At 66.6% G+C, this 57,671-nt stretch carries 45 protein-coding genes and 1 pseudogene (2 of these 46 cut by a window edge); 22 read left to right on the top strand and 24 right to left on the bottom strand.

The window, feature by feature from the left end:
- The 3 genes in view from xylA to LMF57_RS10125 are tightly spaced (at most 47 nt apart) and all read left to right on the top strand, a layout consistent with a single transcriptional unit that may run on beyond the window.
- A protein-coding gene (gene xylA / locus LMF57_RS10135; RefSeq protein ID WP_208082856.1) for a xylose isomerase crosses the window boundary here: on the top strand, positions 1-770 show its 3' portion. It extends 565 nt beyond the left edge of the window; the window shows 770 of its 1,335 coding nt (coding positions 566-1,335); the start codon falls outside the window, past its left edge; it ends in the stop codon at positions 768-770.
- Between the two features lie 47 nt (positions 771-817).
- A complete protein-coding gene (locus LMF57_RS10130; protein ID WP_208082855.1) occupies positions 818-2,227 on the top strand; it encodes a sugar porter family MFS transporter in 1,410 nt (469 codons plus the stop codon).
- Positions 2,224-4,788, top strand: coding sequence for an exo 1,3/1,4-beta-D-glucan glucohydrolase (locus LMF57_RS10125; protein ID WP_229291338.1), 2,565 nt, complete (start codon positions 2,224-2,226; stop codon positions 4,786-4,788). Before LMF57_RS10130 ends, LMF57_RS10125 begins: the two co-directional genes overlap by 4 nt.
- Before the next feature lie 20 nt (positions 4,789-4,808).
- On the opposite strand, the gene LMF57_RS10120 is transcribed toward LMF57_RS10125, so the two are convergent.
- On the bottom strand, positions 4,809-5,867 hold the full coding sequence (locus LMF57_RS10120; protein WP_229291337.1) for a LacI family DNA-binding transcriptional regulator: 1,059 nt from the start codon (positions 5,865-5,867) through the stop codon (positions 4,809-4,811).
- Positions 5,868-5,978: 111 nt separating this feature from the next.
- Between LMF57_RS10120 and LMF57_RS10115 the strand changes: the two genes are divergently transcribed.
- The 7 genes and pseudogenes from LMF57_RS10115 to LMF57_RS10085 all read left to right on the top strand — a co-directional run bounded on the left by LMF57_RS10115 (position 5,979) and on the right by LMF57_RS10085 (position 17,767).
- The gene (locus LMF57_RS10115; protein WP_229291336.1) at positions 5,979-8,093 is read left to right on the top strand and encodes an alpha-glucuronidase family glycosyl hydrolase; all 2,115 of its coding nucleotides are present in this window, start codon (positions 5,979-5,981) and stop codon (positions 8,091-8,093) included.
- A complete protein-coding gene (locus tag LMF57_RS10110; protein ID WP_229291335.1) occupies positions 8,090-10,072 on the top strand; it encodes a sialate O-acetylesterase in 1,983 nt (660 codons plus the stop codon). Before LMF57_RS10115 ends, LMF57_RS10110 begins: the two co-directional genes overlap by 4 nt.
- Positions 10,072-11,763, top strand: coding sequence for a glycoside hydrolase family 43 protein (locus LMF57_RS10105; RefSeq protein ID WP_229291334.1), 1,692 nt, complete (start codon positions 10,072-10,074; stop codon positions 11,761-11,763). The genes LMF57_RS10110 and LMF57_RS10105 overlap by 1 nt, the downstream gene beginning before the upstream one ends.
- Complete coding sequence (locus LMF57_RS10100; RefSeq protein WP_345778098.1) at positions 11,763-14,432, top strand: glycoside hydrolase family 3 C-terminal domain-containing protein; 2,670 nt, start codon at positions 11,763-11,765, stop codon at positions 14,430-14,432. The genes LMF57_RS10105 and LMF57_RS10100 overlap by 1 nt, the downstream gene beginning before the upstream one ends.
- Before the next feature lie 10 nt (positions 14,433-14,442).
- Positions 14,443-15,915, top strand: a pseudogene (locus tag LMF57_RS10095) (MFS transporter); the annotation flags it as partial.
- Positions 15,889-16,905, top strand: coding sequence for a glycoside hydrolase family 43 protein (locus tag LMF57_RS10090; RefSeq protein ID WP_324255967.1), 1,017 nt, complete (start codon positions 15,889-15,891; stop codon positions 16,903-16,905). The pseudogene LMF57_RS10095 and the gene LMF57_RS10090, both read left to right, overlap by 27 nt.
- A complete protein-coding gene (locus LMF57_RS10085) occupies positions 16,895-17,767 on the top strand; it encodes an aldose epimerase (RefSeq protein WP_229291332.1) in 873 nt (290 codons plus the stop codon). The genes LMF57_RS10090 and LMF57_RS10085 overlap by 11 nt, the downstream gene beginning before the upstream one ends.
- A 322-nt stretch (positions 17,768-18,089) precedes the next feature.
- Here LMF57_RS10085 and LMF57_RS10080 read toward each other — a convergent pair whose 3' ends face one another.
- Complete coding sequence (locus tag LMF57_RS10080; protein WP_117311905.1) at positions 18,090-18,272, bottom strand: hypothetical protein; 183 nt, start codon at positions 18,270-18,272, stop codon at positions 18,090-18,092.
- 249 nt (positions 18,273-18,521) lie between these two features.
- On the opposite strand from LMF57_RS10080, the gene LMF57_RS10075 reads away from it, so the two are divergent.
- A complete protein-coding gene (locus LMF57_RS10075) occupies positions 18,522-19,574 on the top strand; it encodes a sensor domain-containing diguanylate cyclase (RefSeq protein ID WP_229291331.1) in 1,053 nt (350 codons plus the stop codon).
- A gap of 77 nt (positions 19,575-19,651) precedes the next feature.
- On the opposite strand, the gene LMF57_RS10070 is transcribed toward LMF57_RS10075, so the two are convergent.
- Complete coding sequence (locus LMF57_RS10070; protein ID WP_033831088.1) at positions 19,652-20,554, bottom strand: LysR family transcriptional regulator; 903 nt, start codon at positions 20,552-20,554, stop codon at positions 19,652-19,654.
- A gap of 109 nt (positions 20,555-20,663) precedes the next feature.
- Here LMF57_RS10070 and LMF57_RS10065 point away from each other — a divergent pair, with 109 nt between their 5' ends.
- The 5 genes from LMF57_RS10065 to LMF57_RS10045 all read left to right on the top strand — a co-directional run bounded on the left by LMF57_RS10065 (position 20,664) and on the right by LMF57_RS10045 (position 26,100).
- Complete coding sequence (locus LMF57_RS10065; RefSeq protein ID WP_229291330.1) at positions 20,664-21,785, top strand: 4-oxalomesaconate tautomerase; 1,122 nt, start codon at positions 20,664-20,666, stop codon at positions 21,783-21,785.
- 75 nt (positions 21,786-21,860) lie between these two features.
- Complete coding sequence (locus tag LMF57_RS10060) at positions 21,861-22,922, top strand: ABC transporter substrate-binding protein (RefSeq protein WP_032974882.1); 1,062 nt, start codon at positions 21,861-21,863, stop codon at positions 22,920-22,922.
- Positions 22,923-22,936: 14 nt separating this feature from the next.
- A complete protein-coding gene (locus tag LMF57_RS10055; RefSeq protein ID WP_032974770.1) occupies positions 22,937-23,770 on the top strand; it encodes an ABC transporter ATP-binding protein in 834 nt (277 codons plus the stop codon).
- Positions 23,754-24,530, top strand: coding sequence for an ABC transporter permease (locus tag LMF57_RS10050; protein WP_032974771.1), 777 nt, complete (start codon positions 23,754-23,756; stop codon positions 24,528-24,530). Before LMF57_RS10055 ends, LMF57_RS10050 begins: the two co-directional genes overlap by 17 nt.
- A gap of 136 nt (positions 24,531-24,666) precedes the next feature.
- Positions 24,667-26,100, top strand: coding sequence for a porin (locus LMF57_RS10045; protein WP_229291329.1), 1,434 nt, complete (start codon positions 24,667-24,669; stop codon positions 26,098-26,100).
- A 23-nt stretch (positions 26,101-26,123) separates the two neighbouring features.
- Here LMF57_RS10045 and LMF57_RS10040 read toward each other — a convergent pair whose 3' ends face one another.
- Positions 26,124-27,371, bottom strand: coding sequence for an arsenic transporter (locus tag LMF57_RS10040; RefSeq protein ID WP_229291328.1), 1,248 nt, complete (start codon positions 27,369-27,371; stop codon positions 26,124-26,126).
- Positions 27,372-27,836: 465 nt separating this feature from the next.
- Between LMF57_RS10040 and LMF57_RS10035 the strand changes: the two genes are divergently transcribed.
- Both LMF57_RS10035 and LMF57_RS10030 read left to right on the top strand, forming a co-directional pair.
- Entirely contained in the window at positions 27,837-28,361 is a 525-nt protein-coding gene (locus LMF57_RS10035; RefSeq protein ID WP_229291327.1) for a DUF6622 family protein, read from the top strand.
- Between the two features lie 130 nt (positions 28,362-28,491).
- Positions 28,492-31,143, top strand: coding sequence for an excinuclease ABC subunit UvrA (locus LMF57_RS10030; RefSeq protein WP_229291326.1), 2,652 nt, complete (start codon positions 28,492-28,494; stop codon positions 31,141-31,143).
- A 27-nt stretch (positions 31,144-31,170) separates the two neighbouring features.
- On the opposite strand, the gene LMF57_RS10025 is transcribed toward LMF57_RS10030, so the two are convergent.
- The 3 genes from LMF57_RS10025 to LMF57_RS10015 form a co-directional block, all read right to left on the bottom strand.
- Positions 31,171-31,647: a hypothetical protein gene (locus LMF57_RS10025; protein WP_229291325.1), complete on the bottom strand. Its 477-nt coding sequence runs from the start codon at positions 31,645-31,647 to the stop codon at positions 31,171-31,173.
- Between the two features lie 24 nt (positions 31,648-31,671).
- A complete protein-coding gene (locus LMF57_RS10020; RefSeq protein ID WP_229291324.1) occupies positions 31,672-32,028 on the bottom strand; it encodes a hypothetical protein in 357 nt (118 codons plus the stop codon).
- A gap of 1,775 nt (positions 32,029-33,803) precedes the next feature.
- Positions 33,804-34,487 carry a hypothetical protein gene (locus LMF57_RS10015; RefSeq protein ID WP_229291323.1) on the bottom strand — a complete coding sequence of 228 codons (684 nt, stop codon included), beginning with the start codon at positions 34,485-34,487 and terminating at the stop codon, positions 33,804-33,806.
- A 41-nt stretch (positions 34,488-34,528) separates the two neighbouring features.
- Here LMF57_RS10015 and LMF57_RS10010 point away from each other — a divergent pair, with 41 nt between their 5' ends.
- The gene (locus LMF57_RS10010; RefSeq protein ID WP_229291322.1) at positions 34,529-34,837 is read left to right on the top strand and encodes a hypothetical protein; all 309 of its coding nucleotides are present in this window, start codon (positions 34,529-34,531) and stop codon (positions 34,835-34,837) included.
- A gap of 47 nt (positions 34,838-34,884) precedes the next feature.
- Here the strand turns inward: LMF57_RS10010 and LMF57_RS10005 are convergent, their stop codons facing one another.
- A complete protein-coding gene (locus LMF57_RS10005) occupies positions 34,885-35,067 on the bottom strand; it encodes a DUF3653 domain-containing protein (protein WP_229291321.1) in 183 nt (60 codons plus the stop codon).
- 650 nt (positions 35,068-35,717) lie between these two features.
- On the opposite strand from LMF57_RS10005, the gene LMF57_RS10000 reads away from it, so the two are divergent.
- Both LMF57_RS10000 and LMF57_RS09995 read left to right on the top strand, forming a co-directional pair.
- Positions 35,718-36,344 (top strand): response regulator transcription factor, encoded by a 627-nt coding sequence (locus LMF57_RS10000; RefSeq protein WP_117310393.1) that lies wholly within the window; start codon positions 35,718-35,720, stop codon positions 36,342-36,344.
- Positions 36,345-36,487: 143 nt separating this feature from the next.
- Positions 36,488-38,668, top strand: a complete 2,181-nt coding sequence (locus tag LMF57_RS09995) for an ATP-binding protein (RefSeq protein WP_324255964.1) — start codon at positions 36,488-36,490, stop codon at positions 38,666-38,668.
- Between the two features lies 1 nt (position 38,669).
- Here LMF57_RS09995 and LMF57_RS09990 read toward each other — a convergent pair whose 3' ends face one another.
- From LMF57_RS09990 to LMF57_RS09940, 11 genes are all read right to left on the bottom strand, one after another.
- The gene (locus tag LMF57_RS09990; protein WP_208081764.1) at positions 38,670-39,425 is read right to left on the bottom strand and encodes a SapC family protein; all 756 of its coding nucleotides are present in this window, start codon (positions 39,423-39,425) and stop codon (positions 38,670-38,672) included.
- 111 nt (positions 39,426-39,536) lie between these two features.
- Entirely contained in the window at positions 39,537-39,809 is a 273-nt protein-coding gene (locus tag LMF57_RS09985; RefSeq protein ID WP_025877210.1) for a hypothetical protein, read from the bottom strand.
- Between the two features lie 195 nt (positions 39,810-40,004).
- Entirely contained in the window at positions 40,005-42,047 is a 2,043-nt protein-coding gene (fusA, locus tag LMF57_RS09980; RefSeq protein ID WP_229291318.1) for an elongation factor G, read from the bottom strand.
- Positions 42,048-42,449: 402 nt separating this feature from the next.
- Complete coding sequence (locus LMF57_RS09975; RefSeq protein WP_229291317.1) at positions 42,450-43,199, bottom strand: hypothetical protein; 750 nt, start codon at positions 43,197-43,199, stop codon at positions 42,450-42,452.
- Between the two features lie 74 nt (positions 43,200-43,273).
- The gene (locus tag LMF57_RS09970) at positions 43,274-43,777 is read right to left on the bottom strand and encodes a TonB family protein (RefSeq protein ID WP_229291316.1); all 504 of its coding nucleotides are present in this window, start codon (positions 43,775-43,777) and stop codon (positions 43,274-43,276) included.
- Between the two features lie 117 nt (positions 43,778-43,894).
- Positions 43,895-44,326 carry a hypothetical protein gene (locus tag LMF57_RS09965; protein ID WP_229291315.1) on the bottom strand — a complete coding sequence of 144 codons (432 nt, stop codon included), beginning with the start codon at positions 44,324-44,326 and terminating at the stop codon, positions 43,895-43,897.
- Between the two features lie 210 nt (positions 44,327-44,536).
- Positions 44,537-45,298 carry a heme ABC transporter ATP-binding protein gene (locus LMF57_RS09960; protein WP_229291314.1) on the bottom strand — a complete coding sequence of 254 codons (762 nt, stop codon included), beginning with the start codon at positions 45,296-45,298 and terminating at the stop codon, positions 44,537-44,539.
- The gene (locus LMF57_RS09955) at positions 45,295-46,338 is read right to left on the bottom strand and encodes an iron ABC transporter permease (RefSeq protein ID WP_025877218.1); all 1,044 of its coding nucleotides are present in this window, start codon (positions 46,336-46,338) and stop codon (positions 45,295-45,297) included. The genes LMF57_RS09960 and LMF57_RS09955 overlap by 4 nt, the downstream gene beginning before the upstream one ends.
- On the bottom strand, positions 46,335-47,381 hold the full coding sequence (locus tag LMF57_RS09950; RefSeq protein WP_229291313.1) for an ABC transporter substrate-binding protein: 1,047 nt from the start codon (positions 47,379-47,381) through the stop codon (positions 46,335-46,337). The genes LMF57_RS09955 and LMF57_RS09950 overlap by 4 nt, the downstream gene beginning before the upstream one ends.
- A 50-nt stretch (positions 47,382-47,431) precedes the next feature.
- Positions 47,432-48,811 carry an ATP-binding protein gene (locus LMF57_RS09945; protein WP_229291312.1) on the bottom strand — a complete coding sequence of 460 codons (1,380 nt, stop codon included), beginning with the start codon at positions 48,809-48,811 and terminating at the stop codon, positions 47,432-47,434.
- 121 nt (positions 48,812-48,932) lie between these two features.
- Positions 48,933-49,961: an alpha/beta hydrolase-fold protein gene (locus tag LMF57_RS09940; RefSeq protein ID WP_229291311.1), complete on the bottom strand. Its 1,029-nt coding sequence runs from the start codon at positions 49,959-49,961 to the stop codon at positions 48,933-48,935.
- Positions 49,962-50,231: 270 nt separating this feature from the next.
- Between LMF57_RS09940 and LMF57_RS09935 the strand changes: the two genes are divergently transcribed.
- A complete protein-coding gene (locus LMF57_RS09935; protein WP_229291310.1) occupies positions 50,232-50,606 on the top strand; it encodes a hypothetical protein in 375 nt (124 codons plus the stop codon).
- A gap of 85 nt (positions 50,607-50,691) precedes the next feature.
- Here the strand turns inward: LMF57_RS09935 and LMF57_RS09930 are convergent, their stop codons facing one another.
- From LMF57_RS09930 to LMF57_RS09910, 5 genes are all read right to left on the bottom strand, one after another.
- Positions 50,692-51,093, bottom strand: coding sequence for a DUF805 domain-containing protein (locus tag LMF57_RS09930; protein ID WP_080148804.1), 402 nt, complete (start codon positions 51,091-51,093; stop codon positions 50,692-50,694).
- 84 nt (positions 51,094-51,177) lie between these two features.
- Positions 51,178-52,476, bottom strand: a complete 1,299-nt coding sequence (locus LMF57_RS09925; protein WP_229291309.1) for a replication-associated recombination protein A — start codon at positions 52,474-52,476, stop codon at positions 51,178-51,180.
- A 367-nt stretch (positions 52,477-52,843) separates the two neighbouring features.
- Positions 52,844-53,482 carry an outer membrane lipoprotein chaperone LolA gene (gene lolA, locus LMF57_RS09920; RefSeq protein WP_229291308.1) on the bottom strand — a complete coding sequence of 213 codons (639 nt, stop codon included), beginning with the start codon at positions 53,480-53,482 and terminating at the stop codon, positions 52,844-52,846.
- 110 nt (positions 53,483-53,592) lie between these two features.
- Positions 53,593-55,533 (bottom strand): DUF3857 domain-containing protein, encoded by a 1,941-nt coding sequence (locus tag LMF57_RS09915; protein ID WP_229291307.1) that lies wholly within the window; start codon positions 55,531-55,533, stop codon positions 53,593-53,595.
- 41 nt (positions 55,534-55,574) lie between these two features.
- Positions 55,575-57,671, bottom strand: the 3' portion of a protein-coding gene (locus LMF57_RS09910) for a DNA translocase FtsK (RefSeq protein WP_117310385.1). Its footprint extends 267 nt past the window's final position; 2,097 of the gene's 2,364 nt are visible here — the last part of the coding sequence; the start codon falls outside the window, past its right edge — the gene reads right to left on this strand; its stop codon occupies positions 55,575-55,577.

The following is a 57,671-nucleotide window of genomic DNA, read 5'->3' as shown; positions in this document are numbered from 1 at the left end:
GCGAGCATTACGTGTTCTGGGGCGGCCGCGAAGGCTATGCCGCGCTGGCCAATACCCAGATGAAGCGCGAAGTCGACCACCTCGCGCGGTTCCTGACCATGGCGCGCGACCATGGCCGCAGCATCGGCCTGAAGGGCAACTTCCTGATCGAGCCCAAGCCGATGGAACCGATGAAGCACCAGTACGACTTCGACAGCGCCACCGTGGTGGGGTTCCTGAAGGAACACGGGCTGGACAAGGATTTCAAGCTCAACATCGAGGCCAACCACGCGACACTGTCCGGCCATACCTTCGAACACGATCTGCAGGTCGCCTCGGACCACGGCCTGCTCGGCAGCATCGACGCCAACCGCGGCAACGCCCAGAACGGCTGGGATACCGACCAGTTCCCCACCGACCTGTACGACACCGTGGGCGCGATGCTGGTGGTGCTGCGCCAGGGCGGTCTGGAAGGCGGCTTGAACTTCGACGCCAAGGTGCGCCGTGAATCGACCGACCTGGAAGATCTGTTCATTGCCCACGTCGGCGGCATGGATGCCTTCGCCCGCGGGCTGGAAGTGGCCCATGCGCTGCTGAACGACTCGCCGCTGGAGCAGTGGCGCAAGGAGCGTTACGCCAGCTTCGACAGTGGTGCCGGCAAGGACTTCGCGCGCGGCGCGCTCAGTCTGGCAGAACTGGCTGCGCTGGGTGCCAAGGGCGGCGAGCCCAGGCAGATCAGCGGCAAGCAGGAGCGCTACGAGAACCTGATCAACCAGTACCTGCTGCGTTGAGCACAGCGGCTCGCATCGATGACACCGAACCGGGGAGGGGCACGGCAATGCAGCAGGCAATGAGCGGTGGAGAGAACACCCGGCTGATCGTATTGATCAGCGTGGTGGCGACGATTGGCGGATTCCTGTTCGGGTTCGACAGCGGCGTGATCAACGGCACCCAGGACGGCCTGCACCAGGCGTTCAGATCCGGCGAGTGGATGCAGGGGTTCGAGATCGCCTCGATGTTGCTGGGCTGCGCCGTGGGTGCCTTCAGCGCCGGCCGGCTGGCCGACCGTCTCGGCCGCCGCAACGTGCTGATCGTTTCGGCAGTGCTGTTCCTGCTGTCGGCGATCGGCGCTGGCGCCGCATCCTCCTCGGCGATGTTCATCGTCGCGCGGGTGTTGGGGGGCTTTGCGGTGGGGGCCGCCAGTGTCATCTCCCCGGCCTACATCGCCGAAGTCGCGCCGGCGCGCTACCGTGGCCGACTCGCCACGGTCCAGCAGATCGCCATCATCAGCGGGCTGACCGTCGCGTTCCTGTCCAACTATCTGCTGGCGGCCACCGCCGGTGCATCCACCGAGGCACTGTGGGGCGGGCACGCAGCGTGGCGCTGGATGTTCTGGATGCAGGCCGTGCCCTCGCTGCTGTTCCTGGCACTGCTGCTGACCATTCCGGAAAGCCCGCGCTACCTGATGGTGAAGCGCCGCAAGGACCAGGCGCTGCAGGTGCTTGCGCGGTTGTACGGCGGTGTCGAGGCGCAGGCCAAGCTTGCCGAGATCGACGCTTCGCTGTCGAGCGACCACCATCGGCCGCGGCTGTCGGACCTGCGCAACAAGGCCACCGGCAGGATCCGCCCGATTGTCTGGGTCGGCATCGGCCTGGCGACCTTCCAGCAGCTGGTCGGCATCAACGTGGTGTTCTACTACGGTGCCGTGCTCTGGCAGGCCGTCGGCTTCTCCGAGAACGATGCGCTGCTGATCAACGTGCTGTCCGGTGCGCTCAGCATCGGCGCCTGCATCGTCACCGTGCTGCTGATCGATCGCATCGGGCGCAAGCCATTGCTGTGGGTGGGCTCGGCCGGCATGGCGGTGTCACTGGCACTGCTGGTGGCCGCATTCGCCAGCGGCTCGCTGGTCGATACGCATCTGCAGCTGCCTGCAGGCATGGGCACGCTGGCGCTGGTGGCGGCCAATGCCTATGTCGTGTTCTTCAACATCTCGTGGGGCCCGGTGATGTGGGTGATGCTGGGCGAGATGTTCCCCAACCAGATCCGCGGTTCGGGCCTGGCGGTGGCCGGTGCGGCGCAGTGGACCGCCAATTTCGCCGTCACCGTGACTTTCCCGATTCTGCTGGCCGCCACCGGGCTGGCGGCCACGTACAGCATCTACCTGGTGGCGGCGGTCATTTCGGTGTTCTTCGTGCTCAGGTACGTGCACGAAACCAAGGGCAAGGAACTGGAGCAGATGGAAGGATGAACGCGATGACCCATCGACACGTTGGCCGCGCCCACGCTGGCGTGCTGCTGACCACGCTGCTGCTGGCACTGGCGGCCTGCGGCAAGGATGAAAACGTTGCTGCAACTGCAGCCGCGACGCCGGACCCGTGGCCGCAGGTCGCCTGGCCACTGGCCGAGGACCCCGCGCTGGAGAAGCGCGTCACCGACCTGATGGACACCATGACGGTGGAGGAAAAGGTCGGCCAGCTGGTGCAGGGCGATATCGCCAGCATCACCCCCGACGACGTGCGCCGCTATCGGTTGGGCTCGGTCCTGGCCGGCGGCAATTCCGATCCCGGTGGCCGTTACGATGCCGCGCCGGCCGAATGGCTCGCGCTGGCCGATGCGTTCTACGCAGCGTCGATGGACACCTCCACCGGCGGCAAAGCCATCCCGGTGCTGTTCGGCATCGATGCCGTGCACGGGCAGAGCAACATCATCGGCGCGACACTGTTCCCGCACAACATCGGCCTGGGCGCGGCCCGCAACCCGGATCTGCTGCGCCGGATCGGCGAGGTGACCGCGCTGGAGACCCGTGCGACCGGGATGGAGTGGGCGTTCGCACCGACCGTGGCGGTACCGCAGGACGACCGCTGGGGGCGCACCTATGAGGGCTATTCCGAATCGCCCGAGGTGGTGGCCAGCTATGCCGGTGCAATGGTCGAAGGCCTGCAGGGCAAAGTGGGTACGCCCGCGTTCCTCGATGGTCGTCATGTGATCGCCTCGGTGAAGCACTTCCTCGGCGACGGTGGCACTACCGATGGCAAGGACCAGGGTGATACCCGGATCGGCGAAGCGGACCTGGTGCGCATCCACGCGGCCGGGTATCCGCCGGCGATCGCTGCAGGCGCACAGACCGTCATGGCCTCCTTCAACAGCGTCAACGGCGAAAAAATGCATGGTCACAGGCAGTACCTGACCGATGCGTTGAAGGGCCGCATGCACTTCGGTGGGTTCGTGGTGGGCGACTGGAACGGCCACGGGCAGGTCAAGGGCTGCACGACCACCGATTGCCCGGCCACCATCAATGCGGGCCTGGACATGGCCATGGCCTCGGACAGCTGGAAGGGCTTCTACGAGACCACGCTGGCCGCCGTGAAGAACGGCACCATCAGCCAGCAACGGCTGGACGAGGCGGTGCGTAGGATCCTGCGCGTCAAGATGCGACTGGGTCTGTTCGAGGCCGGTAAGCCGTCCACACGTGCGGTCGGCGGCCAGTTCGCCCTCATCGGCGCACCGGAACATCGTGCGCTGGCACGGCAGGCGGTGCGCGAATCGCTGGTACTGCTGAAGAACCAGGGGGGCGTGTTGCCACTGTCGCCCACGCAACGGATCCTGGTGGCCGGTGACGGCGCCAACGACGTGAGCAAGCAGGCCGGCGGCTGGACGCTGAACTGGCAGGGCACCGGCACGACCCGCAAGGACTTCCCCAATGCGGACACGATCTACGAGGGCATCGCCCAGCAGGCGTCGGCCGCGGGTGGCGAGGCAGTGCTGGCGGTCGATGGGAAATATGTAACGAAGCCGGATGTGGCCGTGGTGGTATTCGGCGAGAGCCCGTATGCCGAGTTCCAGGGCGATCTGCCGACGCTGGCCTACAAGCCGGGGGACGATGCCGACCTTGACCTGATCAAGCGGCTGAAGGCCGACGGCATTCCGGTGGTGGCCGTGTTCCTGAGCGGACGCCCGCTGTGGGTCAACCGCGAGATCAACGCCGCTGATGCGTTCGTGGCGGCGTGGCTGCCCGGTTCGGAAGGTGCCGGTGTTGCCGACGTGCTGCTGCGCGGGCCTGATGGCAGCGTGCAGCACGATTTCAAGGGCAGGTTGAGCTTCAGCTGGCCGCGCACTGCGACGCAGTACGCCAACAATGTGGGGCAGAAGGATTACAACCCGCAGTTCGCCTTCGGCTTCGGCCTGTCCTACGCCGACAACGGCTATCTGGCGGCGCTGCCGGAAGTCTCCGGGGTAACCGGCAATGAAGGTGCCGCCGGCGTGTTCTTCGCGCGCGGCGAAGCCGGTTCAGGCATGGCTCTGCGCCTGCAGAACAGCACGGGGCAGGGCGTTACGGTCACCAAGGTGCCGGAGGCCCTGGAGGGCGATCTGCTCAAGGTCACCGGCGTGGACCACCTGGCACAGGAAGACGGCCGCCGCCTGGCCTGGTCGGGCAAGGCTGAGGCAGTTGCCGCGCTGCAGTCGCACACGGCACTGGACCTGCAGCGCGAAAGCAACGGCGATCTGATGCTGCTGACCACGCTGCGGGTGGAGTCTGCACCCCGTGGCGAGGCCTGGTTGGCGGTGGGCTGCGGCACGGGCTGCTCGGCCCGCATTGCGCTCACGCCGACGCTGGCAAAACTGCCGGTGGGCCAATGGACGCGCGTGGGCGTGCCGCTGAAGTGCCTTGCAGCCGCAGGTGCGGATGTCGGCAAGCTGGATCGCCCGTGGTCGATCGGAACGGCGGGGGCGATGACATTGTCGGTGTCTCGGGTCGCGCTGGGCGCCCTGAACGAGGCGGAGACCAGCATCGGGTGCGCAGGCGCGTGACGGTGACGCTGCGTCCTGCGCTATCGGGAACCGGGTGGGCGCGTGACCGAATCGCGCACCACCAGCCGGTGCGGCACCACGTGGTCGGTCAACACGCGCACGCCCTCGCTGCGGCGGCGGATGGTGCGCAGCAGGATCTCGATGGCGGCATCGGCCATCGAGGCGATGGGCTGATGGATGGTGGTGAGCTCGGGCCAGACCGTCGTGGCGGCGGAGCTGTCATCGAAGCCCACCACCGACAGGTCGCGGGGCACCTCCAGGCCACGCCGGTGCGCGACGGAGATCGCCGCCGCGCCCATATCGTCGTTGCTGGCCAGGATCGCCGTGGGCGGCCTGGGCTGGCACAGCAGTTTCTCGGCAGCGGCCAGCCCGGAGCGGTAGGTGTAGTCGCCCTGTTCGACCAGGGCGGGGTCGACCTCCAGCCCGGCGTCGTGCAGCGCGCTGACAAAGCCGTCATAGCGCCGCGCGCTGGCACTGAGGTCGGTGCGCCCGCAGATGAAGCCGATGCGGCGGTGGCCGTTCTGGATCAGGTGTTCAGCCAATTCCCTGCCGGCGTGGAAGTCATCGATGCGCACACAGGAAATGTCATTGCCGAGGTGACCCGGCGCGATCGCCACCACCGGGATGCCGGCCTTGACCAGCTCGGTCACCACGGGCTTCGATTCGCACAGCGGCGGCGGCAGGATGACGCCGTCCACCCGTCCGGCCAGGGCACGCGCGGCCTTGCGCTGGGCCGCGGGGCCCGGCTCGTCCCAGTAGTCGATGACCAGCTGGATGGCAGCGTTGGACGCGACGCGCAGCAGGCCGACCAGCAGTTCGCGCAGATAGGCACCGCTGGGGTCGGTGTAGATCAGTGCAATACGCGTGTGCTGCGCGGCGGCCAGCGAACTGGCGGCGAGGTTGGGCGTATAGCCCAGCTCACGCACTGCGCGCATCACGCGCTCGCGGGTGACGTCGCGCACCTTGCCCTGGTTGATCGCCCGCGACACCGTCATCGGCGACACTCCGGCCAGGGCCGCCACCTCGTCGATCGTCACGCCACTGGTTTTGCGGCGGACCGATTTCTTCGGCTTGTCCAATACGCGCTCCCGTTCTTCTCTGTGACGCTGCCGAAGCCCGCGCACGTCAGGAGCTTACAAGGTTTGCTGGCCGCCCAACGGTCCGGTCTGGATGGCGAGCGGTGTCATTGGATGTTTGCTGCTGTGCTGGTGCTGCTGGCCTGCATCGGCGACGCGCGCGCAGAGGATGGCCATGCCCTGTGGATGCGCTACGTCCCGCTTGAGCCGGCCCTCGCTGCCGGCTACCGCACCCGCCTGGGGCAGGTGGTGGCCCCTGATCACACAGCCACGCAGCGCGCCGCGCGCGATGAACTGCAGCGTGGACTGGCCGGGCTGCTCGGCAGCGCTCCGCAGTTGGCAGGTACGGCAGCCACCGGCCCCATGCTGGTGCTGGGTACGCCGCAGTCGTCGGCGTTGATCGCGCCGTTGCGTGCGCAGATGCAGTCGCTGGGCGAGGAGGGCTACCTGCTCAAGCGCACACAGGTGGGCGGACGCGATGTGCTGCTGGTCGCCGCACCGCGGGATATCGGCGTGCTGTACGGGGTGTTCCACCTGCTGCGGCTGCTGCAGACGGGCGCGGCACTGGACGCCCTCGATGTGCGTCAATCGCCGCGGCTCCGGCTGCGCATGCTCAATCACTGGGACAACCTGGATGGCCATGTCGAACGTGGCTACGCAGGCCGTTCGCTGTGGGACTGGCAGACGTTGCCGGAGTGGCGCGACCCGCGCTACACCGACTATGCACGCGCCAACGCATCCGTAGGCATCAACGGCACCGTGCTCAACAACGTGAATGCAAACGCACAGAGTCTTGCGCCGGACTATCTCGACAAAGCGGCAACACTGGCCGATCTTTTCCGTCCGTACGGCGTCCGTGTCTACCTGAGTGCACGCTTCAGCGCACCCATCGAGCTGGGCGGGCTCGACACCGCCGATCCGCTCGACCCGGCCGTGCAACGCTGGTGGCGCGACAAAGCCGAGCAGATCTACGCGCGCATTCCCGATTTCGGTGGTTTCCTGGTGAAGGCCAATTCGGAAGGGCAGCCCGGCCCGCAGGACTACGGCCGCTCGCACGCCGACGGCGCCAACCTGCTGGCCGATGCGCTGGCCCCGCACGGCGGCGTGGTGATGTGGCGCGCCTTCGTCTATGCGCACGACGTTCCTGCGGACCGGGCCACGCAGGCCTACAGCGAATTCGCCGGCCTGGATGGCGCGTTCCGCCCGAACGTGGTGCTGCAGGTGAAGAACGGGCCCATCGACTTCCAGCCACGCGAGCCGTTCCATCCGCTGTTCGGGGCCATGCCGCGCACGCCGCTGGTGATGGAAGTGCAGATCACCAAGGAGTACCTGGGCTTTGCCACGCATCTGGTTTACCTGGGGCCGTTGTACGAGGAAGTGCTGCGGGCCGACACCCGCACACGCGGCAGGGGGGCCATCGTGGCGCAGTCCCTGGCCGGCATGGCCGGGGTCGCCAACATCGGCACCGACCGCACCTGGAGTGGATCGCACTTCGACCAGGCCAACTGGTACGCCTTCGGGCGTCTTGCGTGGGATCCACGGCAATCGGCCCAGGACATCGCGGCGGACTGGGCGGCGCTGACGTTCTCGGCCGATCCCGGCGTGGTGCAGCCCATCGTCGGGATGATGATGGCCTCGCGCGAGGCCGCGGTGAACTACATGACGCCGTTGGGCCTGCACCACCTGATGGCGCGGGGGCACCACCATGGTCCCGGTCCCTGGGGCGATGGTGGCCCGCGCGCGGACTGGACGTCGGTGTACTACCACCGTGCGGATCGCAACGGCATCGGCTTCGACCGCACCGCGCGCGGCAGCAACGCCGTGGCCCAGTATTCCCCCGGCGTGGCCGAGCAGTACGGCGACCTGGCGCGGGTTCCGGAGCCGCTGCTGCTGTGGTTCCACCACGTGCCGTGGGATCACCGCATGGCCTCTGGGCGGACGTTGTGGGACGAACTGGTCGGGCGCTACTCGCAGGGGGTACGGCAGGTGCAGGGCATGCAGGCCACCTGGGCGGGGCTGCAGGGCAAGGTGGATGCGCAACGACATGCGCAGGTCACGGCCTTCCTGCGTATCCAGCAGCGCGAAGCACAGTGGTGGCGCGATGCCAGCGTGGCGTACTTCCAGTCGGTGAGCGGTAGGCCGTTGCCCGCAGGCGAAGCCGCGCCGCCGCATCCGCTGGCCTGGTACCAGACCCTGCAGTTTCCCTCCGCGCCAGGAGATGGCCGATGAAGCCGACGTCGTGGGTGGGCTGGCTGCTGCTGGTTGCCATGGGCGGCTGCGCCACGCGTGCAGCGGCACAGGAACCAGGGACGGCGCTGCTGCATCCGCTGTTCCAGGATCACGCCGTGCTGCAGCGTGACCGGCCGATTCCGGTATGGGGCCAGGCCACGCCGGGCGACTCGGTTTCCGTGGCGTTTGCAGGGCGCACTGTCAGCACGCATGCGGCTGGCGATGGCCGCTGGCATGCAACGCTGCCGCCTGCCGCAGCCGGCGGACCTTACGAAATGTCGGTCCGGTCCGGGCATGCCAGCCAGATCGTGCGCGACGTGCAGATCGGCGATGTCTGGTTGTGTTCCGGGCAGTCGAACATGGAGCTTCCGGTGTGGCGCGCGCTCGATGCAGGCAGCGAGATCGCCTCCGCCACGGAACCGGGGATCCGCCTGTTCACCGTGCCGAGGGCGGCGGCGGTTTCACCACGGAGTGATTTTTCCGCGTCTGTGGCCTGGCGCCCCGCGTCACCGGACACCGTACGTGATTTTTCCGCCGCGTGTTTCTACTTTGCGCGTGAACTGCGCAAGAGCGTCGATGTTCCGATGGGGCTGATCCAGGCAGCGTGGGGCGGCTCGCGTATCGAGGCCTGGACCAGCAGCAATGCCCTGCGCGCGCAGGGTGGCCTGGGCCCAGCGCTTGACGTGCTCGCGCTGTACGCGCGTGATCCGGCTGCGGCAAACGAACGTTGGGGCCAGCAGTGGCAACACTGGTGGACAACACGCGCCGATGCCGTCGCCGCCGATGCACCCTGGCAGCCAGGCAACGACAGCCGTGGATGGCAACGCGCACCCGCTACGCTCGGGGCGTGGGAGCGCTGGGGTGTGCCAGCGCTGGCCGGCTACAACGGCATGGTCTGGTATCGCACCCAGGTGACACTGAGCGCCGACCAGGCAGCCAAGCGCGCACAGCTTGAGCTCGGCCCCATCGACGAGACGGACATGACCTGGGTGAACGGCGTGGCCGTGGGCAGCCAGTACGGTGCGGGCGAGCGGCGAAGCTATGCGCTGCCGGCTGGCTTGCTGAAAGCCGGCGCCAACACCGTGGTGATCAATGTGCTGGACACCTACGGCGAGGGTGGTCTTGCAGGGCCCGCGAGCGCGCACGCCATCGGCCTGGATGACGGTACGCGCATCGAGCTGAATGCCCGCTGGCAGTACCGGGTGGCACCCGGCGCACAGGCGCCGCCGCTGGCACCGTGGCACGCCGCCACGGGACTGTCGACGCTGTACAACGGCATGATTGCGCCGCTGGGTGCCTATGGCCTGCGCGGCATGCTGTGGTACCAGGGTGAATCCAACACCGGTGACGCACCGGCATACCTCGCACGCCTGCGCAGCCTGCGTGACGACTGGCGGCGGCGATTCGGCGCGCACACGCCGCTGCTGCTGGTGCAGCTGGCCGGCTATGGCCAGCCGCCCGTGGCGCCGGTTGAAAGTGGCTGGGCGCAGGTGCGCGAGGCGCAGCGGCTCGCTGCGGCGGAAGACCCGCGCACCGGGCTGGCCGTGGCCATCGACATCGGCGATGCCTACGACATCCACCCGCCGAACAAGCAGGAACTGGGCCGGCGGCTGGCGCGGGCAGCGCGCCATGTGGTCTATGGCGAGCGCAGCCTGGCGCCCGCCGGCCCAACTGCACACACAGCATCGGCCACGCGCGCCGGCGTGCGTATCCGCTTCAACGGGATCACCGGCGCCCTGGTCACGACCGGCGCGAACGGCCCCATCGGCTTCGAGCTGTGCGACGCCGATGCGCACCACTGCCGCTACGCCGACGCGGTGCTGGACGGGCACGACGTCGTGCTGCGCAGCCCGCTGGCTGACGCGGGCGGGCGCGTGCGCTACTGCTGGGCCGATGGCCCGGTGTGCACCCTGCGCGACAGCAACGGGGCGCCCGCCGGCCCGTTCGAGCTTTCCATCACCCCTGCGGAGGTTCCCTGATGCGTCTGCTGCTGGCTCCAGTACTCGTGTTGATGTCGTTCCTGCCGCAGGCGTGGGCAGCGCCGCCCGCGCCGCCGGTCTACTTCGACTGGTTCGAGTACAGCGGTCGCGACGCGGCCTTCGATGCGCCGTTGCCGGCCGGGCACTATCGCAACCCGATTCTTGCCGGGTTCCATGCCGACCCCAGCATCGTCGCCGCAAACGGGCGCTTCTATCTGGTCAATTCCAGCTTCACCTACTTCCCGGGCATCCCGGTATTCGAAAGCGTGGACCTGGTGCACTGGAAACAGATCGGCAATGTGATCGACCGACCGTCGCAGCTGGACTTCGACGGACTGGGCGTGTCGCGCGGCATCTTCGCACCGGCCATCAGTTACCACGACGGCATGTTCTACGTGGTCACCACGGCCGTCGACAGCGGCGGCAACTTCATCGCTACCGCCCGTGATCCTGCCGGTCCCTGGTCCGATCCGCACTGGCTGCCTGGCATCGATGGGATCGATCCATCATTGTTCTTCGACAGCGACGGCACCGTGTATCTGCTCAACAACGATGTACCGCCCGGCCCGCCACGTTACGAGGGCCACCGTGCCATCTGGATGCAGCAGATGGATCTGGCGACATTCACCCCGGTAGGCCCCCGCAAGGTGTTGATCGACGGCGGGGTGGAGCCGGCCAGCAACCCGATCTGGATCGAGGGGCCGCACATCTACCAACGCGATGGCTGGTACTACCTCTCCGACGCGGAAGGCGGCACCGGGCCGCAACATTCGCAGGTGGTGCTGCGCAGCCGTGATGTGTGGGGGCCCTACGTGCCGTATGCGGGCAATCCGATTCTCACCCAGCGCGACCTGCCCGCCGACAGGCCGTTGCCGATCACCAATGCCGGGCATGCGGATCTGGTGGAGGGGCCGGACGGCTCATGGTGGGCGGTGTTCCTTGCCAGCCGCAACTACGACACGCGCCACTACAACACCGGTCGTGAGACCTATCTGCTGCCGGTGCAATGGCGTGACGGCTGGCCGGTGATCCTGCCGGCCAACCAGGCCATTCCGTATGCGGCCAGAGCGCCCTCCTGGATGCAGGGCGAAGCGGCGCAGGCGCCGTCCACCGGTAATTTCACCGAACGCGACGAATTCGATGCGCCCACACTCGGCAGCGGCTGGCTGCGCGTGCGCGTCCCCAGGCAGCCGTGGGCGGACCTGCGCGAGCGACCGGGGGCGTTGGCCGTGCATCCGCTGGCGGAGAACCTGGATACGCTGCGCAACCCCGCGTTCCTCGGCCGGCGCCAGCAGCACCTGCGCTTCGAATCCAGCACGGCCATGACCCGGCCGGCGGCGGGCGTGGCCGCAGGCCTGGCAGCGTTCCAGAGCGAGACCCACTGGTATTTCCTTGGCGTGCGCAGCCTCGGCGGTGACCGCGTGGCGGTCTTCCTGGAAGCGCGCGACGGCGGCGGTGTCACCCGCACCCTGGCAACGCGCCAGGCAACGGCAGCGACATCGCTGCGCCTGAAGATCGCCGGTGACGAAGGCCGCTATGCGTTCGCCTTCGACAGCGGCGACGGGCGTGGCTGGCAGACACTGGCCGATGACGTGGACGGAACGGTGTTGAGTACGGATCGTGCAGGCGGCTTCGTCGGCGCCCTGCTGGGACCATTCGCGCGCGACGAGCGTGCATTGAGGAGCAAATGATGACGCGCACTCCCATCTTCCGCACGCTGGCCCTGGGCGCTGCCATCGCGCTGGCGGGCACGGGTTATGCAGCCGAGCCCGCGCCCTGGCTCGACACCTCGGCCAGCTTCGAAAACCGCGCCGCTGCCCTGGTCGCCCGGATGACCCTGGAGGAGAAGGCAGCGCAGATGCAGAACGCCGCGCCCGCGATCGAGCGCCTGGGCGTTCCCGCCTACGACTGGTGGAACGAAGGCCTGCATGGCGTGGCGCGGGCAGGGCAGGCCACCGTGTTTCCGCAGGCCATCGGCCTGGCGGCCACCTTCGATGTGCCGCTGATGGGGCAGGTGGCCAGCACCATCAGCGACGAAGCCCGTGCCAAGCATCACCAGTTCCTCCGTGAGGGCTCGCATGGCCGCTACCAGGGGCTGACCTACTGGTCGCCGAACATCAACATCTTCCGCGACCCGCGATGGGGCCGCGGCCAGGAAACCTACGGCGAGGACCCGTACCTCACCGCCCGCATGGGCGTGGCCTTCGTGCACGGCCTGCAGGGCGATGACCCGGTGTACCGCAAGCTCGACGCCACCGCCAAGCACCTGGCCGTGCACAGTGGCCCCGAGGCCGACCGCCACCACTTCGATGCGCGCCCGAGCAAGCGCGACCTGTACGACACCTACCTGCCCGCGTTCGAGGCGCTGGTGAAAGAGGGGCAGGTGGACGCGGTGATGGGCGCCTACAACAGGGTGTACGGCGAGTCCGCCAGCGCCAGCCGGTTCCTGCTGCGCGACGTGCTGCGCCGCGACTGGGGCTTCAAGGGCTATGTGGTGTCCGACTGCTGGGCCATCGTCGACATCTGGAAACATCACCGGATCGTTCCCAGCCGCGAGGCGGCTGCCGCGTTGGCAGTGAAGAACGGCACCGAACTGGAGTGCGGCCAGGAATACGCCACGCTGCCGGCGGCGGTGCGGCAGGGCCTGATCAGCGAGGCGGAGATCGACGATGCGGTGACCCGCCTGTTTGCCGCGCGGATGCGGCTGGGCATGTTCGACCCACCCGAGCGCGTGCGCTGGGCGCAGATTCCCGCGTCGGTCAACCAGGCTCCGGCGCATGATGCGCTGGCCCTGAAGGCCGCCCAGGAATCGCTGGTGCTGCTGAAGAACGATGGCGTGCTGCCGCTGTCGCGCAACCTCAAGCGCATCGCCGTGATCGGCCCCACGGCCGATGACACCATGGCACTGCTCGGCAACTACTTCGGCACCCCGGCCGCGCCGGTCACCCTCCTGCAGGGCATCCGCGATGCCGCCAAGGGAATCGAGGTGAGCTACGCACGCGGCGTGGACTTGGTTGAAGGGCGCGACGATCCCAGCGCCACACCCTTGATCGAAGCGACCTACCTGCGCCCGTCGGCTGACTCGCCGGAGCGCGGGCTGCGCGGCGAGTATTTCCGTACCGCCGATCTTTCCGGCACTCCGGCCCTGGTCCGCACCGATGCCCAGATCGGATTCCGCTGGGACCGAGGTTCCCCGACCGACAACCTGCTGGCCCGTGGTGAAGCCGCGCCGGGGCAGGGCATCCCCAGCGATGGTTTCAGCATCCGCTGGACTGGCCAGTTGCTGCCGCCCGTCTCGGGGCGCTACCGGATCGAGGCGGCCGCCGACGATGGTTTCCGCCTCTACGTGGACGGCAAGCGTGTGCTGGACCACTGGGCCAACAGTGATCGCCTGCACGGCGATGGCGTGGAACTGGACCTGCAGGCCGGCCGCGCCTATGACCTGAGGCTTGAGTACTTCGACGCCGAGCGCGATGCCGGCGTCCGCCTGGGGTGGCGCATGCCCGGCGCCAAGCCGCCGTTCGAAGCGGCACTGGAGGCCGCGCGCAACGCCGATGTGGTGGTGTTCGTGGGCGGCCTCACCGGGGACGTCGAAGGCGAAGAAATGAAGGTCAACTACCCGGGCTTCGCCGGCGGTGACCGTACCGACCTGCGCCTGCCCGCGCCCCAGCGCTCGCTGCTGGAAGCGCTGCATGCCACCGGCAAACCGGTGGTGATGGTCCTCACCGGCGGCTCGGCCATGGCGGTGGACTGGGCGCAGCAGAATCTGTCCGCCATCCTGATGAGCTGGTATCCCGGGCAACGCGGCGGCACTGCCGTCGGCCAGGCGCTGTTCGGCGACGTCAATCCGGGCGGGCGCCTGCCGGTGACCTTCTACAAGGCGGACGAGGCGATGCCGGCCTTTGACGACTACACGATGGAAGGACGCACCTACCGCTACTTCCGCGGTACCCCGCTGTATCCGTTCGGGCACGGGCTGTCGTACACCCGCTTCGACTACGGCAGGCTGCAGCTCGATTCAACGCGCATCGCCAACGACGGGACACTCAAGGTGCAGGTCGAGATCGCCAACACGGGCAAGCGCGCCGGCGACGAAGTGGTCCAGCTGTATGTGCGACGGCTGCAGGCCGGCCCCGGCGACGCACGCCAGACACTGCGCGGCTTCCAGCGTGTGCACCTGGCCGCAGGCGAGCGGCGCACCGTGGTGTTCAACCTGGAAGCGCAGCAGGCCCTGCGCCACTATGACGACGCGCGCGGGGGTTATGCCGTGCCGGCGGGCGCGTACGAGGCATGGGTGGGCAGCTCCAGCGCCGACATCCGCGCGAAGGCCGGGTTCACCGTGGAGACCAACCGTGACTGATGCGCGCCGCATGGAAAGCACCGGGCACACGCTGTCCATCCGGGAGAAACTCGGCTACAGCCTGGGCGACCTGGCCGCCAACCTGATCTTCCAGACGCTGATCACCTACCTCGCGTTCTTCTACACCGATGTGTACCGGCTGCCGCCCGCCACGGCCGCCACGATCATCTTCGTGATCGGCGTGCTCGGTGCCTTCGTGTTCACGCCGTTGATCGGCATCGCCGCCGATCGCACGGTCAGCCGCTGGGGCAAGTTCCGGCCGTGGATCCTGTGGACGGCCATTCCCTTCGGGGTGCTGTCACTGCTGGCCTTCAGCACCCCCGACCTGGCGCCGCGCGCGAAGGTCGTCTACGCCCTGGCCACGTACGGCCTGTTGATGCTCGTGTATGCGGCCAACAATCTGCCGTACTCGGCACTCAGTGGCGTGCTCACCGGCAGCATGGCCCAGCGCAACAGCCTGTCGGCCTACCGCTTCGTGGCGGTGATGATCGCGCAGTTCATCATCCAGGTCCTGCTGCTGCCGCTGGTGCTGATCCTCGGCGACGGCGACCGGGTGCTGGGCTTCGAGCGGGTCATGACGGTATTTGCGGTGGTGGGAACGGTGTTCTTCCTGATCACCTTCGCCACCACGCGCGAGCGCATCGTACCGGCGAAGGAACAGACTGCCGGGGTGCTGCAGGACCTGTCCGACCTGCTGCGCAACCGCCCGTGGAAGGTGATGCTGGCGCTGACCATCCTGGTCTTCATCAACCTGTCGCTGAAGGGCGGCACCTACGTCTACTACTTCCAGTACTACATGAGCGAGACCGCCCTGGCGGGCTTCCTCGACAGCTCCGGCTTCAACCGCTGCATCGGCGCCATCAATGCGGCACTCAGCGGTCTGGGCCTGGCCGGCTTCGCCTGGCCGAAGGATCCGGCAACATCGGCCTTCAGCCTGTTCAACGCCTGCGGCATCGTCTGCATGATCCTGGGCATCGGCGTATCGCGCCGCCTGGCCGACCGTTTCGGCAAGCGTGATGTCTTTGGCGGTGCCTTGCTGGTGTCCACCGTGTTCCTGCTGGCGTTCTATTTCTTCCCGCCCACGGCGGTCGCCGTGGCCTTCGCTGCCTTCATGCTGCACGGGTTCTGCTACGGCATCACCATCCCGCTGCTGTGGGCGATGATCGCCGACGTCGCCGACTACTCCGAATGGAAGAACCATCGCCGTGCCACCGCCATCGTCTTCTCGGCGATGCTGTGTGGCCTGAAGATCGGGCTCAGCATCGGTGGCGCGCTGGTAGCTGGCATCCTTGCCCATCACGGCTACCAGGCAGGCGCACCGCAACAGCCCGAAGCCGTGGTGGATGGCATCCGCCTGACGGTAAGCGTGTACTGCTCCCTGCCGTTCCTGGCTGCAGTAGCGCTGCTCTTCCTCTACGAGATCAACAAGCGCATGGAGACCCGCATCGAGCAGGACCTGCAGTCGCGGCGCCAGGGCAGCGATCTGCAGCAACTGGCAGCGCACGCCATCTCCCAGCCCCTGGTAAGCCACATCTACACGGCCGACCCTTCGGCCCATGTGTTCGAGGGGCGGCTGTACATCTATCCATCGCACGACATCGACAGCGGCACACCCTTCGACGATGAGGGCGGCCACTTCGGCATGCAGGACTACCACGTGCTGCGGATGGACACACCCGAGGGCGAGGCCACCGACTGCGGCGTGGCGCTGCATGTGCGCGACGTGCCCTGGGCCAGCCAGCAGATGTGGGCACCGGATGCCGCCTCCCGCGATGGCCGCTATTACCTGTACTTCCCGGCCAAGGACGCCCACGGCATGTTCCGTATCGGCGTTGCGGCGGCGGATCGGCCGGAGGGCCCGTTCACTCCAGAGCCCGAACCCATCAAGGGCGCGTACTCGATCGACCCGGCCGTGTTCGAGGACGACGACGGCACGCACTACCTCTGTTTCGGTGGCATCTGGGGTGGCCAGCTGCAGAAGTATCGCGACAACCGCTACGACCCGGCGCATGAAGAACCTGCCGGCGACGCGCAGGCACTGGGCCCGCGTATCGGGCGACTGGACGCCTGCATGACCCGGCTTGCCGAACCCACCCGGGAGATCATCATCCTGGACGAGCACGGGCAGCCGCTGCGCGCCGACGACCATGCCCGTCGCTTCTTCGAAGGACCGTGGCTGCACAAGCACCAGGGCCGGTATTACCTGTCGTACTCCACGGGTGATACGCACCTGCTGTGCTATGCCACCAGCGACAGCCCGTACGGGCCGTTCACCTATCGCGGCGTGATTCTCACCCCCGTGGTGGGCTGGACCACCCATCACTCCATCTGTGCGTTCCAGGGGCGGTGGTACCTGTTCTATCACGACGCGTTGTTGTCCGGCGGGGTCACCCACCTGCGTTCGGTCAAGTGCACACCGCTGCACATGGAAGCAGACGGCAGCATCCGGACGATCCATCCCTATGGCACCTGAGCCGACTTCGCCCATGGATGATGCGCAGGCGGCGCTGCCTGCCGGCCCACTGCACTGGTTGCGCGCAGGCAGGCTGGAGGTCGCGCTCGCACCGGAAGCTGGTGGGCGCATCGCCCAACTACGCTGCGACGGTGTGGACTGGCTCGTCGACGAACATGAAGTAGGGCAGGCAAGCATTGCGTGGGGGTGCTATCCCATGCTGCCCTGGGCCGGGCGCATCCGGCAGGGGCGCTTCGCCTTCGAAGGCAGGCCCTATCAGCTGCCGGTGAACTTCGGAATGCACGCCATTCATGGCGTCGGCTTCTCACGGCCCTGGCGCATCGACCGCCTTGAACCGGACGGCGCCTCGCTGTCGCTGGACCTCCCTGAGGATGCCTATTGGCCCTTCGGGGGCAGGGCATCACAGCACCTCCTCGTGCAGCCCGACCGCCTGAAGCTGCGCCTCGCGGTGCAGGCCGGCGCCATGGCAATGCCAGCCGTGCTTGGCTGGCATCCCTGGTTCCGCAAGCCGGATCGACTGCTGTTCGCACCCAGCGCTATGTACCCGCGCGACGGGGAGGGCATCGCCACCTTGCCCTGCGTGCATCCAACGCAGGGGCCGTGGGATGACTGCTTCATCAACCCGGCCGAAGTGATGCTGGTTGCCGCCGGCCAGCGGCTGCGGCTGAGCGCCGACACCGATCACTGGGTGGTCTACGACGGGGCAGCGCACGCCACCTGCGTGGAGCCGCAGACCGGCCCACCCGACGGATTCACGCTGGCGCCAACCCGGTTGCAGCCGGGACAACAGCTGGAACTGAACTTCGAGCTGCGTTGGGAGATCGGCAGCGATGGCGATCCGGCTGGCGTCGACGCCAGCTGATCATCGCTTCCTCGCAGCGCCATGCAATCGTCCGCGGCAGCTCTGCCGTATCGAATGCCTGCCGGCCATTCTGCTTTTCGCGTCCGCCGGGCATGGCCCGGCGCTACCCATCTTTGCGTCAGCCGGGCATGGCCCGGCGCAACCCATCTTCGCGTCCGCCGCGCATGGCCCGGCGCTACCCATGCGTCGCGTCCGGTAGTGCCGGCCGCTGGCCGGCAACACGCGATCCGGCGCGCGCTTACAGCGCGCTCTGCGGGCGCACCTTCAGCAAGGAGGCCCGCCATGTCGCGTGGCACGCACCGTTGGCTTCAATTGGCCGTGCCTACCCGGTCGGATCGGGATCAGGCCGTTCGTAGTCGTCGGGCGTAGCTTTGGGGTCATCACCATCATCGGGCATGTCGTGCTCCTTCCATGTCGCCTTGTCATTCCTGAGCCTGTCCGGGGTATGGCTCTTCGACGCATCGTCCACGTCGGCGCCAGGGTTGAAAGGCAGGTCATCCTGCAGCTTCTTCTCGTTCACTGGAGTGCTCCTCGGGCGTGTTGACCAGCCTCTGCCACGGGGCGTTAACGCTGCAACACAGGCGGATGAAGGGCTGCCGCACGGCCCATCAACCCATGTGCGCAGCCTCGGCATGCGGCTGCGATGGCAGCACTCCTTGCGTCATTGACCTGTCGTTGACGCATAGATGTCAGACTCGCGCACAAAGGGGTGTCCGGGTGCATTGCAGGGGAGTGATCATCAGGAGAGCTGGCAATGCCGTTCTTCACTGACTCAACAGAAGTCGCCGTCGAGGGCGTCGGTGCAGCCCGGCGCATCAGCTGGATGCGCTTCGTGGGAAACGGCTTGGGCGCGCTTCCGATTGCCTCGATCATTCTGGAGCGTCAGACGGATGCTGCCCCCTGGGTGCTGCTGTTGCTCAACGCCCTCGCATGGCCGGCGCTGGCGATGCTCCTGACACGTCGCGCCCGCGAACCTGCAGCAGCGCAGTTCCGCTGCATGATCGTCGACTCTCTCTTTGGAGGCGCATGGGTCGCCTTCATGGCCCTCAGCACGGTGCCCAGTGCGTTGTTTGCCGCGCTGCTGGTGGCCGACAAGATCGCCGCCGGCGGCATCCGCCTGGCAACGAGGGCAACCCTGGCCCTGGTGATCGGATTCGCCGCCACCTGGCTTGCCCTGGGCCTGCCTTATCAACCCATCACCTCGCAGCGCACGGTTGTCCTCAGCCTGCCTTTCCTGTTCGTCTACGGCATCGGGTTGAGCGTGCTGAGCTGGCGGCTGGCGCGCCGGGTGAAGTCACAGAACCGCCAACTGCAGCGCCTGAGCCGGATGGATCCGCTGGTCGAGCTGGCCAACCGCGGCTTCCTGATCCAGCGCGCCCAGCAGGTGCTGCAGACGGGGCAGCACCACGGCGGCGACGCGTGCCTGCTGATGATCGATGTTGATGATTTCAAGCGGATCAATGATTCGCATGGCCATCGTGCCGGCGATGAGGTGCTTCGCCGCATCGCCGTGGTGCTACGCCAACTGGCCCAGCCGGGCGACATGCCGGCGCGTCTGGGCGGTGATGAGTTCGCCGTCCTGCTGCGCCAGCGGATACCGGCAGAGGCCATGGATGTGGCCGATCAGATAAGGCACTACCTGCAGGAGCCGGGCGCCCCTGAAACAGCCCATATCCAGTTCAGCGTCAGTATCGGCATCGCCGCAGCGGCTGGCACGGGCAGCGCAGAGGATTGGCTGGCGAAGGCGGACAAGGCGCTCTATCACGCCAAACGGCACGGCAAGAACACCGCCAGCTACGCCGAGTAATCTGCACCGGGGCCGCTGCACTGCTCATATGGCTGGAGAGCAGGCTGCCATTACACCCCATACGCACCAGGGCGCGCTCAGTTCTCCACGCGCCACTGGCTCATCAGCATCTGCAGGAACCGCTCTGCGGTGGGCGAGAGCAGGGCACCCCGACGGCGCACGATGCCAATGGTGCGCGACACCACCGGGTTGCCGATCGAGCGCGTCACCAGCGTCGGATGATCGCCATCAGGGGTTGCCATTTTCGGCAGCACCGATACTCCGATACCGGCCTCGACCATGCCCAGCGAAGTGGACAGGTGAGTCACTTCGTAATGCCAGCTCAGCTTGAGGTTCTCGCGCGCCAATGCGCCGTCCAGCAGTGTGCGGTTGCCACTGGTGCGATGCACGGTGATCAGCTGGTGCTCGGCCAGATCAGCCCATTCCACCGTGCGCTTGCGGGCCAGCGGATGATCACGCCGGCATGCCAGCACGAACGGATCCTCGGCCAGCACGTCGAAATCGAGGTTGGGATCATTGGCGCCCATGAAGTTGATGCCGAATTCGACTTCGCCGCGTTCCACCGCCTGCAGGCCCTCGGTGGCCGGAATATCCAGGATGCGGAAACGCACGTTCGGATGCGCCTCGTGGAAGCGCGCCATCACGCTCGGCAGGAAGTAGAACGCCGCCGTGGGCAGGCAGGCGATGGTCACCGTGGCGCCGCGGGTGTCTTCGCGGCCGCGCAGCGAGAACAGCGAGCCATCGAATTCCTCCAGCATGCGCCGCACCAGCGGCAGCAGGTTCTCGCCCACGGCCGTAGTGCTGACACTGCGCGTGGTGCGCTCGAGCAACGGTGAACCCACGGCCTGCTCAAGCTTCTGGATGCGACGGCTCAGCGCCGGCTGGGAGACGTGCAGGATCTCTGCCGCGCGATGGAAGCTGCGGGTTTCCGATACCAGCAGGAAGGCGCGCAGATCGAGAATCTCGCAATTGATGCTCATCAGGTATCAATCATCCAAAAATCAGCAATTCACAGATCAATTGGGGTCATGCCAGTATCGAATCACAGAGGGGTCATTCATCCCCTATACGCATCAATCTAACACACGTATGTCCAACGATCTGCTCAGCATTCCCTGCGTGCTCATGCGTGGCGGCACCTCCAAGGGCCCCTTCTTCCTGGCCAGCGACCTGCCGGCGGACACCGCCGAACGCGACCGCCTGCTGCTGGAGGTGATGGGTTCGGGCCACCCGCTGCAGATCGACGGCATCGGCGGCGGCAACGCACTGACCAGCAAGGTGGCCATCATCGACCGCTCCAGCCACCCCGATGCCGACGTGGACTATCTGTTCGCCCAGGTGCGGGTGGAACAGCAGGTGGTGGATACCTCGCCCAACTGCGGCAACATGCTGGCGGCGGTGGGCCCGTATGCAATCGAGCGCGGGCTGGTGCAGGCCCAGGACCCGCGGACCGAAGTGCGCGTCCACAACGTCAACACCGGCAAGCTGATCATCGCCACGGTGGAAACGCCGGGCGGCAACGTGGTCTACCGTGGCGACACCCGCATTGCCGGAGCGCCGGGCTCGGCCTCTCCGGTCCGGTTGTCCTTCCTGGATGCGGCAGGCGCACGGACCGGCAAGTTGCTGCCCAGTGGCCATGCGCAGGAAACCATCGACGGCGTGCCGGTCAGCCTGATCGACTGCGCGATGCCGATGATGCTGGTGCACGCTGAGGACCTGGGCGTACGCGGTGATGCGTCACCTGGCGAACTGAATGCGGATGCCGCGTTCATGGCGCGGCTGGAGGCGTTGCGTATCGAGGCCGGCGCCCGAATGGGCATCGCCGACGCCGGCAGCAAGGTCATTCCCAAGCCGGTGCTGCTGTCCGCACCGCAACATGGCGGGCAGCTGCAGGTGCGCTATTTCATGCCACACCAGTGCCACACCGCGCTGGCCATTACCGGCGCGGTGGGCATCGCGACCGCCGCCGTCACCTCGGGCACGTTGGCCCACACTTTGGTCGGGTGCCTGCCGCTGCCCGGCAGCATTACCCTCGAACATCCGAGTGGGGCCCTGGAGGTGGGCCTCAGTCGCAGCGCGGACGACGCGCCGGTGATCGCCAGCGTGGTGCGCACCGCACGTCGTCTGTTTGAAGGTCGTGTGTTCGCCACTTCGCCCGCGCCCGCCAGGGCCAGTGCTACCCAAGCCCGCCAATGGACGTCAGCGGCATGATCTGAAACCGGTCGGGCCGGCACGGCTGTGCTTGCCCGCCACCACAACGTAGATGCTTCACTCCTGGGAGGGATGATGTACAAGCAGTTCTTCATGGCCGCGCTGTGCGCGGTCGGCCTGGCCGCGGCCGGATGCAGCAAGCCGGACGCCGGTGCGGCCGGTGGTTCCGCGCGCGGCGGCGACAATGCCCCGGTACGCATCAGCGTCGGTTCCTACAACCTCAACAACCTGCCGTTCTTCATCGCCGACGCCAAGGGCTATTTCAAGGACGTCGGCCTGGAAGTGAAGACCGAGAACTTCGCCCAGGGCGGCTCCAAGGTACTGCAGGCGCTGGTTGCCAACTCCACCGACGTGGCCGTCGGCTTCTACGACCACACCATCCAGATGCAGGCCAAGGGCAAGGACGTGGTCGCCTTCGTACTGCTCTCGCGCAATTCCGGCCTGGTGATGGCCGGCCGCGAAGACGCCACGTTCGATCCGGCGCGCCCGCAGACCATCAAGGGCCAGAAGGTCGGCATCACCGCACCGGGCTCCTCGTCCGACTTCTTCGTTCGCCATTTCCTGGCCCAGCATGACATCCCGGTCGACAGCATCTCGCTGATCGGCGTGGGTTCCGGTGCCGCTGCGGTCGCCGCGCTGGAGCAGGGCAAGATCGACCTGCTGGTGAACTACGATCCTGCCGCCACCCTGATCACCGAACGCAAGGTAGGGAAGATCATTCTCGACGCACGCAGTGATGACGGCGCACGACAGGTCTATGGCGGCCTGTACCCGACTTCGGTGATGTACGCCAACCAGAGCTTCCTGGACAAGCGCCCGGAAGCGGCCGAAAAGATCGCCCGTGCCGAGCAGATGGCGCTGAAGTTCATCGCCGACAACAGCGCCGAGGACATCGTCGCAGCCCTGCCTGACAGCTATGTCTCCGGCGACCGCGCCACCTATGCCCGCGCCGTGGAGAACGCCCGCGCGATCTTCACCACCGATGGCCACTTCACCGCGGCCGACCTGGAAACGCCGCTGAAGGTGCTGCGCGAGTTCAACACGGATGTGGCCAAGGCCAACATCGATCTGTCCAGGACCTACACCAATGCCTTCGTCGAGCGTGCCCACGCTGCGGCGCCGGCAGCCCAACGTTAAGCGGAGGTAACCCCATGGCCCTCAATGCCACCGTGCGCCAGCTCAATGGCGCGCCACAGCTGGAGCCTGCACAGACCATGGTCGCCATCAACAAGGTGACCATGTCCTTCGGCGAATTCACCGCCGTGCGTGACGTCGACATCCAGGTGGGCGACGGCGAGTTCCTCGCCATCGTCGGCCCCACCGGCTGCGGCAAGAGCACCATCCTCAATTCCGTGGCGGGTCTGCTCACGCCATCGTCCGGCGAGGTGGCCATCGACGGCCGCAAGGTCAGCGGCGTGCAGGAATCTGTCGGCTATCTGTTCCAGCAGGATGCGCTGCTGCCATGGAAGACCGCGTACCAGAACGTCGAGCTGGGCCTGCGCTTTCGTGGCGTGCCCGAAGCCGAGCGCAAGGCCAAGGCCAATGCCTGGCTGGCCAAGGTCGGCCTTGCCGGCTTCGAGCATCGCTACCCGCACCAGCTGTCCGGCGGACAGCGCAAGCGCGTGCAGATGGCACAGGCGTTGATCGTCGAACCGAAGGTGATCCTGATGGATGAGCCGTTCTCGGCGCTGGACATCCACACCCGCCACCTGATGCAGAACGAACTGCTGCGGCTGTGGCAGGAGGACCGGCGCTCGGTGATCCTCATCACCCATGACCTGGAAGAGGCCATCGCGCTGGGTGACCGCGTGGTGGTGCTGTCCTCCGGCCCCGCCAGCCGCGTCGTGCGCAGCTTCGACGTGGACCTGGAACGGCCGCGCAACGTGGCCGAAATCAAGCTGGACGAACGATTCACCGACCTGTACCGCGACATCTGGGCCTGCCTGCGCGGCGAAGTGGAGAAGAGCTATGCACGCCAAGACTGACAAATTCATCCAGCTGGCCCTGGTGGTCGCCGTATTCGGCGGCTGGGAAGGCGGCATCGCGCTGGGCGTGATCGATCCGTTCTTCTTCCCCTCGCCAACGGCAATCGTGCAGCAGGCGTGGACCTGGCTGTCCGACACCTCGTTCTACCAGCACGTCTACATCACCCTGACCGAAACCGCGCTGGGCTACATCATCGGCACCGGGCTGGGCGTGGCCGGTGGCGTGTGGCTTGGCCTGAGCCGACGCTCGGCACGCATCCTGGACCCGTTCATCAAGGGCTTCAACGCGATTCCGCGTGTGGTGCTGGCACCGATCTTCGTGCTGTGGCTGGGCCTTGGGCTGTGGTCGAAGGTGGCGCTGGCGGTCACGCTGGTGTTTTTCACCACGTTCTTCAACGCCATGCAGGGCGTGCGTGAAGTGAACCCGGTGGTGCTGGCCAACGCACGCATCCTGGGGGCGGGCCGCAGCGATCTGCTGCGTCACGTGTACTTCCCGGCGGCGGCCAGCTGGATCCTGTCCTCGCTGCGCACGTCCGTCGGTTTCGCGGTGGTCGGAGCGATCATCGGCGAGTACCTCGGTGCCTCGGCAGGGCTGGGCTACCTGATTGCCCAGGCCGAGGGCAACTTCAATGCGGTGGGCGTGTTCGCCGGCATCATCATCCTGGCCGCCTTCGTGCTGGTCATCGACGCACTGCTGGATGTGGTCGAGAACAAGCTGATCACCTGGCGCCCGAACGCGCAGACGCAGGCCACCAGCTGAGCGCGGCCGCCTGAGCCCGCTTGCCGCGCCGCCGGACTGATCCGGCGGCGCGCGCCTCCTTCCCCGATCTTCCCCCGCACCACCGCAACAGGCCAGCGCCAGGCCAGGGGGCCGGCTGGCCGGAGAGAGAGAGACCATGAACCATTCCACCGTGCTGCCGCCGGCAGCGCTGTCGATCGCGCTCGGCCTGCTGTTGGCCAGTGGCCATGCCGACGCTCAGTCCACTTCGTCACCGCCTGCACCATTGAGCCAGGCCGAGCTCTCGCAACTGGTGCAGCAGCAGGCCGTGCAGATCCAGCAGTTGGAGGCGCGCCTGCGCGCTGTCGAAGGCGGGCAGGGCCCTGCAGCGGTACCGGCGGCAACGCCCGCCGCTGCGCTGGAAACCCGGGTCGCCGCGCTGGAATCGGGCCAGTCCAAACAGCCCAAGGTGTCCTGGTCCAAGGGGGCGCCGGAGTTCAGCAGCGCCGACGGCAACGCAGCCTTCCGGCCGCGCGGACGCCTGTTCGTCGACGCATCCAGTACCGACGGATCCTCGGTGAGCGACCGCAACCTGTCCGGTACCGAAATCCGTTCGGTGCGCCTGGGCGCCGAAGGGCGTTACGGGATTCTGGGCTGGGCCGTCGAAGGCGATTTCGCCGACAACGACGTGGCCTGGAAGTCGGTCTACGCCACTGTCGATCACCGCCTGTTCGGCCTGCCTGCCGATCTTACCGTCGGCAACCGCCTCAATGACCGCGGCATCGACGGTTCCAGCAGCACCTCCAACACGCCCTTCCAGGACCGAAATGTCGTGGGCACCTTGATGCTGCCGCAGCGCGGGCTGTTCGGTGTCGGCCTTACCGAGCGGGTGTATGGCAAGGGCTGGCACGCCAGCCTCTCGGTGGCGGGCAATGACCTCAACAACGCCGGTACCGACAACGACAGCCAGACCTGGGCCACGCGCGTGCACTGGAATCCCATCGAAAGTTCCGCTGCGACGGTGCACCTGGGCGCATGGGCCTTCCACGAGGAGATCGCCGCCGGCGCCAGCAGCGTGGTGCGCAGCTCGGCCATCGCCGGGCATTTCAACGATCTCGTCAAGATCACGCCGGGCACGCTGCTCGGCGCCGAGCGCAGCACCGCCTATGGCGCGGAGCTGGCGGGCTTCTTCGGCCCGGCATGGGCGACGGGCGAATGGGGCACCCGCAACCTGCGCGGTGCCGATGCCAGCGGTCGCTACGACCTCGACCACCAGGCTTGGGCTGTCTCGGCCGGCTGGTTCCTGGCCGGTGCCATGCCAGCCTATTCGGGCAAGGCCGGCACCTGGAGCCGGGTGAAGGTGGCCGACCCGGTCACACGCGGCGGCAGGGGCGCGTGGGAGCTGAAGGCGCGCTATGAAGACGTGGATTACGCCGAACTGCCCAGCGGCGGTACCGGCCATGCGTGGACGCTGGGCACGAACTGGTACCTCAACGATTTCAGCCGCGTGATGTTCGAGGCCATCCGCTGGCAGACCCACAACCGCAGCGGTACCGGGCCGGGCAGGGACGAAGGCACCACCTTCAACACCCGTTTGCAGGTGGCGTTCTAGGCAAATGCTGCGCCCGCGCCTGATCAGAGCAGCAGCAACGCCCCGATCAGCGCGGGCGGCATCACCAGCGCGCCGACACGCAGGAAGTCGAGCGCGCTGACATGTTCGCCTTCGCGGCGCAGCGCCACCAGCCACAGCATGGTGGCCAGCGAGCCGGTCACTGACAGGTTCGGGCCCAGGTCCACGCCGATCAGCAACGCCGCGCGCGTCTGCGCCGGCAGCTCGGCCATCTGGCCCAGCGAGCCCGCCGCCAGGCCCACCGGCAGATTGTTGGCCACGTTGCTGAGCAGTGCGGCAGCGCCTCCGGCCAGCCAGCCCGCCTGGTGCGGCGAGGTCTGCGCCAGCGCCTGCAGGTTGCTGGCCGCTGTCTGGATGACACCGGTCTGCGAAACCGCTTCAACCAGCACGAACAGGCCGGCCACCAGCGGCAGCACGCCCCAGGAGACGTGGCGCAACAGCGGCAGCGGGCTGCGGCGCTGGCGGATCGCCACCACCGCTACGCTCAGCGCGCCCGCACAGAACGTAGTCAGGCCCAATGGGCCGTTCAGTGCGGAGGTCACCAGCAGCACGGTGCCGGTGAACAACACGCCCAGCGCACTCAGCCGGCCACCCTCGGTAAGCGGGCGATGCTCGGGCGATGCTGCCAACGGCTGTGCGATCTCGCGGCGATGCACCCAGCGCAGCACCAGATACGTGGCACCGATCGCGGCCAGCGACGGCAGCGCGAACTGCGTCAGCCACTGCAGCAGCGGTGGCATGTGGTTGCCGTACACCACCAGGTTGGCCGGGTTGGAAATAGGCAGCACGAAGCTCGCCGCATTGGCGATGAACGCACAGACAAACAGATAGGGCAGGGGGTTGGCGCGGGCCGCCTTGCACGCGGCATAGACCGCGGGCGTCAGCACCACCGCCGTGGCATCGTTGGACAGGAACACCGTCACCACCGTGCCGACCAGGAACACCAGATCGAACAACCGCCGCCCCGAGCCGCCCGCATGCCGCACCGCATACAAGGCCAGCCAGTCGAACAGGCCCTCGCGCCGCGCCAGCTCGGCCAGCACCATCATGCCGACCAGGAACAGGTAGACATCCCGGCCTTCAGCAACCGCGTGCCAGGTCGTGCCGAGCGACACCGCCCCAAGCAGCGGAAGCAGCGCTGCCGCGCCCAGCGCCCACACGTACTCCGGAATGCGGAACGGCCGGAACAGCAGGCCGACGGTGGCAACGGCCACGGCCGCCCAGATGATGAAGGGGGAACAGGAAGCGAGCATGGAGTGGGTGGGGTCTCAGCTGCACCGGCGCGAGCCAACAGCAACGCGCGCTAGAGCGATGGCAAGTGCGAGAAAGTCGGCATCATACCGTGCCGGCTGCAGTGCCGGCCCCGCCAGCAAAGGGCTGTATCAGAACCCGGCGTGCGCCCGATTGAAGGCGCATGCCATTGACCGTGACGCGTCACGGTAATATCGATTCCGAACATCCGCATCGCAAGGGTAGTGCCGGCCGCTGGCCGGCAAGACGCCAAGTGGTGCCGCCTCGGCTACGATTCGGTGAGCGGCAAAGACCTCCGTTCGCTGGTCACGGTGACACGATAGGACACGCGTACATCGCCGAGCGCCGCGCAGAGGACAGGGTGCAGGCTGCATCGCTGACACCTGTCACTTGTCCGGGCAATGCGTACCGCCAATAGTGAGCGCCACCGCCGCCTGCCTGGCCGGCACTCACCGAAAGGACCTCCCGTGAACCTGCTGCAGCAACTTCTCTGGCAGACCCCCATCTGGGTCTGGGTGCTTCTGGCGTTCCTGGTCTCGCGCGGCATCGCGGCCATGCGGCCGGGGCAGACCTCGCTGCGGAAGTTGGCCATCGTGCCGGCGCTGTTCAGCGCCTGGGGCATCTGGTCGATCAGCCACCGCTATGGCGGCTCGCCGTTGGCGTGGGGCGAATGGCTGGCCGGCATCTGCGCGGGCGCAGCAGTGGGCTGGCTGCTGCTGCGCCGGGCAACGCTGACCGTAGACGCCTCCACCGGCATGCTGTGGCGCAGTGCCGACTACAGCCTGCTGCCACTGCTGCTGGTCACGTTCGTCATCAAGTACGGTTTTGAAACGGCGCTCGCCGTGGCGCCCGGCCTGAGCAGCAACGCAGGCTTCAGCGCCGCCTATCTCCTGCTGTCTGGCGGATTCACCGGCATCTTCATCGGCAAGTACTGCCGGTATCTGGCGGCATCGCGCGGGGCAACGCCCAGCGGGATGCAGCCTGCGGGCTGAGTCCAGCCCAGGATGAGGGGGCGGTGCACGCGCTTCGGCCGTGCCCTCACCACATTCACCTCGCAGCAGCGAAAATGCGTCCTTGGGCGCGCTCCAGGGCGCACCGATCACTGCCTGCAGGAACGCAACGATGTCCAACAACCCTTTCGGTGAATCCTCATGCGCGGCCGCAGCCAGCGGGTGCGTGGAGGTGCGCGGCGCGCGCGAGCACAACCTCAAGAATGTCGATGTCTCGATCCCGCGCAATGCACTGGTGGTGTTCTCCGGGGTGTCGGGGTCGGGCAAGTCGTCGTTGGCCTTCGGTACCGTCTTCGCCGAGGCGCAGCGGCGTTACTTCGAATCCGTAGCGCCGTACGCGCGGCGCCTGATCGACCAGGCGGGCGTGCCCGATGTGGACGCCATCGACGGGCTGCCGCCGGCGGTTGCCCTGCAGCAGCAGCGCGGCGCCAGCAATGCACGGTCGTCGGTGGGTAGCGTGACCACCCTGTCCAGCCTGGTGCGCATGATGTACTCGCGTGCGGGTGCGTACCCGGCCAACCAGCCCATGCTGTACGCCGAGGACTTCTCGCCCAACACGCCGCAGGGCGCCTGCAGCACCTGCCACGGCCTGGGGCATGTGTACGAGGTGACCGAAGCGCTGATGGTGCCGGACCCGTCGCTGAGCATCCGTGAGCGCGCCATCGCCTCCTGGCCGCCGGCATGGCATGGCCAGAACCTGCGCGACATCCTGGTCACGCTGGGCTACGACATCGACGTGCCGTGGAAGAAGCTGCCGAAGAAGGACCGCGACTGGATCCTGTTCACCGAGGAAACGCCAACCGTGTCGGTCTATGCCGGCTTCACGCCCGCAGAGACCCGTGCCGCACTGAAGCGCAAGCTGGAACCCAGCTACATGGGCACCTATACCGGTGCGCGCCGCTACGTGCTGCACACCTTTGCCAACACCCAGAGCGCGCTGATGCGCAAGCGCGTTTCGCGCTACATGGAAGGCAGGTTGTGCCCGGCCTGCCACGGAAAGCGCCTGAAGCCGGAAGCGCTTTCGGTCACCTTTGCCGGTGTGGATATCGGCGAGTTCATGCGGCTGCCACTGGACCAGTTGGCGGACCTGCTGGAGCCCATCGCTCAGGGCGATTTCAGCGCGCACAGCCGCGGCGCGCGTACCAGCGGTAGCGCCACGAAACGCGATCGCACGCAGCGGGCTGCAAGCGGCCGACCTGTCCATGCTGGAGCCCCCGACGTGCGGCTGACCTCGGCCCTGTCGGAAGAGAAACGCTTGGCCGCGCAGCGGCTCGCAGGCGGCGTCATGGCGCGCGTACACCAGCTGCGAGGCTTGGGCCTGGGATATCTCTCGCTGGATCGCGCCACGCCAACATTGTCGGCCGGCGAACTGCAGCGCCTGCGGCTGGCCACGCAGCTCAGCTCGTTGCTGTTTGGCGTGTTGTACGTGCTTGATGAACCCTCGGCCGGCCTGCACCCCGCCGACAGCCAGGCGCTGTACGACGCGCTGGACCGGTTGCGCGACGGCGGAAACTCGGTGTTCGTTGTCGAGCACGACCTGGAGCTGATGCGCCGCGCACAGTGGCTGGTGGATGTTGGCCCGGAGGCGGGTGAGCACGGCGGGCGCGTTCTCTACAGTGGCGAGCCCGACGGCCTGCGCAAGGTCCAGGAATCGCGCACCGCCCGGTATCTGTTCGACCAAGTGCCTGCGGCCGCCAGCCGGCAGCGCACCGCCAGCAGCTGGCTGGAACTGAAGGGCATCCACCGCCACAACCTACAGGGTGTGGACGCGCAGGTGCCGCTGGGGTTGCTGACCGCAGTGACCGGCATTTCAGGGTCTGGCAAATCCAGCCTGATGGCGCAGGCACTGCCCGAGCTGGTGCTGCTGCACCTAGGGCATGAGCCCGAAGACAACAGCGCCGAGAGTGCGCCCACCGACGCGCCGACCGTGATCGAAGCGACCCGAGGCCGGCTGGCTGGCGATGTGGACGCCATCCAGCGGGTAGTGCAGGTGGACCAGAAGCCCATCGGCCGCACCCCACGCTCCAACCTGGCCACCTATACCGGGCTGTTCGACCACGTGCGCAAGCTGTTCGCCGCTACGCCCGCCGCGCGCCGTCGGCGTTTCGATGCCGGCCGTTTCTCGTTCAACGTGGCCAAGGGCCGATGCGAGACCTGCGAAGGCGAAGGTTTCGTCAGCGTCGAACTGCTGTTCATGCCCAGCGTCTATGCGCCGTGCCCCACCTGCCACGGCGCGCGTTACAACGAGGCCACGCTGAAGGTGCTGTGGAATGACCGCAACATCGCCGAAGTCCTGCAGATGACGGTGGACCAGGCGCACGCGTTCTTCATCGAGGAAGAGGCCATTGCCCGTCCGCTGCAGCTGCTGCAGGAGATCGGCCTGGGCTATCTGAGGCTGGGCCAGCCGGCCACAGAGCTTTCAGGCGGCGAAGCACAGCGCATCAAGCTGGCGACCGAGCTGCAGCGCAGCCAGCGCGGGCGCACGCTCTACGTACTGGACGAACCCACCACCGGCCTGCATGCATCGGACGCGGACAGGCTGCTTGTGCAACTGCAGCGGCTGGTGGACGCGGGCAATACGGTGGTGATGATTGAACATGACATGCGCGCGGTCATGCAGGCGGACTGGGTGATTGACGTCGGACCTGGCGCAGGCGCTGCGGGCGGCACCATCGTGGCGAAGGGAACGCCGCAGCAGGTGGCCCGCGCCAAGGGCAGCAGGACGGCGCCGTTCCTTGCGCGCGAGCTGGGGCAGGGTGGGTGAGGCGGGGCGTCGCCGGGGGTTGTACTCCTACTTCCGCACGCCACAGCGCTCATCCTCAGGCACATCGCCAGCGAGCGTCAGTAGCAGCCGATCCTGCAGCGTAGGCTCCTGCACGCCAGACAGGACCTGCTCCAGATAGCTCAACGGCACCAGTGACCACTGCAGCGTAGCCTGCAGGGGGTAGATCGCAGGCGCCCGTTGCTCGGTACCCAGCGCAACCCGGATCAGCAGAAGCGGCGGCTGCCTGTCCACGTGCAGCACCGGCACACCCTTGCACAGGATCTGGAAGGAAGCCGAAGCGGGCGTCCCCTCCAGGAACTCGAAACCGTCCCGCGCCCGTGCCTCTGCGAATCGAAGCGCGTGGCGGCGCAGCGTCCAGAATGTCTCATCGGGTACATCACGGTACGCGAGTACTTCGGGTTCAACGGGTTCTGGCAAGTGCATCTGTAAGGCAACGACCAGCGCCAGAAAGAGCACCCACATCACCCCGTGGCGCACCTTCATTTCAGGTCCCACCGAAGTGATCCTTCAGTCTGCCGGCTGCAGCCGTTCGCTCGCGTGGGCTGCGAGCCCAAGCCCGGCCATGATCAGCCCTTCCATCACCCGGTCGCCGACGTATTGCTCCGGCTCGCCGTTCTGGCGGGTGCGTTCTGCGGCCAGCAGCACTTCCAGCACCACGCGCAGGCCTGTCAGCGAGCAGTCGGCATCGGCCAGCGCCATCTGCCGGCCACGCAGCTGATGCCGCTCTGGCCAGGGCTGGCCGTTGGCGGCCACGCCCGAGCCGATGCTGTGCAGCAGCGCGATGAGGGTATTGGGATCCACGGTAGGCCCGGCCGAGGGCGCCTCGTGGATGCGCTGTGGGGCAGGGGAGTAGGGCGTGGTCATGGCAGGGCTCCTTGCGTGCAGGCAGAAGCCGCCACCGATAAAGGTGGCGGACGATGCGTGGCTCGAAATCCGGTCTACGCTGGAACCGGTGGGCGCGAGGCCCCCACGCACCGCCCGCCATAGCCGGCAGACGGATTGCCAGCCGGCACCACGCCGAGGTGGTGCCGACTGGCAAGCGTAAACATCAGCATAGAACCGGGATTTCGAGCCCCGACCACCGGTGTTAGGTGGCACGGCAAGGAATACGCCCGGTCGTGCGCGATGCCAATACAGTAAGGGCAATGCCGTCACTGTTTTCGACGTTTTCAGAATCGTTGTATGGCAGGGAAGGGCGCTGGAGGCTTGGCCTGCAAGGGCTGCCGGCGGTGCCGATTGGCCCGCATATTTCGTGCCGGTACCGACATGCTCTGACTATGAGTAGGGCGGATGCGACAGATGGATAAACGGGTCGAACCCTGGTCCGCGCTGACGCCGCGCTCCACGCCATGGCACTATTCGGAATGCGTCAGGGGCGCTTGAAAGGGGGAGTACATGGAAGGTACGCAAAAAAATAACGATGGCCGATGTGGCTGGCTGGGGTTCGGTTCTCGTCACGTTTGGCTTGATTCAAGGCGCGCTCTATCTGCGGCCTCGGCCCACGGCTCATATAGACCACATTGGACGGTTCGGCGTCGGAACCGGATACACCGGCGCCCACCCGCCGTTCTCGGCGAATTCTGAGGGCATCGGCAAGACGGAACAGAGCACGCGACCAGTGGTGCCGGTTCGCGATGACGTGTGCCGTGATATTGCGCGTTGGGGTGAGGCATACAACCCGTTCAAGGATCCGCAGCAGGCTCGCAATGTTGATGCCAGCCCAAAGCCCGCAGAGAGTGGCGGGGAAGGGCGGCGTGATCGCGTGGCGCCGCCGCAAGCCACCGTCGCTGTACAAGGCGTGGCGGTGCAGCGTAGGGACCGGGCGTCGGGGAGCTTCCCGGAGTCTCCTCAGCACCAGACGTCGTCCTACATGGCCATCAGGGCGAAGCTTGTGCCCACCAGAGCCATCGCCAGTACGCCGCTCGCCACCTGCCAGCCAGCCTTATCCATGATCCCCCTTAAAGCGTCCCACGCGCATTCTAGCCGGGTGGCGTATGGTAAGAGGGTCGGGCGACGCCTGACATCCTCTCAATCTTCTACATGGAAGCTAGGAAACCGAGATGTCGAACACACCAATGCAAGGTCAGAGCACGAGCCTTCTTGAGGTCGGCCAAGAGAACTTGGCGCTTCGTGTTGCCCTTGAATCTCTCATTCGAGAGCTCACGCCCGATCAAAAGTCGCGGCTTGCCAGCAGTCTTCTGGGTCATAAGCGAGGCAACGACTCGCATGTTGCCTATACAAGGGTTCTCGACAGCCTCATCAGGGCGGCGTCGCTCTAGGGTATTTGGGCGGAATCTGGGGGTGTAAGGGGGCTATGCCCCTACGGAAAACGCCTCACACGCGCACACGGGGCTTCGGCCCCGTTTCTACATCGACTGCCGCAGGCGGCTCGGCGCCGGGGCCAGCGACCGCCACTGCAGAGTTGCAGGTCAGCGACCACCAGGCCATGCCGCCGGGATCCAGCTGGTGACCTTCGGGGGGGGAACATGTGGCCGCCTTGAAAGCCGAAAGCTGCAAGTTCGTCCTTGTCGGGGGAACGAACAGGGAGGCAAGAGCCGATCCAGCGCCGGAGCCATTGCCATGCGGAGCCGACGAACCCAACCACGGCAGATATGTCCTTTCACATAAGGAGGGGCACGTCAATGGTTTGCGTCACCAGGCTTCCACGGTGTCATCAGCGCCTTAACGCAGTCAATGAACCGATTGGCATCGACAGTCAACTCTTCGCTCATCTGCACGATCAACGCGACGATTCCTTCTCGCTCATTAGCGTAGTCACTCGCATCTGCACTCAACCGCTTATGCAGCGAGTTGAGCGTATCCAAATGAGCCATTACTTCAAAATCGAGCGACGAAAGGGCGTTAATGCCGTCCTGCGAGAGCATTGCCCGATCGCCATCAGACCAGCGCGTGCGCGCCAGCACCGCAATAGCCACGTGGACCATCAAGAGCAGCGCCCTAACAGTTTGCTCTTCTGGCGGTTTGGCTGCGAAATCGGCCACCCGCGAGCCCCATACCTTCGTCTCCGTGGCCTTGACCACCATTTGCCAAAGCGCAGCGTTACGCAAATCGCTTTCCCTGCTCTCCCGCTGGTTTGATTCTCTGATTCGGTGGTCGTGGCCATCCCGGGCGATACGCCACGCTCCGTAGCCGATCACCCAAGTACCTATCGCAGCCACCCAATCGGCAGGGTTCCCAGTCTCTTTCCATACAAGAAGAAGAAAGCCCGAGGCGAACAGAGCCATACCTGCGCCAAAAACCCCAGCGATGAAGGCAGCGATGACCGCGTCGCGTCTTGTAATGCAATCGGCCGGAACTTCCATGTCAATGCCCACTCTGTTCGGATTGTGTGGGAGATTCTGGCATGACCGAGTCCCTCTTTGCCCTAGCTCTGCTGGCGGCCATCGCGGCCGGGTCGGTTGGTGGCGCAAAAATCATTTCGTGGTTGCTCGACCGGCGTGACTGTGCCGCCATCCAGCGTGCCAAGGAAGCCGCCTTCGTCGCCCAGGCATCTGCCGCGGTGCCCGCAGGTGTCGATCGTTCGGCAATTCCCGCGGGTAATGATTCGTCTACCGTCGCTCTTGAACGATCTGCGCATGCGCTCATTCAAGTCGGCCAACGGCCTATGTCGACATTCCCGGAGTCCGTTCAGAACCACTACGGCGGCCAATAGCGTGATGCGTCACGGGGTGTAGGGGCGGCGCCCCCTACGGAAGCGCCTTACATGCGCTCGCGGCGTTCCCGACGCCGTTCCTGCGTTTGGCAGGCCGTGAGCGACAGCCAGGCCAGATCTTCGGGAAGCAGCTCGCGGCCTTCGGGTGTGATCAGGCGATCACCGAGGAAAGAAAAGCCGACCCAAGGGCCGGTCAGGTCGATACGGTGGTGCGGGTCGAACTCAATCATGCCGCGATCTCATCCTTGGCCGAGGATTGAGGGCGCAGGCAAGAGCCGAGCCAGAGGCCCAGCCATTGCCACGCAGAGCCGACGAAGCCAACGGCCGACCGATACATCATTTCGCATAATGTATATTATGTTCGCAACAGGAGGGGCGTCGACTCCGCCAACAAGCCCGACTGGCAACCCTCCGGACATCATCACGGTCTACGACACCGGCCATCTCGCCGAACCAACGTTCAAATTCTAAGGGAACCCCAAGCCCTCAACCCCGTAGAATTCAACGCCAGGCAGCCCCACAACCACCGTGACGCGTCACGTTAATCGGGTCCGCCGACCCCTCGATCGCACTGATTTTGAAGGCCTTGTGCCGGGAACAGTCCTTGACCGGGCGTCGAAGCTGGCCTCTCGCCAGTGGAACGCGCACCCGGCCAGCGCGGCACACGCAGTCCGCGCACTCGATGCATGCACGATTCAAGAATTGCCAGACGCAACAGACTACTTCGCTGCGCCCACACCGCGCAGATCTCGACACCATCCACCAACTTCCCCTGATTCCGCCCTAGGAAAAGTCTCAAAAATCGAACGTTTTCGATGCTCGACGCGACAGCGGCGCCAGAATGAGCACCACGCTACTCGCGCTGACAACACTCCTGCGCATGAACGGATTCCCTGCACCGCGCCGGCTTCGCCTGGCGCTGCTTGACGACCATGACGTCGTCCGCCGCGGCACGGCCTTCCATCTGGGCAACGACAGCCGCTTCGAGATCATCGCCAGCCACAGCAACAGCCAGGCGTTCGTGCAGGCTGTGCAGCAGCGTCATGCCGATGTAGCCATCATCGACATCACTCTGGCGCCAGGAGATATCAGCGGCACCACGCTCGTGGAGCACCTGCGGCAAGCGTTGCCGCAGGTAACGCTGCTTGGTTTTGCCGGGCAGTCATCGGTAGCGATCATCAATCACCTGTTGGATGCAGGAATCAGTGGCTTTGTCGGCAAATCCGAGCCGTTGGCGGAACTGTCCGATGCGATCGTACGCGTGGCCCAGGGGCTCTGCCGCATTCCGCCGTCGTGCAGGCTGCTGACGCCCTGCGATGCCCTGAGCCGCAACGAGCGCGAGGTCATCCGGCTGGTCCTGGATGGGCTGACCGTTTCCGAGATCGCCCTGCATCGACACCGCAGCGTCAAGACCGTCAGCACGCAGAAGATCGCCGCGCAGCGCAAGCTGGGGCTGCGCAATGATGCCGAGATCTTCGCGATGCGGCAGCAGCTGGAGGCGCTGTGACCGTGCGATTGAAGCGCGTTCGCAGAGTCATGCTGCTGGCGCTGTTTACCCTGCTTCCCTGTACGTCCGCGGGGGACATCCCGCACGGAAAGTGGACAGCGGGCCGCGTTGTCCGGGTGGCCGCGGCCCCCACGCTGCATCCTGTGCCCGAAGATGCTGCCGACCCCGAGGTACTGCAGACCCTGGCGCATGGCTATGCCGCGCTCGTGGCCCGCCACTCCGGCCTGACCTTCGTCGAAGTCCCTTTTCCCAGCACGCTCGCAGCGATGACCGCGGTCTGTGAGGGGCAGGCTGATCTTGTGCTGGCGATGGGTGCTGGCGCTGGAGCACGCCTGCCCTGCCCCAGCGTGGCGCCCTCGCGCAGTTTTCCTGGCGGTGCCAGCGTGCTTGCCGGCCGCATTGGCGAGCGCTTGCCGAGGCGGGTTGCCGATCTGGGCACGCTGCGGATCGCTGCTGTTGCAGGAGGCCCCTATCCGGAATGGTTGGCACAGCACTACCCTGAAGTGCCTGTGCTGCCGCACCCCAGCATGCGCGCGGCATTGGCCGCCGTGGATGCCGGCATTGCCGACGCGGCGATCGGCCTGGAATCCACTGCAGGTGCGATAGCACGGCGCCACTTCTCCCACAGTCTGCGGCTGCAGACAGTGGACGCCGATCTTTCGACCCAGCTGCATCTGCTTGCCCGCAGCGAAGACCAGGCGCTGCTCGATCGTATCGAGGCGGCACTGGATGACATCACCATTGAAGAGCATGCCCAGCTGCTGCAACGCTGGGCCCGGCAGACGCTGCCGGCCGCGCTCGACCAGAAAGTGCGCCAAGGCCTCGATGGCACCGTGCTCTGGATGTTGCCAGTCCTCGCCGTGCTGCTGGCATTCCCGTTGCTGGCTGCACGCAGACTGCGGCGGCAGAAGGGTCTTGATCAGAAGCAGGCGCAGATGACGGGCATGATCAGCCATGAGGTGCGCAATTCCGCCCAGGCCGTCATGGCGTCGATCGACCTGCTGGGCCAGGCACCACTGCCAGCCGGGCAACGCGAACTGGTAGCCGCTGCGGCCACCGCCAGCCAGGCATTGCGCGGGTTGCTCAACCGCACGCTGGACTTCTCCCGCCTGGCCAGCGGCACGTTCCGGCCAAAGCGGGTGCCCTGCGACGTCCCTGCGATCTGCACGCAGGCGCTGCAGGCCATTGCACCCCTCGCGCAGAAGAAGGCGCTCAGCCTGCAGCTCTGCGCACCGCAGGTGCCGTTCCCGATGCTGGCAACGGACCCGGACTGCCTGCGCCAGCTGCTCGACAACCTGCTCGGCAATGCCGTCAAGTTTACCGACCTGGGCGGCGTTGAACTGCGCCTGCAGCTGGATGCGCCCACGAAGAACGCATCACTGTTGGTAGAGGTCATCGACAGTGGCATCGGCATCGCGGCAGCGCAGATGAGCGCCCTGTTCGAGCCCTTCCGGCAGGCCGATGCAGGCAGGCAGCGCGGTGGCAGCGGCCTGGGCCTTTCCATCTGTCGCACGTTGGCCGAGGCCATGGACGGCACCCTGGACGTCCATAGCGTGCATGGCCGTGGCAGCCGCTTCATTCTTCGCCTGCCCGTGCAGCAGGTGCAGGAAGATGCGCCTGCCACTGCCGCTGCGTCCGCCCTGCCCCGGCTGGCCGGCACGCGCATCCTGTTGGTGGAGGATCACGCGCTGACCCGGCAGGTCATTGCCGCCCAGCTGCGGCGCTGGGGCGCGACGGTGCAGGAGGCTGCAACTGCCGACGATGCATTGACGGTCCAGATGCAGGCGCCCTGCCCGCTGGTGATGCTGGACATTGGTCTACCAGGAATGGATGGCTGCGCGCTGGCCCGGCAATTGCGGTTGCTTGAAGCAGAGGGCACGCCTCGCGCCCGGCTGATTGCGCTTTCCGCGTTCACCGGTGGCGACCATGCGCTGCGCTGCCAGACGGCCGGCATCGACGCGGTGTTGCTCAAGCCATTGCAGGCCGATGCGCTGCTGCAGGCGCTGGACGAGCCTGTTTCCGTCAGTGCTGTCCAAAGCACTGCCCCCGAACTGATGGCCGCCTACGAAGAAGATATCGATCGCGAGCTGCAATGCCTGCACGAAGCGATCGCGCGTTGCGATGCCGCGCAGCTGCGCCATCACGCGCATCGCCTGCAGGGCGTGCTGCAGATGCTCAACGCGGGCGGCATGGATGCACGCGCCGGCGAGCTATGGGAGCTGGGCGATCGCGTACCGCCCGGCTGGGACGATGCGCGCCAGCTGCTGGCCGAGCTGCAGACGTGGCGCGGCTCCCGGAGTGCGGGAACCGCGCCGTCGCCCTGAATCAGGCGGCGTTGCGGCCTGCCTGGCGGCGGGTCAGGTCGTTGAAGCGACCCAGCGACATCAGGTGCTGGTGGATCAGCGCCAACCAGCCGTTGCGGTGCCATTCGATGACGGTCGCATCCGGCAGTGCAATGAACTTCTCGACGTCGACGACGAAGAAGCCGTTGAGGTTGAACTCGCGACCATCGGGCAGGCGCACGGTTGCGTTGCGCTCGACCAGCAGGCCGTTGTCGATCAGTGCCTTGGAGAACGCCTGGGTCTGTTCGTGCTCGCGGGTGAACTGGCCGCAGAACTCAAGCGCCTGCTGCACCATGTCGGTGGCCTTGCCATCGACGAACAGCGGCTGGCCTTCTTCGCCGCCACGGACGATGCGCGGGCTGTCTTCGTCGATGCCGAGCAGGAAGTCATTGTCCGCGCCGGTGTCGATGAAGATGAAGGGATGGCGGCGCAGGTAGGCCGGGATGTAGGTCTCGTCGTCCCACAGGCCATCGGTGATGAACAGGTTGTCGGTGGTCACACCCACGGCGGCCATCGGTACCGCACTCGGGCCTGCAAACAGGATCGGGAAGTGATGCAGCGCCAGCGAGAATTCACCCAGCACCAGCGGGATGGAGTTGCTGGCGGCAGCGAACTCGAGCTTGCCCGGCAGGATGCGCAGATCGGCGTGCAGGTCTGCCTGCAGCGGCACCGGGCGGGTGTAGAACAGGGGCGCGCTGCTCGGCGCAGCTTCGGTGGTGGTGTCGCTGGTGGTGGTCATCGTGGAAACCATGTCGATCATGCGCGCCTGCCATCCCGGGCGCGCCAGCGGGAACAACCTGAATCCCGCATTATCAACAAGGCAGGTGACAACGGCCACCCCGCCACCGACTTATTTCAGCTGCAACGGGTAGCGTTGCCACAGTACGTGAACCAGGAAGCCGGCCAGTTCGGTATCGCGTGCACTGACCGCCGCGCGGATCTTGTCCAGCAGGACCATGTCGCTGCAATGCCGCACATCGGCGTGGTTGGCCTGGCCAGCGCGCCGTGCCCGATAGCGTGCAGCCCGCTGTGCATCGCTCATTGCGTACCCGAACTTGGGCGGCCGACCGCGTTTGCGCGGCAGGGTCAGCTCCAGGGTTCCGGGATCATTGTCATCACGCATGGGGGCGGGCGGCGGCAAGCAACGGGGGGTGCGCAATTTATCGTGAGGCATCACTTTAATCCAGCTTTTTCTGCAGTTTTGTTGCAACGCAATGCAGGTGCGCGGCGCACGGATGGCACCCATCCACGCCATGCGTGGATGCCCCCCTCGCCAATACAAAAAAGGGAGCCCGCGAACGGGCTCCCTGCATCCACCTTACGTTGCACGCACCGGCTCGTAGCCATGCAGGTGCGATTCGCTGCTGGCCCGTCCCTGGCTCAGCGAGCGCAACGAAGTCGTATACCCGACCAGCTGCGCCAGCGGCGCGAATCCGCTGACTTCGGCGCGACCGTCCTGGTCGTCGATGCGGGCAACGCGCCCATGGCGGCGATTCAGATCACCCACCACGTCCCCCACCGAGGCCGACGGCGAATGCACCGTCACCGCCATCACCGGCTCCAGCAGCTGCGTACCGCTGGCCGCCAACGCGGCCTTGATGCCCTCGCTTCCGGCCCGATGGAACGCCATCTCCGACGAATCCTTTGCGTGGGTCTGGCCATCCACCAGGCTGACTTCGATGCCGACTACCGGGTGGCCCTGCGGCCCTTCCGACAGCGCGGCACGAACGCCTTTTTCCACCGCAGCGATGAAGTTGCGCGGCACCACGCCACCGACGATGCGGTCATTGAACACAACCTCACCGTCGTCGCGCGGCACCACATCCAGCACCACGTGCGCGAACTGGCCCTGGCCACCGGTCTGCTTGACCAGACGGCCCACCACGCCTTCCACGGCACGCTGCGGCGTTTCCTGGTAAGCCACGCGCGGCGCGCCAATGCCGATGTCCAGCTTCCATTCGCTGCGCAGCCGCTCGACCATCACCTCCAGATGCAGCTCGCCCATGCCCCAGGCCAGGGTTTCACCGGTCTCGCGATCGGTTTCCACCCGGAACGAGGGATCTTCCTGGGCCAGGCTTGCCAGGCCCTGCGCCAGCCGGATCAGGTCGGCCGCACGTGCCGGCTCCAACCGCCAGGCCAGTACCGGGGCCTGTGCCTGGATGCTCTCCAGGCGCAGCGGCTGCCCTCGCCCGCTCAGCGTTTCACCGCTGACCGCATCCTTCCAGCCCAGCACCGCCACGATGTCGCCGGCCACGGCCTGCCCGATGTCCTGGGTCTGGTCGGCCTGCACGCGCACCAGCCGGCTGATGCGACGCCCTTGCGGGTGCTGCGAGCTGGCCACGTTGTCGCCTACCTTCAAGGTGCCCGAGTACAGCCGCACGAAGCTCAACGCACCGTGCTGCTGGTGGGTGATCTTGAACAGCAGGCCGGCCAACGGGCCGTCCGGGTCCGGCGGCAGCAGGACGTCGCCGCCCTCGCCTTCGGCAGTGACCGCAGGACGATCCAGCGGCGACGGCAGGTAATCGACCACCGCATCCAGCAGCGTTTCGATGCCCTTGTCCTTGAAGGCAGCACCCGCCAGCACCGGTACGCCGGCGCCCGCCAGCGTCGCGCGACGGATCGCTGCGCGCAGCGTCACCGCGTCGATGTCACGGCCTTCCAGCCATGCCGTTGCCAGCACATCATCATGGTCGGCCACGGCTTCGACCAGCGCATTGCGCTGCGGTTGCCAACGCGCGCGCTCGGCTTCGCTCCATGCCGTCACCGTCGCCGCGCCTGCGTCCTGCCACTGCAGTACGCGGCCATCGACCAGGTCGACCCAGCCGTGGAAGTCGCCCTCACTGCCCAACGGCACGCCCAGCGCCCACGGTCGCGCGCGCAGCTTGTCCTGCAGCTGCTCCAGCACGCGCTCGAAAGAAGCGCCGATGCGATCCATCTTGTTGACGAACGCAATCAACGGCACGCCATGCCGGCGCGCCTGGCGCCACACGGTTTCCGATTGCGGCTGCACGCCGTCCACGGCCGAAAACACGGCCACGGCACCGTCGAGCACGCGCAGCGAGCGCTCGACCTCGATGGCGAAGTCGATGTGGCCGGGCGTGTCGATCAGGGTCAGCTGGTGCAGCGGCAGATCGCGTGGCGCCCACTGTGCGTGCACGGCGGCCGCACCGATGGTGATGCCACGTTCGCGCTCGATCGCCGAGAAGTCGGTGGTCGCGTTGCCGTCATGCACTTCGCCGACGCGGTGGATCTCGCCGGTCTTCCACAGAAGGCGTTCGGTAAGGGTGGTTTTGCCCGCGTCGATGTGGGCAATGATGCCGAGGTTGCGAAGACGCGACAGCGTCTGGGTGTTGGTGTTCATGAGAGGGGTTCCTGCTGGGCCAACTTCGGGGGCCGCACACGCCGGTTGGCAACGGCGTGTGCGGCTAGCGTTCGGTCTCGGCGATCTGGTGCATGGCACGTTCTCCTTGCGGTGGAGCGGGTTGAGGGATGGGGACGGAAACGAAAAGAGCGCCCCGGAGGGCGCTCTGTGGATGGTCCAGCGAAGGCCGCGATCAGCGGACTCGTAGGGCTCCAGGCAGACACGCCCGTTCCGCGCTTGCGCGGGTCAGGGTGAAAAACTTCAGGAGCGGCATCCGGTTCATGTGGCGCATTCTAGACCTGTCAGTCTGGCGCGCAAGTGCATATTGCACACATGGATGGAACGATGAGCCCCGAAGTAGAGCCACCCCATGGGTGGCTGCAACCCAGGTCGTCAGGCGAATTACTTGCAGTCGTGCAGCCGGCGGGCATCGCCCACGGTCGCCGCGTGCTGCTCGACGGTCGACACCCAGCCCTTCAGCGACATCGCCGGGTCGGTGCGCGGCTTGCGCGGACCACCATGGATCAGCACTTCGGTCCAGCTGCCGGTCGGTGCCAGTTCGGCCAGGCGTGCGGCCTGGTCCTCGTCGGTACTGAAGGTGTCGTCAGGCGAGGAGGGTTTTGCGTTGTTGACCGTCGCCTGCTTGCGTACGCGCACACGCAGGGCGCCATCCGGCATGCGCTGGGTGGCCACCTCGTAGCGCTCCACGCCGTAGGCCCACTTTGATTCGCCGGGGCGACGCGTCTCAGTGCCGTCAACGGCAACCTCGACCGACTCGCCGGTGACCGAGCCCAGCGCAGCAATGCCGCCGAAGCCGGCCATCATCGCCTCGTAGGCCACCATCTGCCGCTGCTCGACCGACAGCTTGCTGGCGTCCGGTTTCATGCCGGGCAGGTTGAGATAGGCCGCCTTCTTGCACAACAGCAGCACGCGCTTGTCCTCCCAGGCCATCGAGATCTCACCATTGGCGAAGTACTCGGTGGTGAACGATGAAACCGCTGCGCCCTCGCCGGTTGAATGGCGGGTCTCAATCAGCGACGCCTCTTCGGACGCTGTCATCAGCGAGACCTTGGTGGTCGCAGCGGCGCTTGCGGCGCCAACAACGCCGATCAAGGCGACAAACAGAGCGCAGCGCGGGCGGGAGAGATTCATCAGCCATTCCATTGAAAAAAACGAGCTGGCAATGATACGCCGACTGCGGGCGCTCCATATCTGCGGAGAGGCGCCTATGACTCATCCGTCTCGAAGGAAAAGACATGCTCAACCGAGCCCCCCGCATCAAAGCCATCGCGATGTGCGGGCACATAGCACCAGTCCCACACGCGTTCGACTGCGGCCGCATCCTGCGCTGCGTCGCCACTGGACTGAACAATATCCACAGTTTGCAGTTGACCAGAGGCATCCACGTGCATCCGCAATCGAGCTACACCTCCCGTGCGTTGGGAAGTCGGGTAATCCAGTGGATTCAGCAATGCGGAGAAGAACGAAATGTCGACCTCCGCGCCTCGGGTTGCCGTCATGGAGCAGTCATCCCGTGCTTGGAATCGCTTCTCTCGCCTCACCCTGACCTGCAGCAACGCCTCCGAGGCAACGTCCGCACATGCGTCACGCTCACTATCCAGTTGGCTTCTGCAGGAGTGCTGTGCCCGCTTACGCTCAGCCGGCTCCAGATCGCAGCCGGGCAAGCAGATCAGGATGGCCGGCAGGATTACGGCGACTAGAACTTTCATGGCGGGAGGAGATTTCTGTAGAGATCCAGAAACTATCCATTCACCTTGAACCCGACTCCATGCAACTAGTCTGAAAGTAAGGCCTCACCAGGTCGCTGCCGATCGGTTTCGCCGGGATCAGGAATACTTCTCCGGGTGCTGCCGATAGTCCCAGTTCTCCTCGGCGTGCGCCCTGACCCGAGCACTCCTGTCCTGTACGAATACCGAATGCAAGCGAGCGGCGAGCGGCTTTGGCATGTCAATCAGATGGCACGCCACGCGGAAACGAACTGCGGCTGCGGAGTGGGAAGCGAGTTCAATCCAAGCGCACTCTGTGATTGGGTACGCATGATTCAGCTTACAGAGCCAACTGCCGGCCGTCTCCCAAGTCCCAGCAGTCCCCTCCACCAAACCTCTGCTAATGAATTTGATCACTGTCTCGATCGGCACGACACCTTCCTTGAAATCGTGGATGGCGTTGATGATGTCAACCACAATCTGCAGCTCACCTTCTTTGGTGTGGCACTGAGCCGCATGCTTGATTTCGTGTTCCCTGCCAAATGTGAACATATAGGCGCCTGCGTCTGGAACAGCTAATGTTCAAGTGACTATGACTTTCAGCGCAACCCGGAGCGCCGCCCACCAGCGATGGCGCAAAGGGGGTGCACCGGGCGAGGCCCGGCTCGAGCGAGCTCAGCCGCACTTCTCCTGCAGAGGAGAATCATCGAATTCATACGTCACCCTGAACCATCGGAGGCCATTTGCGACAAAGCCCAGCAATCAGGTCACCACCACCAACGGCACACCTCGGCGCGGATGCTGCAGCACCACCACGTCCTGCTGGTAGACGCGCTGCAGGTGGGCCTCGGTCAGTACGTCCGAAGGCGTGCCGTCAGCGGCCACCCTGCCCTGCTCCAGCAATACGATGCGATCGGAGTAGCCGGCCGCCAGGTTGAGGTCGTGCAGCACCACGATCACGCACGCACCGCCCTCGGCGCAGGCACGCACGCTGCGCAGGGTGCGCTCCTGGTGGCGCAGATCCAAGGCTGCCGTAGGCTCATCCAGCAGCAGCAACGGCGTGTCCTGTGCCAGCACGCGCGCGAACGTGGTGCGCGCCGATTCGCCGCCGGACAACTGCTGCACTTCGCGCAGGCGCAGCGCCTGCAGCTCGGCAGCATCGATCGCCCGCTCCACCTGAGCCTCATCCACCTGCGGATCCGGCGGGTGCGGCAGGCGCCCCATCGCCACCACTTCCTCCACGCTGAAGGCGAAGCGCACGCCGTGCTCCTGCGGCATCACCGCACGTTCGCGCGCAAGCGGTCCGGCCCTGTAGTCGCGCAGCGGACGTCCATGCAGCTGCACATCGCCACCGTCGGCACGCAGATCGCCAGCCGCCACCCCCAGCAGGGTCGACTTGCCAGCACCGTTGGGCCCCACCAGCGCCGTCACCGTGCCCGGCTCGAATGCGAGGGTGATGCCATGCAGGATCTCGCGCTGCTGGCGACGCACCACCACGTCGCGCAGTTGCAGGAAGGCGCTCATGCCGCCGCCTTGCGGCGCTGCTGCAGCACCAGCCACAGGAAGAACGGCGCGCCCAGTGCGGCGGAGAACAGGCCCAGCGGAATCTCGGCAGGCGGGTCCAGGGTGCGCGCCGCAGTGTCGGCCACCACGATCAGCAGTGCACCCAGCAGCCCCGACAACGGCAGCAGCCAGCGGTGGCCAGGCCCAACCAGCAGGCGCGCCACGTGCGGCACCACCAGGCCGACGAAACTGATCGAGCCGGCGAATGCCACCGCCGCGCCGACCAGCAGCGCACTGAAGGCCACCAGCAGGCGCCGTGTACGCGCCACGTCCAGCCCCAGATGCTGTGCCTGGCGCTCGCCGAGCGCCAGCATGTCCAGCGGCGTGGCCAGCCGATGCAGTGCGAACGCGCCGATGGCGAACAGCGGCAGCACCGCCACCACGTCGGCCCAGTTCGCGCGCGCCAGCGAGCCCATCTGCCAGAACACCAGCGATTGCAGCTCGCTTTCGTTGGCGATGTAGGTCAGGAAGCCGATCAGTGCCGAACAGAACGCGGCCATCGCAATGCCCACCAGCAACAGCGTGGCATTGCCACTGCCCTTGCCCGGCCGCGCCAGCGCGTAGGTCAGCCCGATCGCGGCGGCACCGCCGCCGAAGGCCGCCACCGGCACCAGCCAGCCGGCTGCACCCGCAGCGCCCAGCACGATCGCCGCCACGGCACCCAGCGCGGCGCCCTGGCTGACACCGACGATGCCCGGATCGGCCAGCGGATTGCCGAACAGTCCCTGCAGGCTGGCACCGGCCATCGCCAGCGCGGCGCCAACCATCGCCCCCAGCAACGCACGCGGAATGCGCAGCTGCCAGACCACGGCCAGGTCACGGCTGCTGACCGATTGCGGATCCAGCAGGCCCAGCTTCACCGCCAGTGCCTGCATCACTTCCAGCGGCGGCAAGCGCAGCGGCCCCACGGCGAACGATGCCAGCACCGCGCCCAGCAGCGCGAGCAGCGCAATCAACAACATCGTCCGCCCGCGACGGCGGCGTCGATCCGCAGGGCTCATGCCTTCGGCAGCGCCGCCAGCGCCTGCGCCAGGGCCAATGCACCGGCACCGGAACCGATGCTGGCGTACTTCAACTGCGCATCCGGCATCACCCAGACCCGGTTGGCCTGTCCGGCCGGGGTCTGCTTCAGCGTCGGGTAGGCCTTCCACAGGCCTTCGGCACCACCAAACAGCTGCAGGTCGTGCTCGGTCACCAGGATCACGTCCGGTGCCGCCGCGACCACACCTTCATTGCTCAGCTGCGAATAGTTGGCCACGCCGGCCTCGGTGCCGATGTTGAGGCCGCCGGCCAGGGCGATCAGCTTGGCCGATGCGCTGTCGGCACCGGCCACGGTGGGCGCACCGCCCGCTCCCGTCGCCGACACATGGATCACCCGCGGCGCATGCGCCAGGCCCTTACCGATCGCGGCGGCCTCATCCAGCTGGCGCTGCACCTGCGTGGCCAGGGTCTGCCCTGCGTCGGCCACGCCGAGCACGGCGGCGATCTTGCGCACCTTGTCCGGCGCCGGCTGCAGGTCATCGATCACCACTGCAGGCTCGCCCACTTCGCGCAGCTTCTTTGCCAGTTCGGTGTGGCGACGCAGGCTGTTGCCGATGAACAGCGACCCCTGCAGGCTGAGAACCCCCTCCACGCCGGTCGTGCGGTTGAACAGGAACTGGTGCGGTGCGGCCAGGCCTGCCTCGGTGGTGGTGTTGGTCGGCGCGGCGAACACCTGCTTGCCCAAGCCCAGCGCCTCGATCACCGCGATGATGTCGTCACCGCCGGCAATGATCCGGCTGCTGTCATCCACCTCCACATCGGCGCCATCGTCGGAGTGCACCTTGCTCGGCAGCACCGCCTGCTGCCCCGGCAGTGTCGGCACATCGTTGCCTGCCACCCGCTGCCAACCTGCGGGAAGTGCTCCCGCCTTGGCGGTGGCGGCCGCCGGTGCTGCTGCGTCTGGGTTGCCGGCAGACGGCGGCGCTTTGTCGCCACAGGCGGCCAGCATCAATGAAACGGCAATCGGGAGCGCGCACTGGCGCAGGCGGGAAGCGATGTTCATGCAGATTCTCCTTGCTGGCAGGGCGGCGGGGTGCCGCCCTGCCCTGTGGCTTACAGCTGACGCAGGCTGATGCGGGTGATGCGGTCACCCTTCGGATCTTCAGCGCCACGCGACTTGTTCACGGCGAAGACATTGCCCTTGCCATCGGCGCGGACGTGATTGGGGAAGGTGCCGCCATCGAGGTTGCCGACCACCTTGCCATCACGGTCGACGGCAGTGACAGTGCCGGCACCGCGATTGGTGACGTAGGCCAGGCCACTCTTCGCATCGAAGGCCACGTTCAGTGCGCCGGCGCCGACCGGCACGTCGTGCACGACCTTGCCGCTGGCCACGTCGACGATCAGCAGGTTGTCGGTGCCCTGCGAGGCTACGTAGAGGCGGTTGCGCTCGGCATCGAAGGCAACGCCCGAAGCGCTGATCGCATTGCCCAGGTCGATGACCTTGTCGACCTTGCCGCTGGCCACATCGATCACCGCCGCTTCCGGCGTACCGATGCTGACCGTGAACAGCTTGCCGCTGGGCTCATCCAGCACCAGGCTCATCGGCACGAACTTCTCGTCGTCCACGCCGGAGGCCAGGGTGATCGGCTCCAGTGCCTTCAGCGTCTTCGCATCGAACACCGACAAATGGTCTTCACCGGCGGCCGAGGCGAACACCTTGCCGTGCGTGCTGTCGACCACCACGTCGCGGGCGTGCGGCACGGCGCCGACCGGGAACTGGTGGACCAGCGACAGATCCGCCTGGCGATAGACAGCCACGGTGTCCTGGCGGGTGTTGCTGACCCAGACATTGCCATTGGCATCATCGACGCCCACGCCATACACCGCGAACACCGCACCGTTGGTGCTGCCCGGCACCTGCGCCGGGGTGATGGCCTTGGTCACCTTCAGCGACTTCGGGTCGAGTTTCAGCAGCTGCGACTGGGTGACCGGCGGGCGGCCGACGGCCGAGGTCACGAACACGGCATTGCTGGCAGCACTGTAGGCCGACTGGTACAGGCCGGGTACCAGCTTGTTGGACTGGGTGGCGAACTTCGCCTGGCCCGACAGCGGCAGCTGCGGCGACACACGCAGCTTCAGCACGGCTGCGGCGGCCGGCTGGCTGGCGCGCACCACCACCGGATGGGTGCCCGGCACGGCGTCGGCCGGAATGGCCAGCTGGGTCTTGAAGTTGCCATCGGCATCGACCACCACCGGCTGGCTGTTGAGCACGGTATCGCCACGCAGCAGGCTGACCTGCTGGCCCGGTACGAACCCGCGGCCGGTGACATCGGCGGTGCTGCCGGGAACCACGTTCTCACCGCGTGAGATGACCTGGCCCTTGAAGGTAGCGCTGGCCGGCTGGTCGAACACCGGCTGTGCGCTGGCGGTCACTGCCAGCAGCAGGCCGGCGGCCAGGGAAGTGAGGCGGAAAGACGGACGGAATGACATGGAAGGCTCCTTGCACACGTAGGCCGCGCCTGGTGGCGCGGGATTCATCGGTTGCCTTGGCCGCTGCACATCGACAGTCCGCCTGGGTAGTGGGGTCGCACGGCACTGCCGTGCGAGGGGGTCATTCGGCGGCGTTGTCTCCACCGGCCGGCGGGCCGTCGGCGGCGCTGCGGTCGCTCACGCCGTACAGCTCGTGCAGCGCCGCGTGGAAGGACGCGGGCAGCATCGGGCCATGGCCCAGGCCCGGGAACTCGCGGTACCGCACGCTCAGCCCCGGCACCTTGCCCAGGCGCTCGGACAGCTGCATCGCCGCATCCGGGGTGGCGCCACCAATGCGGCGCAGATGCGCGACCACGCGCGGATTGCTCATGTCGCGCTTGCCACGGTCGCCGACGCGCTCGGCACCGCCCAGCATCAGCCACACCTTTGCTGGCTGGCCATGCACGTTCTGCACGAACTGCTGCTCGATATCACCCAGCGGCGCACCCTGGCTCCACCACAATGACGGACTGGCACTGAGGTAGTACTGGAAGGCGGCCGGACGGGTGTACAGGCTGCTGAGCACGAACAGGCCGCCCAGCGAATGGCCCCACAGGGCCTGCTGCTGGCGATCGATGTTGGCGCGGCGTTCCACTTCCGGCTTGATGCGACGCTCGATCATGTCCAGGAAGGCCGCTGCGCCGCCGCCGACAGCCTGCGTCCTGCCGCTTTCGTCATCGGCGCGATCGATCCATGCGGTGTAGTCGCGGGTGCGCGACGCCGAATCGATGCGCAGGTCGTTGTCGTAGCCGATCAGCACCAGCACCGGCGGCGCCTTGCGTGCGGCCAGCTCGGCCAGCAGCGGCTGGTCCAGCACCATCGCCACGGCGTTGCCGTCCAGTGCGTACAGCACCGGCGATGGCGCCCTGGGGACCTTGGCCGGAATCGCCACATTCACCCGCCAGCGGCGCTGCTGGTCGGGGCTGTCGATCACGAAACGCTCGAAGCGATAGCTGGCCGCCGGTGCATCGAGCGCGGTCTGGCCCATCTTCTGCAGCGGATTGCGTTGCTGCGCGTATGCGTACGGGGTAGCCAGGAGCAGGCCCATCATCAAGGCGGCCAGGCCGGACAACAGCGGGCCACGGCGCGGAGGCAGGACGGAAGACTTCATCAGTGACGGCGAAAGCGGCACACGGCCACCGGTTCACAAGGGACCGCAGTCTACCTCAAACGCGAATGATTATCACATCGATCAAACGTCACGCTGTGTATCACGCGCGCGACAGTGCGTACGCCAGCGCTTGCACCAGGAGTCCGGGTTCATCTACTTTGCCTGCCATCGGGGCGCAGGAATCGCCCCGCCCTTGCGGGTGCCAGCCTGGTCCCTGCCCATCAGCTCCACAACCGCCATGGGATCGGATCCCATGATTGTGAGAACCCCTTGAAGCACAAAGCACTGATCCCACTCGTCGCCGGCCTTCTCGCCCCGCTGGCCGGCCATGCCGCGCCGAGCCTGGCCGGGCTGTATTCGGCCTATGAAGAGGCCGGCTATTCCTCCCTCGGGCTGGAAGAACTCAACCAGACCGTACAGTTCACGGCAGTGAGCTTGGGCGCCTCCAGCAACCTGCAGGGCGAGCCGGTCCTTGAGGCAGGCGATGAGGATGGCCAGGTGCTGGCCCGCCTGACCGCCTCCGACGACGAGCAGAACGCCAAGCTTGCAGCGATGGAGGACGGCGTCACCTTCACCGCCAGCTGCACGCTGCAGTTCAGTTCGGGATCGGACTATCTGGCGTTGGGCGACTGCGTTCTGCAGTAATCAGCTTGGCACTGCTGACAGCAACGCAGAAACGACGAAGCCGGCCCTGGGCCGGCTTCGTTGCATCGGGCCGAAACCCGTTGACTCAGGGGCCGGCGGGCACCGGACCGTACGGGTTGTCCTGCGGCGTACCCGGCAGCAGCGCAAAGATCAGGATCACCACGCCACCGCCCGGCACCAGCGCCAGCAGGTACAGCCACCCTGACTGGTTGCAGTCATGCAGGCGGCGCACGGTCACCGCGATCAGCGGCACGATCGTGGCCAGCCAGAGCGCACCCACCAGTGCCACCGCGCCGATCGTGATCCCGGCCATCCAGCTGGAATCGGCGTCCAGCACGAGGCCGGCAACGAGCGCCACTGTCAGCGCAATCACGCATACCGCGGCTCCCGCAAGCAGCAGGAACAGCTGGAACATCCAGTACTCGCGGCGGTTGGCGCGGCCTTCGAACTGGGCGTAGCGCTTCAACGGCAGAATCATTTCCTGCACGGCATCGTTCCTTGAAAAACAAGCCGCGCAGTCTGCCAAATGCATGCGAGCGGAGCAATGCGCCGCCTTGCCACACGCAGACGACTACGCGCCCTTGGCCGCCCTCGCCGCCTCGCGCTCGGCGCGCAGGCGATCCAGTTTTTCCTTCAGCTTGATCTCCAGCCCGCGCGGCACCGGGTTGTAATACACCCGCTCGCCCATCGCGTCGGGGAAACCGGTCTGGTCCAGCGCGATGCCGCCCTCGGCATCGTGGTCGTACTGGTACTCGGCGCCGTAGCCCAGCTCCTTCATCAGCTTGGTCGGTGCATTGCGCAGGTGCAGTGGCACTTCTTCGGTACCACTGTGGCGCACATCGGCCTTGGCCTGGTTGAAGGCGGCATAGCCGGCATTCGACTTGGCGGTGCTGGCCAAGTACAGCACCAGCTGCGCGAAGGCGAGCTCGCCTTCCGGGCTGCCCAGCCGCTCGTAGATGTCCCACGCTTCCAGCGCCATGCTCTGCGCGCGGGGATCGGCCAGGCCGATGTCCTCGATGGCCATGCGGGTGAGCCGGCGCGCCAGATACGAGGGATCACAGCCGCCGTCGAGCATGCGCGTGAGCCAGTACAAGGCGGCGTCGGGATTGGAGCTGCGCACGGACTTGTGCAACGCCGAGATCTGGTCGTAGAACTGCTCGCCGCCCTTGTCGAAGCGGCGGGTACGGTCGGCCAGCACCTGGGTCAGTGTCTGCGGGGTGATGCGACCACCCTCCCCGCCCGCCAGCTCGGCGGCGATTTCCAGCAGGGTCAGCGCACGGCGGACGTCGCCATCAGCGGCGGTGGCGATCTCCAGCAGCAGCTCGGGCGCGACTTCAATGCGTTCCTCGCCCAGCCCGCGCTCGCGATCACCGAGCGCACGTTCCAGCGCTTCGACGATGTCGGTTGGCGAAACACCTTCCAGCACGTGCACGCGGCAACGCGACAGCAGCGCCGAATTCAACTCGAACGACGGGTTCTCGGTGGTTGCACCAACAAACAGGATGGTGCCGCGCTCGATGTGCGGCAGGAACGCATCCTGCTGCGCCTTGTTGAAGCGGTGCACTTCATCGACGAACAGCACGGTGCGGCGACCTTCGGCGAAGCGCTGCGCGGCCTCTGCCAGCACCTGGCGCACCTCCGGCAGGCCGGACAGCACGGCGGAAATGGCACGGAATTCGGCGTCGGAGTATTCAGCCAGCAACAGCGCCAGCGTGGTCTTGCCGCAGCCGGGCGGCCCCCACAGGATCATCGAATGCACGCGCCCGGATTCGACGGCACGGCGCAACGCGCTCTCTGGCGCGAGCAGACGCTTCTGCCCGACCATCTCATCCAGGGTGCGGGGGCGCATGCGCTCGGCCAGCGGGCGCATGTGTTCCCGATCGACACTCAGCAGATCAGGGCCGGGGAATGAAGTGGAGCGATGTCTTGGCACGTGCTCATTGTACCGCGAGAGCGTGCCAACCAAGGTTGGCACCCACCAGAGCAGGTAGCGCCGGGCCATGCCCGGCGGACCGGAGATCTGCGGCAATCGGTAGTGCCGGCCGCTGGCCGGCAGATCAAAAGCATGTCAACCAAGGTTGACACCTACCAAGGGCGGTAGCGCCGGGCCATGCTCGGCGGATCGGAAATCTGCGGCAATCGGTAGTGCCGGCCGCTGGCCGGCAGATCAAAAGCATGTCAACCAAGGTTGACACCTGCCAAAAGCGGTAGCGCCGGGCCATGCCCGGCGACCGCGATCAGTTGCCGATGACGTCGGTACCGGCCGGCGGGGTGAAGCGGAAGGTGTTGGCGGCGAAGCTGGGGTTGCGCTTCCAGCCGCTGAAGCTGATCACAGTGCGCTGGCCCACGGCATCGGTGATCTCCATCTTCGCCAGGCCCTGCGCGTTGAAGCCCAGCGCGGCGTACTGGAAGCTGGCTTCGGTCTCGCGCTTCGGCGACAGCGACAGCCACTGCAGGCCATCGCGGGTGGCAGCCTCTTCGCTCACGTCGTACTGCTGCTCCAGCAGTGCCGGGTTGATCAGCGCGGTCAGCGGGCTGTTCTGCTCTTCCTTGCCCTGCTCGCGCACGGTCGCCTGCTCCAGATCCGGCTCGAACATCCACACCTTCTTGCCGTCAGCCACGATCAGCTGCTCGTGCGGGCGCACGTATTCCCAACGGAACAGGCGCGGTGCCGACAAAGCGACGCGACCACTGGTGGATTCCTTGACCTTGCCGCGGCTGTCGAACACCTGCTGGCTGAACTGCCCATCCAGGCCCTTCAGGCCGGTGGTGAAGGTTTTCAGGTCATCACGGGCGCCGGCCCAGGCGCTGCCGGCAACGGCGCAGGCCACGGCCAGGGTGGTGGTGGCAAGGAAACGGCGGAGGCGAAGGTTCATGCAGGGATCCTGTGGGCGCGCGGCCAGGAAAGTTGGGTGCCAGTGTGCCCGGCGAAAGATGAATGGGCGATCAGGACACCATTATGACGCCCTGATCGCTGATCGGCGATTCAGCTGCCAGCGGCCGGCAGCTTGCCGTACAGCACCTGGCCACGGAAGCCGCGGCGTACCTCGCGGAACAGTGCGCGGAACGCGGCATAGTCCTGCGGCTGGCACAACGCCTCGGCGCCGCGCACCGCGTTCTGCTGCAGGCGGTGATGCACGGTAACCTCCTGGCCCTGCCGGCTCCAGTCGACCCGGTACTCGCCGGCCGCATTGGCAAAGCGCTGGCTGCGCGGAATCGCGATGATCGGGGCATTGGCCGGGAACTGCAGGCGATAGGTTTCCTCGCGCAGGCTGGCATTGCAGTAGAACGGCGTCTCGTTGTCCGGCGCCGAGGCGCTGGCATACAGCCCGCGCACCGATTCACCACCGGGCGGATCGGGCACGGCCATGCCGCCGGCCACGTCGAAGTCCACGTAGTCCTCGGCCTGGAACGCCATGCGATAGCCAAACGGCCGGGTCAGGTCGACCGGCACACCCTGCAGCTGCAGCTGGCCGCGGCCATCGAAACCGGACGCGGCCATGATCGATTCTTCAGCGCGCGCCCGGTTCTGTGCGTTGAGCTGGGCGAACTGCGCACGCATGCCGATCTCGGCGTTGTCGCTCAACTGCGGCACCGTCTCGCCACGCAGGTTGCCCTGCGCGTCGAAGGTGAAGCGCACATCCATCACCGTGGCGTTGCGCTGCGGATCATTGGCCGGCGTGCGCGCCAGGGTGGCATCACGGGTGTGCAGCACCGGCGCGCCAAGGTCACCGTCGGGCAGCTGGCCGAAGCGCGCCCAGGCACTGGTCGAATCCAGGTACAGGTCGAACTCGGGCACGTAGGTGATGGCGTGGTTGAAGCGGCCCAGCAGCGGAATCTTCGGCAGCGTCGGGCCGCCACCGGCACCGATCAGCACCGGCGAACTGGTGATGCCCTTGGCCGCCAGCAGGGCCTCGAGGATCGTTACGTGGTCCTTGCAGTCGCCATAGTGGTTGTCGAGGATGCTCTGCGCACTGTTCGGCTCCAGGCCGCCATTGCCCAGGTACACCGCCACGTAGCGGATGTTCTGCGCCACCCAGCGGTACAGCGCATCGGCCTGCGCGCGACGGCCGCTGATGCCGGCGGTGACTTCATCAGCCAGCGCCTGGATCTCCGGGGTGACCTGTGCGGCCGGCCCTGCTTTGAGTTGATAGGCGCGGCCCATCTGCGCCCAGTCGCGATAGGTGCTGGCCATGATGTTCGGCCCGAACTCCCACACCGCCGCCGACCAGTTCTGCGCCTGCATCGGCTCGCGGCGCTGGTAGCGCCAGCGCCATTGCGCCTGGCCGTTCTTCACCACCGGCCGGTCACTGCCCTGCACGCCACGGCTGTCCACGAACATGGGCAGATTGGCCGGCGCGCTGAGGGTCACTTCGGCATCGTCGTACTGGGTGAACACATTGAAGGTTTCCCACAGGCCGAAGTAGCCCGGGAAATAGGGCGTCAGCTGGGTCCGGCGCACCTGGTAGAACAGCCGCGTACCCGGCGCCAGGTTCGGGAACACGATCACCCGCACCTTGCGGTCGGCATACATCGCCGCCGAGGCACTGGAATAGCTTTCCTGGGTGTAGATGCGGTCGGCCGGCACTTCGCGGCGCTGGCCGTCGGCGGTCAGCGTATAGGCGTTGACCACATCCAGCGTTTCCATCTTCTCGCTGTAACTCAGCCGCACCTGGCTGAACTGCTCCACCGCTGCCTTGGTCTTGAGCAGGATCTCGTAGGTTTCGGTCTGCACGTTGCCGGCATCGGCGCGCACCTGGTAGTCGGCGCGATAACGTACAAAGCTGAAGTTGTTGCTGGCCTCGGCATCGCCGCCGGTGGATGGCGGCGCGACTGCGGGTACAGCGGTCGCGGCGGCGTCGGCCAGCGCCGGGCCGGCTGCCAGCAGGCAGGCCAGCGCCAGCGCGCAGGAAACGGGTTGAAGCATGCGTCGGTTCCTTGGACGTCGGGAGTGCGGCAGGGCTTGGCTTACTTCGGCGGCGGCGGTGCCAGCACCGTGCGGTCGCCGTTGTGCTCGGGCGGACTGACCACACCGGCCGCTTCCATGGCCTCGATCAGTCGCGCCGCGCGGTTGTAGCCGATCTTCAGGCGACGCTGCACACCGGAAATCGACGCGCGGCGGGTCTCGGTGACCACGCGCAGCGCTTCGTCGTACAGCGGGTCGGACTCATCGCCGCCGCCGGAACTGGTCTCCGGCAGGCCGGTCGCACCGACCACCACGCCATCGCCCATCGTCTGTACTTCGTCCAGCACGCCGTCGACATAGTCGGCCGGCCCCATTGCCTTGAGGTGCTCGACCACGCGATGCACTTCCTCATCGGACACGAAGGCGCCGTGCACACGCTCGGGCATCGCCGTGCCCGGCGGCAGGTACAGCATGTCGCCGTGACCGAGCAGCGTCTCGGCGCCGGACTGGTCGAGGATGGTGCGCGAATCGATCTTCGAGCTGACCTGGAAGGCGATGCGGGTGGGGATGTTGGCCTTGATCAGGCCGGTGATGACGTCCACCGACGGGCGCTGGGTGGCCAGGATCAGGTGGATGCCGGCCGCACGTGCCTTCTGCGCCAGTCGCGCGATCAGCTCTTCGACCTTCTTGCCGACGATCATCATCATATCGGCGAATTCGTCGATGAAGATGACGATGAACGGCAGGGTCTCCAGCGGGCGCGGCGCCTCGCCCAGCTCCGGGTTCGGCTTGAACAGCGGGTCCATCATCGGCTGGCCGGCGTCCTGGGCGTCCTTCACCTTCTTGTTGAAGCCGGCCAGGTTGCGCACGCCCACCGCGCTCATCAGCTTGTAGCGGCGCTCCATCTCGGCCACGCACCAGCGCAGGCCGTTGGCGGCCTCCTTCATGTCGGTGACCACCGGCGCCAGCAGATGCGGGATGCCCTGGTAGACGCTCAGTTCCAGCATCTTCGGGTCGATCATCAGCATGCGCAGATCTTTCGGCGACGCCTTGAACAGCAGGCTCAACACCATCGCGTTGACCGCCACCGACTTGCCCGAACCGGTGGTACCGGCCACCAGCAGGTGCGGCATGCGCGCAAGGTCGGCCACGGTCGAGCGGCCGGCGATGTCCTTGCCCAGCGCCAGGGTCAATACGCTGGCGGACTTGTCGTATTCCTTCGAGCGCAGCAGCTCGGACAGGTAGATCATCTCGCGGGTGACGTTGGGTATTTCCAGGCCGATCACCGACTTGCCCGGAATCACATCGACCACGCGCACCGACTTGACCGACAGGCCGCGGGCGATGTCCTTGTCCAGCGAACTGATCTGGCTGACCTTGATGCCCGGTGCCGGCTCGATCTCGAAGCGGGTGATGACCGGGCCGGGATTGGCGCCGACCACCTGCGCTTCGATACGGAAGTCCTTGAGCTTGAACTCGATCTGCCGCGACAGCGCGTCGAGGGTGTCCTTGTCGTAGCCGATCGGCTGCGGCTTGGGATCATCCAGCAGGGCCAACGGCGGCAGGTCCGAGCCGTCGCCATTGACGCCACGGAACATCGGGATCTGGTTGTCGCGCTTGGCCCGGTCGCTCTTTTCGATCACCGGCTCCGGACGCGGCTCGATCTTCACCGGTTCGCGCTTGGCACGCACTTCGGCATCGGCCTTGCGCACTTCCTGGCGCTCCTCGCGCAGCGCGCGGGTCTGCTGCCATTCGGTGGCCTGCTCCTTCTTGCGCTCCAGCAATGGCGCCAGCGACATCACGCCGCGGCCGATCTTCTCCATCACCACGAACCAGGACAGGCCCGTGGCCAGGGTGATCGAGGCCAGCAGCAGCACCAGCACGAACAGGTTCGCGCCCAGCGCACCAAAGCCCACGCTGAGCGAATTGCCGACCAGCTTGCCGAGGATGCCGCCGGCACTGGAAACATCGCCACTGAACAGGCGCACGTGCAGGAAGCCGGTGCCGGCGATCAGGAAGCCGACCAGACCGACCAGCCGCAACGCGGGGTCCAGATCGTTCTCGCCCTTGCTCTCACGCTTGAGGCCGAACATCGCGATCCAGGCCAGCGCGCCCAGCACCACCGGCAGCAGGAAGGCGATGTAGCCGAACAGCTGCAG

The sequence above is a fragment of the Stenotrophomonas sp. SI-NJAU-1 genome, assembly GCF_020883215.1.
Taxonomy (GTDB): domain Bacteria; phylum Pseudomonadota; class Gammaproteobacteria; order Xanthomonadales; family Xanthomonadaceae; genus Stenotrophomonas; species Stenotrophomonas indicatrix.
Note: the sequence above shows the minus strand (reverse complement) of the source record. Positions and strands in the feature narration are given on the sequence as shown.

Bases quoted from the DNA above. Each gene is read 5' to 3' on its own strand.
- LMF57_RS10130 (WP_208082855.1), top strand. From the start codon at position 818: ATGCAGCAGGCAATGAGCGGTGGAGAGAACACCCGGCTGATCGTATTG.
- LMF57_RS10125 (WP_229291338.1), top strand. From the start codon at position 2,224: ATGAACGCGATGACCCATCGACACGTTGGCCGCGCCCACGCTGGCGTG.
- LMF57_RS10115 (WP_229291336.1), top strand. From the start codon at position 5,979: ATGTTTGCTGCTGTGCTGGTGCTGCTGGCCTGCATCGGCGACGCGCGC.
- LMF57_RS10110 (WP_229291335.1), top strand. From the start codon at position 8,090: ATGAAGCCGACGTCGTGGGTGGGCTGGCTGCTGCTGGTTGCCATGGGC.
- LMF57_RS10105 (WP_229291334.1), top strand. From the start codon at position 10,072: ATGCGTCTGCTGCTGGCTCCAGTACTCGTGTTGATGTCGTTCCTGCCG.
- LMF57_RS10100 (WP_345778098.1), top strand. From the start codon at position 11,763: ATGACGCGCACTCCCATCTTCCGCACGCTGGCCCTGGGCGCTGCCATC.
- LMF57_RS10085 (WP_229291332.1), top strand. From the start codon at position 16,895: ATGGCACCTGAGCCGACTTCGCCCATGGATGATGCGCAGGCGGCGCTG.
- LMF57_RS10075 (WP_229291331.1), top strand. From the start codon at position 18,522: ATGCCGTTCTTCACTGACTCAACAGAAGTCGCCGTCGAGGGCGTCGGT.
- LMF57_RS10070 (WP_033831088.1), bottom strand. From the start codon at position 20,554: ATGAGCATCAATTGCGAGATTCTCGATCTGCGCGCCTTCCTGCTGGTA.
- LMF57_RS10065 (WP_229291330.1), top strand. From the start codon at position 20,664: ATGTCCAACGATCTGCTCAGCATTCCCTGCGTGCTCATGCGTGGCGGC.
- LMF57_RS10060 (WP_032974882.1), top strand. From the start codon at position 21,861: ATGTACAAGCAGTTCTTCATGGCCGCGCTGTGCGCGGTCGGCCTGGCC.
- LMF57_RS10055 (WP_032974770.1), top strand. From the start codon at position 22,937: ATGGCCCTCAATGCCACCGTGCGCCAGCTCAATGGCGCGCCACAGCTG.
- LMF57_RS10050 (WP_032974771.1), top strand. From the start codon at position 23,754: ATGCACGCCAAGACTGACAAATTCATCCAGCTGGCCCTGGTGGTCGCC.
- LMF57_RS10045 (WP_229291329.1), top strand. From the start codon at position 24,667: ATGAACCATTCCACCGTGCTGCCGCCGGCAGCGCTGTCGATCGCGCTC.
- LMF57_RS10040 (WP_229291328.1), bottom strand. From the start codon at position 27,371: ATGCTCGCTTCCTGTTCCCCCTTCATCATCTGGGCGGCCGTGGCCGTT.
- LMF57_RS10030 (WP_229291326.1), top strand. From the start codon at position 28,492: ATGTCCAACAACCCTTTCGGTGAATCCTCATGCGCGGCCGCAGCCAGC.
- LMF57_RS10025 (WP_229291325.1), bottom strand. From the start codon at position 31,647: ATGAAGGTGCGCCACGGGGTGATGTGGGTGCTCTTTCTGGCGCTGGTC.
- LMF57_RS10020 (WP_229291324.1), bottom strand. From the start codon at position 32,028: ATGACCACGCCCTACTCCCCTGCCCCACAGCGCATCCACGAGGCGCCC.
- LMF57_RS10015 (WP_229291323.1), bottom strand. From the start codon at position 34,487: ATGGAAGTTCCGGCCGATTGCATTACAAGACGCGACGCGGTCATCGCT.
- LMF57_RS10010 (WP_229291322.1), top strand. From the start codon at position 34,529: ATGACCGAGTCCCTCTTTGCCCTAGCTCTGCTGGCGGCCATCGCGGCC.
- LMF57_RS10005 (WP_229291321.1), bottom strand. From the start codon at position 35,067: ATGATTGAGTTCGACCCGCACCACCGTATCGACCTGACCGGCCCTTGG.
- LMF57_RS10000 (WP_117310393.1), top strand. From the start codon at position 35,718: ATGAACGGATTCCCTGCACCGCGCCGGCTTCGCCTGGCGCTGCTTGAC.
- LMF57_RS09990 (WP_208081764.1), bottom strand. From the start codon at position 39,425: ATGACCACCACCAGCGACACCACCACCGAAGCTGCGCCGAGCAGCGCG.
- LMF57_RS09985 (WP_025877210.1), bottom strand. From the start codon at position 39,809: ATGCGTGATGACAATGATCCCGGAACCCTGGAGCTGACCCTGCCGCGC.
- fusA (WP_229291318.1), bottom strand. From the start codon at position 42,047: ATGAACACCAACACCCAGACGCTGTCGCGTCTTCGCAACCTCGGCATC.
- LMF57_RS09975 (WP_229291317.1), bottom strand. From the start codon at position 43,199: ATGAATCTCTCCCGCCCGCGCTGCGCTCTGTTTGTCGCCTTGATCGGC.
- LMF57_RS09970 (WP_229291316.1), bottom strand. From the start codon at position 43,777: ATGAAAGTTCTAGTCGCCGTAATCCTGCCGGCCATCCTGATCTGCTTG.
- LMF57_RS09965 (WP_229291315.1), bottom strand. From the start codon at position 44,326: ATGTTCACATTTGGCAGGGAACACGAAATCAAGCATGCGGCTCAGTGC.
- LMF57_RS09960 (WP_229291314.1), bottom strand. From the start codon at position 45,298: ATGAGCGCCTTCCTGCAACTGCGCGACGTGGTGGTGCGTCGCCAGCAG.
- LMF57_RS09955 (WP_025877218.1), bottom strand. From the start codon at position 46,338: ATGAGCCCTGCGGATCGACGCCGCCGTCGCGGGCGGACGATGTTGTTG.
- LMF57_RS09950 (WP_229291313.1), bottom strand. From the start codon at position 47,381: ATGAACATCGCTTCCCGCCTGCGCCAGTGCGCGCTCCCGATTGCCGTT.
- LMF57_RS09945 (WP_229291312.1), bottom strand. From the start codon at position 48,811: ATGTCATTCCGTCCGTCTTTCCGCCTCACTTCCCTGGCCGCCGGCCTG.
- LMF57_RS09940 (WP_229291311.1), bottom strand. From the start codon at position 49,961: ATGAAGTCTTCCGTCCTGCCTCCGCGCCGTGGCCCGCTGTTGTCCGGC.
- LMF57_RS09925 (WP_229291309.1), bottom strand. From the start codon at position 52,476: ATGCGCCCGCTGGCCGAGCGCATGCGCCCCCGCACCCTGGATGAGATG.
- lolA (WP_229291308.1), bottom strand. From the start codon at position 53,482: ATGAACCTTCGCCTCCGCCGTTTCCTTGCCACCACCACCCTGGCCGTG.
- LMF57_RS09915 (WP_229291307.1), bottom strand. From the start codon at position 55,533: ATGCTTCAACCCGTTTCCTGCGCGCTGGCGCTGGCCTGCCTGCTGGCA.